This window comes from Cellulomonas sp. P5_C5, assembly GCF_054049655.1.
In genome coordinates, this window is record NZ_JBFULY010000002.1 from 168,993 (window position 1) to 226,663 (window position 57,671).

51 protein-coding genes and 1 tRNA gene (2 of these 52 cut by a window edge) are annotated in these 57,671 nt (G+C 72.1%); 40 read left to right on the forward strand and 12 right to left on the reverse strand.

Annotated elements, in window-relative coordinates; all coding sequences use genetic code 11:
* The 3 genes in view from ACXJKF_RS02610 to ACXJKF_RS02620 are tightly spaced (at most 9 nt apart) and all read right to left on the reverse strand, a layout consistent with a single transcriptional unit that may run on beyond the window.
* Window positions 1-923, reverse strand: the 5' portion of a protein-coding gene (locus tag ACXJKF_RS02610) for a Stp1/IreP family PP2C-type Ser/Thr phosphatase (RefSeq protein WP_456786181.1). The gene continues 409 nt to the left of window position 1, outside the view; only the first 923 of its 1,332 coding nucleotides appear in the window; the start codon lies at window positions 921-923; its stop codon lies off the left edge, out of view.
* A 4-nt stretch (window positions 924-927) separates the two neighbouring features.
* Complete coding sequence (locus tag ACXJKF_RS02615) at window positions 928-1,452, reverse strand: FHA domain-containing protein FhaB/FipA (RefSeq protein WP_456786182.1); 525 nt, start codon at window positions 1,450-1,452, stop codon at window positions 928-930.
* Window positions 1,453-1,461: 9 nt separating this feature from the next.
* Window positions 1,462-2,172, reverse strand: coding sequence for an FhaA domain-containing protein (locus ACXJKF_RS02620; RefSeq protein WP_456786183.1), 711 nt, complete (start codon window positions 2,170-2,172; stop codon window positions 1,462-1,464).
* 192 nt (window positions 2,173-2,364) lie between these two features.
* Between ACXJKF_RS02620 and ACXJKF_RS02625 the strand changes: the two genes are divergently transcribed.
* Both ACXJKF_RS02625 and ACXJKF_RS02630 read left to right on the forward strand, forming a co-directional pair.
* Window positions 2,365-2,447: transfer RNA gene (locus ACXJKF_RS02625), tRNA-Leu, on the forward strand.
* A gap of 259 nt (window positions 2,448-2,706) precedes the next feature.
* Complete coding sequence (locus ACXJKF_RS02630) at window positions 2,707-3,333, forward strand: GNAT family N-acetyltransferase (protein ID WP_456786184.1); 627 nt, start codon at window positions 2,707-2,709, stop codon at window positions 3,331-3,333.
* Window positions 3,334-3,790: 457 nt separating this feature from the next.
* On the opposite strand, the gene ACXJKF_RS02635 is transcribed toward ACXJKF_RS02630, so the two are convergent.
* The 3 genes from ACXJKF_RS02635 to ACXJKF_RS02645 form a co-directional block, all read right to left on the reverse strand.
* A complete protein-coding gene (locus tag ACXJKF_RS02635) occupies window positions 3,791-4,171 on the reverse strand; it encodes a hypothetical protein (protein ID WP_456786185.1) in 381 nt (126 codons plus the stop codon).
* A 22-nt stretch (window positions 4,172-4,193) separates the two neighbouring features.
* Window positions 4,194-4,322, reverse strand: a complete 129-nt coding sequence (locus ACXJKF_RS02640; protein ID WP_456786186.1) for a hypothetical protein — start codon at window positions 4,320-4,322, stop codon at window positions 4,194-4,196.
* 75 nt (window positions 4,323-4,397) lie between these two features.
* Window positions 4,398-5,573, reverse strand: a complete 1,176-nt coding sequence (locus ACXJKF_RS02645; protein ID WP_456786187.1) for a hypothetical protein — start codon at window positions 5,571-5,573, stop codon at window positions 4,398-4,400.
* A gap of 248 nt (window positions 5,574-5,821) precedes the next feature.
* Between ACXJKF_RS02645 and ACXJKF_RS02650 the strand changes: the two genes are divergently transcribed.
* Entirely contained in the window at window positions 5,822-6,022 is a 201-nt protein-coding gene (locus ACXJKF_RS02650) for a hypothetical protein (protein ID WP_456786188.1), read from the forward strand.
* A gap of 242 nt (window positions 6,023-6,264) precedes the next feature.
* On the opposite strand, the gene ACXJKF_RS02655 is transcribed toward ACXJKF_RS02650, so the two are convergent.
* The 3 genes from ACXJKF_RS02655 to ACXJKF_RS02665 all read right to left on the reverse strand — a co-directional run bounded on the left by ACXJKF_RS02655 (window position 6,265) and on the right by ACXJKF_RS02665 (window position 8,513).
* Entirely contained in the window at window positions 6,265-6,705 is a 441-nt protein-coding gene (locus tag ACXJKF_RS02655) for an HD domain-containing protein (RefSeq protein ID WP_456786189.1), read from the reverse strand.
* Window positions 6,706-6,941: 236 nt separating this feature from the next.
* Complete coding sequence (locus ACXJKF_RS02660) at window positions 6,942-7,856, reverse strand: hypothetical protein (protein WP_456786190.1); 915 nt, start codon at window positions 7,854-7,856, stop codon at window positions 6,942-6,944.
* A 330-nt stretch (window positions 7,857-8,186) separates the two neighbouring features.
* Window positions 8,187-8,513 (reverse strand): hypothetical protein, encoded by a 327-nt coding sequence (locus tag ACXJKF_RS02665; protein ID WP_456786191.1) that lies wholly within the window; start codon window positions 8,511-8,513, stop codon window positions 8,187-8,189.
* 700 nt (window positions 8,514-9,213) lie between these two features.
* Here ACXJKF_RS02665 and ACXJKF_RS02670 point away from each other — a divergent pair.
* From ACXJKF_RS02670 to ACXJKF_RS02765, 20 genes are all read left to right on the forward strand, one after another.
* Window positions 9,214-9,666, forward strand: coding sequence for a hypothetical protein (locus ACXJKF_RS02670; RefSeq protein ID WP_456786192.1), 453 nt, complete (start codon window positions 9,214-9,216; stop codon window positions 9,664-9,666).
* A gap of 101 nt (window positions 9,667-9,767) precedes the next feature.
* Window positions 9,768-10,085 carry a hypothetical protein gene (locus ACXJKF_RS02675; RefSeq protein ID WP_456786193.1) on the forward strand — a complete coding sequence of 106 codons (318 nt, stop codon included), beginning with the start codon at window positions 9,768-9,770 and terminating at the stop codon, window positions 10,083-10,085.
* A gap of 7 nt (window positions 10,086-10,092) precedes the next feature.
* Entirely contained in the window at window positions 10,093-10,716 is a 624-nt protein-coding gene (locus ACXJKF_RS02680) for a GyrI-like domain-containing protein (RefSeq protein ID WP_456786194.1), read from the forward strand.
* A 166-nt stretch (window positions 10,717-10,882) separates the two neighbouring features.
* Window positions 10,883-11,623 (forward strand): thioesterase II family protein, encoded by a 741-nt coding sequence (locus ACXJKF_RS02685; protein WP_456786341.1) that lies wholly within the window; start codon window positions 10,883-10,885, stop codon window positions 11,621-11,623.
* Between the two features lie 44 nt (window positions 11,624-11,667).
* The gene (locus ACXJKF_RS02690; protein WP_456786195.1) at window positions 11,668-12,372 is read left to right on the forward strand and encodes a thioesterase II family protein; all 705 of its coding nucleotides are present in this window, start codon (window positions 11,668-11,670) and stop codon (window positions 12,370-12,372) included.
* Entirely contained in the window at window positions 12,369-13,196 is an 828-nt protein-coding gene (locus ACXJKF_RS02695; RefSeq protein WP_456786196.1) for a mycofactocin-coupled SDR family oxidoreductase, read from the forward strand. Before ACXJKF_RS02690 ends, ACXJKF_RS02695 begins: the two co-directional genes overlap by 4 nt.
* 34 nt (window positions 13,197-13,230) lie before the next feature.
* On the forward strand, window positions 13,231-16,056 hold the full coding sequence (locus ACXJKF_RS02700; protein WP_456786197.1) for an amino acid adenylation domain-containing protein: 2,826 nt from the start codon (window positions 13,231-13,233) through the stop codon (window positions 16,054-16,056).
* Window positions 16,053-19,646, forward strand: coding sequence for an amino acid adenylation domain-containing protein (locus tag ACXJKF_RS02705; protein ID WP_456786198.1), 3,594 nt, complete (start codon window positions 16,053-16,055; stop codon window positions 19,644-19,646). Before ACXJKF_RS02700 ends, ACXJKF_RS02705 begins: the two co-directional genes overlap by 4 nt.
* Window positions 19,647-19,660: 14 nt before the next feature.
* Window positions 19,661-24,712 carry an amino acid adenylation domain-containing protein gene (locus ACXJKF_RS02710; RefSeq protein ID WP_456786199.1) on the forward strand — a complete coding sequence of 1,684 codons (5,052 nt, stop codon included), beginning with the start codon at window positions 19,661-19,663 and terminating at the stop codon, window positions 24,710-24,712.
* A complete protein-coding gene (locus ACXJKF_RS02715) occupies window positions 24,712-25,518 on the forward strand; it encodes an AzlC family ABC transporter permease (RefSeq protein WP_456786200.1) in 807 nt (268 codons plus the stop codon). The genes ACXJKF_RS02710 and ACXJKF_RS02715 overlap by 1 nt, the downstream gene beginning before the upstream one ends.
* A complete protein-coding gene (locus ACXJKF_RS02720; RefSeq protein WP_456786201.1) occupies window positions 25,515-25,838 on the forward strand; it encodes an AzlD domain-containing protein in 324 nt (107 codons plus the stop codon). Before ACXJKF_RS02715 ends, ACXJKF_RS02720 begins: the two co-directional genes overlap by 4 nt.
* Window positions 25,835-26,569: a carbon-nitrogen hydrolase family protein gene (locus ACXJKF_RS02725; RefSeq protein WP_456786202.1), complete on the forward strand. Its 735-nt coding sequence runs from the start codon at window positions 25,835-25,837 to the stop codon at window positions 26,567-26,569. Before ACXJKF_RS02720 ends, ACXJKF_RS02725 begins: the two co-directional genes overlap by 4 nt.
* Before the next feature lie 29 nt (window positions 26,570-26,598).
* Window positions 26,599-27,831: an ATP-grasp domain-containing protein gene (locus ACXJKF_RS02730; protein WP_456786203.1), complete on the forward strand. Its 1,233-nt coding sequence runs from the start codon at window positions 26,599-26,601 to the stop codon at window positions 27,829-27,831.
* Window positions 27,832-28,073: 242 nt separating this feature from the next.
* Window positions 28,074-29,660: a pectate lyase family protein gene (locus ACXJKF_RS02735; RefSeq protein WP_456786204.1), complete on the forward strand. Its 1,587-nt coding sequence runs from the start codon at window positions 28,074-28,076 to the stop codon at window positions 29,658-29,660.
* Between the two features lie 46 nt (window positions 29,661-29,706).
* Window positions 29,707-30,948, forward strand: coding sequence for a pectate lyase (locus tag ACXJKF_RS02740; protein ID WP_456786205.1), 1,242 nt, complete (start codon window positions 29,707-29,709; stop codon window positions 30,946-30,948).
* Between the two features lie 97 nt (window positions 30,949-31,045).
* Window positions 31,046-32,881: an HSP90 family protein gene (locus ACXJKF_RS02745; protein WP_456786206.1), complete on the forward strand. Its 1,836-nt coding sequence runs from the start codon at window positions 31,046-31,048 to the stop codon at window positions 32,879-32,881.
* On the forward strand, window positions 32,878-35,739 hold the full coding sequence (locus tag ACXJKF_RS02750) for a hypothetical protein (protein WP_456786207.1): 2,862 nt from the start codon (window positions 32,878-32,880) through the stop codon (window positions 35,737-35,739). The genes ACXJKF_RS02745 and ACXJKF_RS02750 overlap by 4 nt, the downstream gene beginning before the upstream one ends.
* A gap of 55 nt (window positions 35,740-35,794) precedes the next feature.
* Complete coding sequence (locus ACXJKF_RS02755; RefSeq protein WP_456786208.1) at window positions 35,795-36,358, forward strand: hypothetical protein; 564 nt, start codon at window positions 35,795-35,797, stop codon at window positions 36,356-36,358.
* 131 nt (window positions 36,359-36,489) lie between these two features.
* The gene (locus tag ACXJKF_RS02760) at window positions 36,490-37,629 is read left to right on the forward strand and encodes a thermonuclease family protein (RefSeq protein WP_456786209.1); all 1,140 of its coding nucleotides are present in this window, start codon (window positions 36,490-36,492) and stop codon (window positions 37,627-37,629) included.
* Window positions 37,630-37,656: 27 nt separating this feature from the next.
* Window positions 37,657-38,775: an FAD-dependent monooxygenase gene (locus tag ACXJKF_RS02765; protein WP_456786210.1), complete on the forward strand. Its 1,119-nt coding sequence runs from the start codon at window positions 37,657-37,659 to the stop codon at window positions 38,773-38,775.
* Between the two features lie 70 nt (window positions 38,776-38,845).
* Here the strand turns inward: ACXJKF_RS02765 and ACXJKF_RS02770 are convergent, their stop codons facing one another.
* A complete protein-coding gene (locus ACXJKF_RS02770; protein ID WP_456786211.1) occupies window positions 38,846-39,802 on the reverse strand; it encodes a DUF4862 family protein in 957 nt (318 codons plus the stop codon).
* Between the two features lie 209 nt (window positions 39,803-40,011).
* Here ACXJKF_RS02770 and ACXJKF_RS02775 point away from each other — a divergent pair, with 209 nt between their 5' ends.
* From ACXJKF_RS02775 to ACXJKF_RS02805, 7 genes are all read left to right on the forward strand, one after another.
* Window positions 40,012-41,052: a TRAP transporter substrate-binding protein gene (locus ACXJKF_RS02775; RefSeq protein WP_456786212.1), complete on the forward strand. Its 1,041-nt coding sequence runs from the start codon at window positions 40,012-40,014 to the stop codon at window positions 41,050-41,052.
* Window positions 41,053-41,114: 62 nt separating this feature from the next.
* Complete coding sequence (locus ACXJKF_RS02780; protein ID WP_456786213.1) at window positions 41,115-41,600, forward strand: TRAP transporter small permease; 486 nt, start codon at window positions 41,115-41,117, stop codon at window positions 41,598-41,600.
* A complete protein-coding gene (locus tag ACXJKF_RS02785; RefSeq protein WP_456786214.1) occupies window positions 41,597-42,904 on the forward strand; it encodes a TRAP transporter large permease in 1,308 nt (435 codons plus the stop codon). Before ACXJKF_RS02780 ends, ACXJKF_RS02785 begins: the two co-directional genes overlap by 4 nt.
* Before the next feature lie 24 nt (window positions 42,905-42,928).
* On the forward strand, window positions 42,929-43,759 hold the full coding sequence (gene kduI, locus ACXJKF_RS02790; protein WP_456786215.1) for a 5-dehydro-4-deoxy-D-glucuronate isomerase: 831 nt from the start codon (window positions 42,929-42,931) through the stop codon (window positions 43,757-43,759).
* Window positions 43,760-43,777: 18 nt separating this feature from the next.
* On the forward strand, window positions 43,778-44,569 hold the full coding sequence (locus tag ACXJKF_RS02795) for an IclR family transcriptional regulator (RefSeq protein WP_456786216.1): 792 nt from the start codon (window positions 43,778-43,780) through the stop codon (window positions 44,567-44,569).
* An 83-nt stretch (window positions 44,570-44,652) separates the two neighbouring features.
* The gene (locus ACXJKF_RS02800) at window positions 44,653-45,441 is read left to right on the forward strand and encodes an SDR family oxidoreductase (protein WP_456786217.1); all 789 of its coding nucleotides are present in this window, start codon (window positions 44,653-44,655) and stop codon (window positions 45,439-45,441) included.
* 15 nt (window positions 45,442-45,456) lie between these two features.
* Window positions 45,457-45,957, forward strand: a complete 501-nt coding sequence (locus tag ACXJKF_RS02805) for a DUF2716 domain-containing protein (RefSeq protein WP_456786218.1) — start codon at window positions 45,457-45,459, stop codon at window positions 45,955-45,957.
* A gap of 2 nt (window positions 45,958-45,959) precedes the next feature.
* Here the strand turns inward: ACXJKF_RS02805 and ACXJKF_RS02810 are convergent, their stop codons facing one another.
* On the reverse strand, window positions 45,960-46,529 hold the full coding sequence (locus ACXJKF_RS02810; RefSeq protein ID WP_456786219.1) for a TetR/AcrR family transcriptional regulator: 570 nt from the start codon (window positions 46,527-46,529) through the stop codon (window positions 45,960-45,962).
* Window positions 46,530-46,586: 57 nt separating this feature from the next.
* Here ACXJKF_RS02810 and ACXJKF_RS02815 point away from each other — a divergent pair, with 57 nt between their 5' ends.
* The 3 genes from ACXJKF_RS02815 to ACXJKF_RS02825 all read left to right on the forward strand — a co-directional run bounded on the left by ACXJKF_RS02815 (window position 46,587) and on the right by ACXJKF_RS02825 (window position 49,083).
* Complete coding sequence (locus tag ACXJKF_RS02815) at window positions 46,587-47,030, forward strand: LIC_13387 family protein (protein WP_456786220.1); 444 nt, start codon at window positions 46,587-46,589, stop codon at window positions 47,028-47,030.
* Between the two features lie 82 nt (window positions 47,031-47,112).
* Entirely contained in the window at window positions 47,113-48,135 is a 1,023-nt protein-coding gene (locus ACXJKF_RS02820) for an excalibur calcium-binding domain-containing protein (RefSeq protein ID WP_456786221.1), read from the forward strand.
* A gap of 123 nt (window positions 48,136-48,258) precedes the next feature.
* A complete protein-coding gene (locus ACXJKF_RS02825) occupies window positions 48,259-49,083 on the forward strand; it encodes a hypothetical protein (RefSeq protein WP_456786222.1) in 825 nt (274 codons plus the stop codon).
* Window positions 49,084-49,096: 13 nt separating this feature from the next.
* On the opposite strand, the gene ACXJKF_RS02830 is transcribed toward ACXJKF_RS02825, so the two are convergent.
* Entirely contained in the window at window positions 49,097-50,548 is a 1,452-nt protein-coding gene (locus tag ACXJKF_RS02830; protein WP_456786223.1) for a helix-turn-helix domain-containing protein, read from the reverse strand.
* A gap of 150 nt (window positions 50,549-50,698) precedes the next feature.
* On the opposite strand from ACXJKF_RS02830, the gene aceA reads away from it, so the two are divergent.
* The 7 genes from aceA to ACXJKF_RS02865 form a co-directional block, all read left to right on the forward strand.
* A complete protein-coding gene (gene aceA / locus ACXJKF_RS02835; RefSeq protein ID WP_456786224.1) occupies window positions 50,699-51,997 on the forward strand; it encodes an isocitrate lyase in 1,299 nt (432 codons plus the stop codon).
* 116 nt (window positions 51,998-52,113) lie between these two features.
* Window positions 52,114-53,754 (forward strand): malate synthase A, encoded by a 1,641-nt coding sequence (gene aceB / locus ACXJKF_RS02840; RefSeq protein WP_456786225.1) that lies wholly within the window; start codon window positions 52,114-52,116, stop codon window positions 53,752-53,754.
* A gap of 94 nt (window positions 53,755-53,848) precedes the next feature.
* A complete protein-coding gene (locus ACXJKF_RS02845) occupies window positions 53,849-54,628 on the forward strand; it encodes an SDR family oxidoreductase (protein WP_456786226.1) in 780 nt (259 codons plus the stop codon).
* A gap of 300 nt (window positions 54,629-54,928) precedes the next feature.
* Window positions 54,929-55,693, forward strand: a complete 765-nt coding sequence (gene map, locus ACXJKF_RS02850) for a type I methionyl aminopeptidase (protein WP_456786227.1) — start codon at window positions 54,929-54,931, stop codon at window positions 55,691-55,693.
* 62 nt (window positions 55,694-55,755) lie between these two features.
* The gene (locus tag ACXJKF_RS02855; protein WP_456786228.1) at window positions 55,756-56,394 is read left to right on the forward strand and encodes a nucleotidyltransferase domain-containing protein; all 639 of its coding nucleotides are present in this window, start codon (window positions 55,756-55,758) and stop codon (window positions 56,392-56,394) included.
* A complete protein-coding gene (locus ACXJKF_RS02860) occupies window positions 56,391-56,807 on the forward strand; it encodes a hypothetical protein (RefSeq protein WP_456786229.1) in 417 nt (138 codons plus the stop codon). Before ACXJKF_RS02855 ends, ACXJKF_RS02860 begins: the two co-directional genes overlap by 4 nt.
* Before the next feature lie 127 nt (window positions 56,808-56,934).
* Window positions 56,935-57,671, forward strand: the start of a protein-coding gene (locus ACXJKF_RS02865; protein WP_456786230.1) for a CoA-acylating methylmalonate-semialdehyde dehydrogenase. Its footprint extends 781 nt past the window's final position; 737 of the gene's 1,518 nt are visible here — the first part of the coding sequence; its start codon is at window positions 56,935-56,937; the stop codon falls past the right edge of the window.

Here is a 57,671-nt window from a genome sequence, read left to right on the forward strand (position 1 = left end):
TGCTCGTCGTCGTCCGTCGCAACCTCGGCCGCAGCCGTCTCCGGCGCGTCCTCGTCGACCACCTGCGCGGCCCGCGCCAGACCTGCCGCGCGCGCCGCCGGGCCGTCGGCCGCGGCCGTCGGGTCGTTGCGGGTCAGTGCCGCCGCCCCGACCACCGTCGCGTTCGTCGTCGGGCCCTCACCGTCGGCGACGTCGTCGAGCTCGACCACGTCGGCCAGCACGACCGTGATGTTGTCCCCGCCACCGGCCCGCAGCGCGAGCTGGACCAGCCGGTCCGCACACGCATCGACGTCGGCGATCGTCGCCATCGTCTCCTCGATGGTCTCCGCGCTCACGAAGCCCGACAGGCCGTCCGAGCACAGCAGCCACCGGTCGCCCCGGCGCGCCTCCCGGACCGACAGGTCCGGGGTCACCTCCGGGTCGAAGTCGCCCAGCACGCGCATCACGACCGACCGCTGCGGGTGGTGCTCGGCCTCCTCGGGCGTGATCCGGCCGATGTCCACCAGGTGCTGCACGAACGTGTGGTCGGTGGTGACCTGCGTGAGGATGCCGTCGCGCATGAGGTACCCGCGCGAGTCGCCCAGATGCACCATCGCGAGCTTGTTGCCGGCACGCAGGATGGCGAGGACTGTCGTGCCCATGCCGCTCAGCTCCGGGTCGGCGTCGCTGCGCGCGATGATCTCGTCGCGGGCGTCGGCCAGCGCCGTCTCCAGCTGGTCCAGCGCGTCGTCCGGGCCGTGCGACTCCCCGTCGAGCGGCGCGAACGCGGCGACGGCCACCGAGGACGCGACGTCGCCGCCCGCGTGACCGCCCATGCCGTCCGCGACCATGAGCAGGTGCGGACCGGCGTACGCCGAGTCCTGGTTGTTGGAGCGCACGAGTCCGACATCGGACCGCGCCGCATATCTGAGTGCGACGGACACCGGGTTACCTCTGCAGCTCGAGAACGCTCTGGCCCACGCGGACGGGTGTACCCGTCGGGACGGGAGTCGGAGCCTCGACGCGCTGGTCCGCCACGAATGTCCCGTTCGTGGAYCCGAGGTCCTCGACGAACCACTGGCCGCCCTGCGGGAAGATCCGCGCGTGCCGCGACGACGAGTAGTCGTCGTCCAGGACGAGCGTGCAGCCGGGCGCCCGGCCGATGAGCACCGACGACGTGCCCAGCGGGACGATCGTGCCGCGCAGCGGACCCTCCGTCACGACGAGCCGGCCCGGCCCGTTCCCGCTGCGCGCCGACCGCGGGATGCGCGTCGGGGCCGTCTCGGGCCTGGTCGGCTCGGTGGCGACCGCAGCCGCGGCCGCTGCCGCAGGGACCGCGGCCTTGCGACGACGCCGGTCCGTGATGCGCGTCCCGTACAGGTCGCGGCGCAGCACGCCGATCGCGAAGAGCACGAGCACCCACAGCAGGGCCAGGTAACCCAGCCGCAGCAGGGTGATCGTCAGCTCACTCATGTGCGGGCGTCACTCGTCCAGGTCCGGCTCGCCGCCTGTCCAGAACAGGATCCGGGTGCGCCMGATGGTCAGCGTGTTGCCGTCCAGCAGGGTCGCGGCCGGAACCTGGTGGCCCTCGACGAAGAGTCCGTTGGTCGAGCCCATGTCCGTCGCGACCACCCCGTCGCCCGTCACCCGGATCTCCAGGTGCCGCCGCGAGACGCCCGGGTCGTCGACGATGATGTCCGCCTCCGAGCCGCGCCCGATGACCGTGACCGGGCCGGTGAGGATGTAGCGCTGACCGTCGATGTCCACCAAGGGGTGCCGCGCACTGGGCGCCGACGTGGCCGACGCCGGCGCGACCGCCCCGCGCACCGTCGCGCTGTGCACCCGGAACCGCGCCGCCTCGAGCTCGCCGTCCTCGCTGAACGACACCGTCACCGGACCCACGAACGCGTAGCGCTGGCTGGCGGCGTAGTCGGTGACGTTGTTGGCGAACTCGTCCGCCAACGCCTCCGCACCCCACGACTCCACCTGGTCGTAGTCGGCAGTTGCGAGCTCGATCGTGAACTCGTTGGGGACCACCGYGCGATCCCGACCCACGACGGCCGCCCTGTCGTCCAGCTCGCGCCGCAGCGCGCTGGAGAGGTCGAGCGGCTTGAGCTCGCTCTTGAAGGCCTTGGCGATGGCGTTGTTGACCACCCGCTCCACGCCGTTCTCGAACCTGTCGAGGATGCCCACGCCCACCTCCCCAGTCCCTCGTGCACGTCTGCGTGCAGCTGCCCTACCCGCAATCCGCCTTGATCGTATCTGTGACGCGCCGGTACGGGGTCGGATGCCGAGGAAGTGCGCGCGGCGTCTCACCCTGACGGGTCTGCGGCCCGTGCGCGCGTTCAGAACCAGCCCTGACGTCGTGCTAATGTTCTGCGGCGCGCGCGAGTGGCGGAACGGCAGACGCGCTGGCTTCAGGTGCCAGTGTCCGAAAGGGCGTGGGGGTTCAAATCCCCCCTCGCGCACAGAAGGGTGGTTCCCGAAAGAACCGCCTGAGCAGTACCGAAACTCCCGGTCAGGGATCTCTGACCGGGAGTTTCGTGGTTGGTGGGTGCCCCTGGCGCTTCGTCAGCCCGCCGCGAAGGCATGCCTCCGGTCGTGGTGCCTGGCCGGGAGGTCCTGGGTTTCCAGGGCCCCGAGCCCGGCTATGGGTGCCCTGAAGAAGATCGGGCGTGCTGAGTCCGGGTCCCATCGAGCGCGCACGGTGAACTTGTAGATTGCCCTGTGACCGCCGCTACCCGACTTCTCTCCGTCGACGACGTCGAGGAGGTCACGTCGCTGCTCCGGGAGAACCGCGAGTTCATGGCTCCGTGGGACCCGACGCGGGCGGACGAGTACTACCTCGTCGAGAAGCAGCTCGAGATCGCGGAGCAGAACCTCGAAGCTCACTCGCAGGGCACCATGCTCCCGCTCGTGGTCCTCGACGACACCGGCGCGATCGCCGGACGGCTCAATCTCAACGGGATCACCCGCGGTGCGTTTCAGTCGGCCGCCCTGGGCTACTGGGTGAGCAAGAGGGCGAACGGAAGGGGCCTCGCGACGAGAGCGGTAGCGGATGTCGTCGCGCTTGCCTTCGGCGAGCTAGGGCTCCACCGGCTCCAGGCCGAGACGCTCTTCGCGAACGCCGCGTCGCGGCGGGTGCTCTCCAAGAACGGATTCCGGCTGTTCGGTGTTGCGCCGAGCTACTTGCGGATCCACGGGCGCTGGCAGGATCACATGCTCTTCCAGCTGATCGCCGACGAGCCCGCCAGTGATCGCTCACCGGCGGGCTCGGACAGTCACGCCTCAAGGTCATCCAGGTCTCCTTCGGCGGGTGGCTCGACCGGACGGAGGGTGAGGCCCTCGCCCTGACGACGGCCGCGCTCGAGCTCCGGAACTCGACGTGCGACACGGCCGACGTCGGCGGTGTCACCCGCGCCGAGCCGGACGGCCGGTTGCCGCCGGCGCCCCGACGTGCGCCTGAGCCCGACCGGCCGGGTGTGCCTAGAGGGCGCCAACTGGTGTGCCTGGAGCACAGTGGTCGCAAGCGTTCCTCGACGTCAGCGAGTTTCGGGAACCACCCACAGAACAGAACAGAAGGGTGGTTCCCGAAAGAACCGCCTGAGCAGTACCGAAACTCCCGGTCAGGGTTCCCTGGCCGGGAGTTTCGTGGTTGCTGACCGGTGCAGGCGGCCTGACGGTGCTTGCGGCCCTCTCGAGGCCGCCATCGTCACCACGGCCCTTGCCGACTCGCTCCCTTGTCGATGAACCCCGCAACGGTCTGTACAGGCCCCGTGACCGGCCGCCACCCTGGGACGTCGCCGCACCGTCACAACCGCACGGCGCCCGGATCCACCCGGGTGGCCGGCCAGACGACACCGTCGCCGTCCACGACCCATGACGGGTTCGGCAGCAGTTCGGCGAGCCGGCCGACGAAGGAGACGAACAGGTCCTCCCACCTGCACTCGATCGACACGGCGCTGGCTGTGCTCAGGTCGGGGAGCGGCCCTGAACCCGGGGCCGCGGACAGGCCCTCGCGCCAGTCCCACGCGCTGTCCTGGCCCAGTCCACCGAAGACCGTGACGAGCCGGTCCTGGTCGTCGCGGAGCTGTGCGACATCGTCCCGGACGTCGGCGCCCAACGTCCGCGCGGCCTGCAGGACGTGGACCTCGAACGACTCGTCGAGCGACACGAGATAGGCGGACTTCACGACAGCTCCTCGATCATCTGGATCAGCTCGGCTTCGGTTCGAGCGATCGGGGAGCCGTGACTGTCGTGGCCATGAACTCGGCCGCGCGCTCCGGCGCATCACCGGAACGGACGACGTCGACGAAGGTGCGGACGAGCAGCTCAGGGGTCACGGGAGGAGTCTGGCCCACGCGGTCTGCTCACGGCGGTCCGCGGGCGCCCGTCGGACCGGGCGCCCGACGACGCGCTCAGCAGCGGACGACAGTGCCGCTCACGTTCGAGATGACGAGGTTCGTGGCGCACGGCTTCTCGACGATGCGCACCCCGTCGGTGAGCGTGAGGTTGCGCAGCGTGATGTCCCGGTTGCCGGGGAACTCGGAGCGCGCGGCGAGTCGGACGTCGCCGCCCTGCACGGTGCCGCTCGTCGTGGCGAGGCTGACGTTCGTGCAGTTCTCGATGAGGACCGGGTTGTTGCCGGTCCGGACGAGCTCGACCTTGTTGATGCGCAGACCGCCGCTCTCGGACACGCAGAACACGCCGCGCCCGCCGCCGCTGGCCTTCACGGTGCCGACMTCGATGTTGGTGGGGTACGACGAGCCGATGCGCCCGGCGCGGTTGGCGATGCGGAACGCGGCGTAGCCGGTGCCGGTGCCGGCGCCCTGGGCGTCGACGAGGCTGATCTTCGCGTTGATGGTGGCGTTGAGGAGCAGCCCGGACTCACCGACGTTGCGGGCCGTCACCGTGCCGACCGTGAGGCCGTCGACCCCGTACGTCTCGACGGCGTGCGACCCGGCGCCGGACACGTACGCGTTGTTGATGGTGATGTTGCGGGCGTACCGGCTGGTGTCGCCGAGGTTGTCGACGCGGATCCCGATGCCGCCGCCGGAGAGCCGCATGTCGATGTCCCGTAGCCGCACGTTGTCGACGTTGCGCAGGAAGATCCCGTAGACGGGTGTACCCGTGAGCGCGAGGCGCGCGACCTCGATGTCCGTGGCGCCGCGGGCGTAGACGCCGGCGACGTTGCCGGAGCCGCTGCCGCTGACGTGGATGGTGCCGCAGGACTCGAGCGTCGTGTAGCTGGGCATGGTGATGCGCGCGTTGGCGCTCATGGTGCCGGAGCCGTTGATGACGACGCGCTGCTTGCTGGTGCGTCCGGCGTCGAGCGCGCCGATCGCGGTGTTGATCGCCGTGAGCATGTCCGAGCCGCTCCACAGCTCGGTGCTGCCGCGGTACGCGCGCCACGTGCTGCCGTCCTGCACGGCGGAGCCGTGGACGGTCGAGCCCGTACAGCTCGTGCCGGGCGCGGCATGGCTGGGTGGCGCGAGGACGAGGGACGTCACGGCGAGCGCGGTGGCCGCGAGCCCGGCGAGCGCGACACGAGCCCGGACGCGCCGGGCTCGGGGTGCGAGGAGGTCGGTGGTCATGCGGGCACCTTTCAGCGGCGCCACCGGCATCGGTGCGGGCGCCCTCCGTTGGACGCTTCCGGCCGGTCGGCTCTCGCACGCTAGGGGCGCCGATGCCACGAACGCAGCGCTTTGAACCGTTTCGGAGAGCGCATTCCTTTGTGAAGAGCCCTGTCGGGCGTCATGGCCGACACTCGGCGATGTCGAGACCGGGACCGCCGCTATCGTCGGCCGACGGCACCACGGGGTGCCACGGACGGAGGCCTCGCGTGGACGACCAGGAGCGACCGACGACGGACGCCGACGAGGGCAGCGAACCGAAGTCGGACAACAGCACCATGCGGACGCTGGGCATCATCTTCATCGTGGTCGGCATCGGCCTGTTCGTCGGACCGGGGAGCGCCGGCATCCCGTTCATCGCGATCGGCGTCGTCTTCCTGGCCTCCTCGGCGGCACAGAAACGCCGCTGAGCGCACGACGTCCGTGCGACCGCGCACGAGCCTGAGGACCTGCCGGTCAGGTCAGGAGCCGGGTGTGGACAAGCCACATCGGGCCGATGTCGGTTTCGGTACGGGTTGCCGCTCCTGGCGGGTGCCGGGTGCGGATCAGAGGGGCAGTTGATGCGGGCGGTCCCGGGTGTCGTGGTGTCGGTGATGGTTGTGGTCGGGCTGGTGGGGTGCAGCACGTCACCGCCGGTCCGGTCAGGCACCGATCAGGCGAACGCGTCCAGCAGCTCTCGGCTGCGGCGGTACTTGTCGCGCAAGCGGTCGGCGACGGCTGGCGGCAAGGCCTCGAGCCTCTGAGGATCCGAGTTGTCGTCGAGGTCGGCATGCTTCACGACGACGGCGAGGKGATGTTCGGCGACCCTGCGCATGCTCTCTTCGAGCGTCTCACCGGGCCGCTTGCTCAGGGCGTCGACGGCAGCGACGACCTCCGCCGGGCAACCGAGGGCAATCAGGTCCGCCGCTGTGACGGGAGTGTCCTCGAGGACGTCGTGCAGGACGGCGACGATGCGGGCGTCGTCCGTGTCCACGCGCGCCATCACCCGCAAGGGGTGCCCGATGTACGGCTGACCCGCCTTGTCGGTCTGCCCTTCGTGCGCCTCCGTCGCGAGCGCCACGGCTGCGTCGAGATCGAACAACGGCTCGCTCATGCGTCACTCACCTGTCGGGTGCTGCTTCGGGTCCAGATGGGTTCGCCGATGGGGCGCTTGATCGCGGCCACGACGACTTCCAGAGGGTACGAGAGGGAGACAGTCCCGAGGTCCGACGTGAGGAGATCCAAGCTCTTCAGTCTTTCGACGCTGACCTCGTCGCGATCCTCGATGAAGCCGACGTGTACGGAACCGCCGGGCCTCCGAGCGCGTCGGCCCAGGCCCCGTTCGTCGAGTCATCGGTTCTCGTACGTGAATGCCCACGCAACGGCCTCGGCTGCGTTGTCCGACAGACCCGGGTGGAGCTCTCGGGCGCGTGCTGCGATGAGCCGGCCGGCGTCGGCGAGGGTCGTGGTGGACCAATCCACGACGACGCGTCCCGCATCCTCGGCGATGCTCTCGACCAGCGCGAGCAGCACGTCCGGCGGGCGCCGCGTCGCGCACGCGCGGGCTGCCCCCGGGTCGATCTTCGGGTACGGCCGACGACCTCGGCCGTAGTACGCCACCACGGCAGCACAGAGTTCCTCGTCGATGCCATCGGTCACGAGCACAGCCTGACTCCGTGAGTCGATCACGGCTCCGATCTCGGCGATCTGGTCAGGCATGCTGCACGCKACAGCGTCAGGCTGCTCGGGCGTCTCGGTATCGCTGCGTTCGACCGTGGACCAGATCGGATCGCCAGTCGGGTGCTTGATCGAGGCCACGACGGCATCGAGCGGGTACGAGAGGGCGACAGCGAGCTCCTCGGCGTTGCCGACGGAGAGCTTGCGTGCGACCACGGTTCCGTTTGCGTGTCGCACCTCCGCCTTGCCCTGGCCGTCACGGACGACCACGTACTCGGTGGGCGTGGCCAGCCGGCTGTACGTCAGGACCTCCATGTCGTGCGCTCTGCGCCATCCGACCGCCGCCTGCAGGGCAAGGTATATCTGCAGCACCGATACGTCGGACGTGACGATCATCAGACCGTTGGACGCGCCGCGATCGATCGTCTCCACCGTGACCACGCCAGCGCTCTCGTACCCAACTTCCCACGTCTCGCCATCACCGATCCGGAAGGCCTCACCCGGCCTCGGCTTCTCGATGCGTTCGTGCTCAATCTCGATCAACTCCGAGACTCGCTGATCGATCGCGATCCGGATGGGAGAAACCATTATCCGGCGAGCTTCTGGCGTGGAGGTAGCCAAAGGGACTATTGTCGCCATTCCGTCGAGCGCCTCCGGATCATTTATTGCCATCAGTCGGCCCTCTCTACGATTGCGGTGTGATAACCGGGGCGAATGTCGCACTATTTGTGCGAGCGCAGGGACGGCCTCTCAGGGCTCCGCTCCAGTTGCATCAAGAATCTGTCGCCATGACGTCGGCCTCCAGGAACGGCTCGTACATCAGCCGGCCCTCGTTGACCGCGAGGAGCTCGTCGCCCAGCTCCACTCCAGCGAGATTGAGCACTCGTCGGGGTCAGTCGGGTTCTCGTCTCCGACGAGTTACTGATCGCGGGCCAGAAAGATCCAGCGCAGCTTGTCGTGTGGAGAGATCTGCGGATCCGTCAGGATCTCGTAGGTCTTTTCGACGCGGACATGCTCACCGGTGAGAGATTGCAAGTTGCTCACGATGTCATCTATATCGACGGTGTCATCCTCCGTCAGCCGACTCAGCTGGAAGTGCAACCGCACGTCTGTTCCGACGACACCAACCCCGACTGCGAGCGCGTTTCTTGGCAGAACCCCGAGCGTCGCCTGAACTGCTTGCGAAACTATGTAATTGTCCCACACTGGCGCGCGGCCAGGATCGTCTGGAGTTGGAAAAGTCATGGCATCCACTTCACCGGGTCCACCAACGTCACGCTCCTCGGATCGGGTCTCGACCAGTGCGGACGGAAACTAGCGCGCCCCGCGATCGATTTGCCCGAGTTGTCCACAGGCGGACCGCTGGGCTGGGATCCCGTGGGGATTCCGGGGCGCGAGCATCGCGGTCTCCCCGCCGCGATGACGCAGGGAGCGCGACTGGCTCAGCCGTGAGCGGTGCCGCCAGCACCCCACGGCAGCCCGTGGGGAGCGGGCGCTCACCGACGATGCCGTGAGCCGGAAGTCCTCGACCGCGCGGCAAGGACGTTGCGCAAGGCGCTCGGCGGTCGCGGCAAGGACGTTCCTCAGGACGCCGGCGGCACGCTCGACGGTCGCGCGTACTGCCTAGAGCCGACGCCCCCGATCGCAGCCATCGCCGTTCGCCGCGTACGGCGGCGATTCAGCCTGTGCTGAGCGGATTTTGTGGTCAGATGACCATGCGCGTCGACCTGCGGGGTCGAGCAGTCGGCGAGAGGGGCGTGGCGTGAACGCACCACGGAGGGCAGTCCGTCGAACCTCGGGAGTCGTCGGCGTGCTGGTGGCCGTCGTCCTGCTGGGAGCGTGCGGTGATGGCGGAGTCACTCTGCCCAGCCCGACCAGAACGCTGCCGACCCCGACGATCACCCTCCCGTCGCGTCCCACTCCGACGCCGACGGTGACGCTGCCGGTGCGTCCCACCCCGACGGACACCCCCGTCGCTCCCGAGCCGACGGAGCCTGAGCCCGAGCCGACGGAACCGGCGCCCGAGCCGACGGCGGTCGAGCCGGCCCCCGAGCCGACGGTTGTCGAGCCAGAGCCAGAGCCCGAGCCGACAGCGGTCGAGCCGGCACCTGAGCCCACGGTGGTCGAGCCGGTGCCGGAGCCGACGGCGGTCGAGCCCGTTCCGGAGCCGACCGCGACCGAGACGGCGGTCGTCCCGGAGCCGACGCCGACCTCCACCCCGACCCCGACGCAGGAGGCCACGCCGTCGCCGTCCGCGTCGAGCGAGGCGGAGGCTGAGGAGGCGGCCGGCACCCCGGCGTGGGTGTGGTGGCTGCTGGGGCTCCTCGTGGTCGGTCTCGGTGTCGGGATCCCGCTGGTCGTCCGAGCGCGTCGACGGGCCGCCGAGCCACCCGCCTGATCGGCACCCGCCCTGCCGGTGACCAGCAGAGGCCCTTGTGCGACGCGTGCGCGTCGAGCAGGGTCGTGCTGTTGCAGTCGCGTCGACGCGAGAGGAACGCCATGTCCAACGTCGCCCTCCGGTGTACCGACACGGCGTGCGCGGCGCACGGGAGGGTGCAGGCGACCCCGACGTGCGCGGTGTGCGGCAAGCCGACCGTGTGGACGGTCCTGCGCGTCCCGCCACCGGGAACTGCTCCGATCGCGCCGATCTACTCGACGCCGATGCCGCTCAAGGGTCAGCAGCAGCCGCACGTGCACCCGGTCGGCTCTGAGACGCGCACGTGCACGAACCCGGCGTGCGCGAGCTTCCACCTGGTGCAGGACGCGACGGTCTGCGCGCAGTGCGGGAGCGCGACGGTCGTCGCGAAAGCGCTGTAGGTCGGCGGTGTCGGACAAGGTCGACGTCAAGAAGTCGCTCGACAGCTACCAGGCCCGGCGGGGGCAGTTCCGGATCCTCGACGTCCCTGACCTGCGGTACCTGATGGTCGACGGCCACGGCGACCCGAACTCGTCGCCGGACTTCGCGGAGGCGGTCGAGGCGCTGTACCCGGTGGCGTACACGCTCAAGTTCGCCAGCAAGCGCCAGCTCGGCCGCGACTACGTGGTCCCGCCGCTGGAGGGTCTGTGGTGGGCGCAGGACATGGGTGCGTTCACGGCGGCGCGGGACAAGTCGCGGTGGGACTGGACGCTGATGATCCTCGTCCCGGACTGGTTGGACGGGGAGTCGGTCGCTGCGGCGATMGAGAAGGTCGGCGCCCGGGACCGGCCCGTGGTCCGGCTGGAGACCCTGTCCGAAGGGCGGTGCGTGCAGACGCTGCACGTCGGCTCGTTCGACGACGAGGCCGGCGTGCTGGCGCAGCTGCACGACGAGTTCGTCCCCGAGCACGGGCTGCGCCTGGTGGGGACGCACCACGAGATCTACCTCAGCGACCGCCGCAGGATCTCGCCCGAGAAGCAGCGCACGATCCTGCGTCAGCCGGTGGCGTCCGCGGCCCCGGCGGGCGGGTAGCGCGGCCGTCGGGAGTGAGATTCCCCGAGGGGGCGATGATCACGAACTGATCTCGTGCTACCTTTTGCCCGCGTAAGTCCGGTTCGGGAGCATTTGGGCAGTTATGGGCCTGTGACTTGCGCGTCGTGAGCATGCAGAAGGTCTCAGGGGGGACTGGGTGAGACGAGTGTGGTGTGCGCCCGTTCGGGCGACGCCGGGGGAACCGCGCCGACGCATTGTCATCTTTCCGCACTCTGGTGCGGGGCCGCTCGCCTACGGGCCGCTGGCGCGTGCCTTCCCGCCGGACTGCGAGGTGCTGGGCGTCACGCTGCCCGGGCGTGAGGCCCGGTTCCTCGACCCGACGACGTCCTCGCCGCGCGAGGTGCTGGACGCCGTCGTCGACGAGCTGTCGGAGCTCGAGCCGTGCCCGACGGTCTTCGTCGGGCACAGCCTGGGCGCCCATCTCGCGGTGGCCACCCACCTGCGGGAGGCCGGCCTGGCGGACGGGCTCGTGCTCAGCGCCGCCGTCCCGACGGGCTCGGCGGCGCACGAGATCGACGTCCAGGACGAGTCCGCCCTGGTGGGAGTCCTGTCGCGCGCGGGTGGCACCCCGTCGGAGATCCTCGACGACCCGTCGTTGCGGGCCTACGTGCTGGGCGTCCTCGCCGCGGACCTGACCCTCGGGCGGCGGCTCGTCAGCCTCACGGCGGACGCGACGATCACCGTCCCCACCCGGGTGCTCGGCGGTCGGACCGACGCCGTCGTGCGCGCCGAGGACCTCGGTGCGTGGCGTGCTCGCGTCGGCGCCCCCTGTCCCGTGCACCTGTTCGACGGGGGTCACTTCTTCGTGCTGGACCCCGCCCACGCACCGACCGTGATCGACCTCGTGCTCGAGCTCTGTCCGACCGAGACCGTCCGCGTCCACTGATCGCCCGGCGCATTGTCGCCATTCCACCCGACGAGAAGATGACTATGACTACTTTGCTGTGCATTCCGTTCGCCGGTGCGGGCGCCTCGTTCTTCGGACCGTGGGCAGAACCGGCCGGAAATCGTTTTCACGTGGTGCCCGTCCAGCTTCCTGGACGGGAGGACAGGTTTGTCGACCAGCCGTTCACCAAGGTCGCGGACGCGGTCGCCTCCATCGTCGACGAGGTGCGGCCGCAGGTGGGCTCGGGGGAGCAGGTGGTGCTCTTCGGGCACAGCCTCGGAGCGGTCGTGGCGTTCGAGCTGGCGCTCGCGCTGGAGCAGTCGGGGGTCGACGTGGCGCGTCTCGTCGTCAGCGGGTCCCCGGGTCCGTGGAGCGGTCGCACCGAACGTGCCAGCGAGCTGTCCGACGACGCGTTCCTGCAGCAGGTCCAGCGGTTCGCCGGGTACGAGCACCCCGCCCTGGCGCACCCGGAGCTCCGTGAGCTCCTGCTGCCGACCCTGCGCGCCGACGTCCTGATGCACGAGGACTACGTGGCGCGCGACGGGGTCGTCCTGGCGGCACCGATCACGTCCCTGCGGGGCAGCCACGACGAGCTGGTCGACGACGAGGCCGCGATGCAGTGGGCGGCGGCGACGACCGGCAGCTTCGTGCTGCGCCGGGTCACCGGTGGGCACATGTACCTCGCCGACTCCGCAGCCGAGGTCCTCGACATCGTCGCGGCCGACCTCGACGCCGTCGCGGCACCGTGAGCCGCCTGCAGGGGAAGACGGCGCTCATCACGGGCGCGGCCCGCGGCCTCGGCCGGGCGACCGCGGTCCGCTTCGCGCACGAGGGCGCGGACCTGGTGCTGACGGACGTCGCCGGACCGGTCGCCGGTGTCCCGTACCCGATGGGCACGGTCAGCCAGCTGGACCACACCGCGCGCCTGTGCCGTGACGCCGGCGCCCGGGTGCTGGTCCGGACGCTCGACGTGCGGGACGCCGCCGCGGTGGACCGGGTCGTCGACGAGGCGCTGGACCGCTTCGGGGTGGTGGACGTCCTGGTCAACAACGCGGGGATCGCGTCCCCGTCGGGGAAGGCCGTCCACGACATCGACGAGGACGAGTGGCAGCTGATGCTCGACGTCGACCTCTCGGGGGCGTGGCGGACGATGCGCGCCGTGGGGCGGCACATGGTGGCTCGTCGGCACGGGAGCATCATCAACGTGGCCTCGACGGCCGGGCTGGTCGGGTACCGCAACTTCGCCGGGTACGTGGCCGCGAAGCACGGGCTCGTCGGGCTGAGCAAGGCCGCGGCGCTGGACTACGCGCCGCACAAGGTCCGGGTCAACGCCCTGTGCCCGGGATCGGTCCGCGACGAACCCTCCGTCGAGGGCCGGATGCTCGAGGAGATTGCCCGCTCGCTCGCTGTGCCGGTCGACGAGCACGAGGAGCTTTTCGTGCAGTCGCAGCCCATGAACGCGCTCATGGAACCCGAGGACATCGCCGCCGCCGCGCTGTGGCTCGCCTCGGACGACGCCCGGCAGGTGACCGGCAGCGTGATGGCCGTCGACGGCGGTTTCACGGCTCACTGATCCGCCCTCGCTCCCTCCACCCGAAAGGCTCCCCGTGTCACGCCCGTTCCTCGTCGCGCGCTCGTCGTCCGCGTCCGTCGTCCACGACGGCGCGTTCCACTCCCTGACGGTCCCGCTGGCGCGGTTCCCGTCGACCACCGACGTCGCGGACCGGCTGCGCCGCCTGTCGGTCGCGACGTGGCCCGACGCGCGTCCCGCGCAGCTGTGGACGGAGGACGCCTCGGCCGCGCGGGCGGAGGCCCACCGACCGCTCGCACCCGGCCGGCTCGTGCGCGCGACGTTGCTCCGGGGGGCCGACGGCGGCGGTGAGCTCGTGCTCGTCGCCGACCGCGCACACCTCGACGCCGAGTCGCTCCGGCACGTCGCCGACGTGCTCCTGGGCGACCGCCCGGTGGAGACGGCGGTCGCCGGATCCGGTGCAGCGGAGGCGCCCGCGCGCGACGACCTCGACGCGGACCTGGTGGACCCGTTCGGGCGCGTCCCGGGTGCGGCCGGTGACCACGTGCTGCACGCGACGCTCGCGCCCGTCGTCGGTGACGTGACGGCCGTCGTCGTCGCAGCGCTCGCGGTCGTGCTCGGTCGGTACGGTCGGTMGGCGCTCCCGGTGGTGGCGGGGCTGGTGCGGTCGCACGACGGGAGCAGGGCCGACCGGCCGGTCCTCGTCGAGGTGCCCGTCGACGACGACCTCGCCACGCGGGAGGTCGTCCGGTCCGTCGCACGTGCCCTCGCCAACCCGGCGAGCGGCTGTGACCAGGCGACCTACGACCGCCTGGTGGCCCGCCGGCACGGTCGGGTCGTCGCCGGCGTGGTCGACGGCGGCGTCGCGCGACCCGGGGACCGGGTCGTCCCCGTGCTCTCGGCACCCTTCCCGCTCACGCTCTGCCCGGTCACGGTCGACGGGACGACGACGCTGACCCTCGTGGCCCGGCGCGAGGACCTCGACGAGGACTCCGCGGCGACGTTCCTCGAGACGTTCGTCCACGTGCACGCCCAGGTCGCGGGCGGTGACCTGAGCGTCGGCCAGGTCTCGACCGCCGGGACGACCGACACCGCCGACGCGGTTGTGCCGCAGGAACCGGGGACGAGCCTGCCGGACGCGTTCGCGCGGGTCGTCGCGTCGTCACCCCACGCGGTCGCGCTGACCGACGGCGACACCTCGCTGACGTACGCCGAGCTCGAGCGTCGTGCCGAGCGTGCGGCGGACGTCCTCGTCGGGGCGGGCGTCCGACCGGGGGACCGCGTCGGCATCTGCCTCGAGCGGTCGGCCGACGTCGTGACGACCATGCTGGCCGTCCTCAAGGCGTCGGCCGTGTACGTCCCGATGGACCCCGCGTACCCCGACGACCGGCTCGCGTACGTGATCGAGGACGCCGGGCTCCGGGTCGTCGTCTCCACCAGGACGGACCTCCCGGCACCCGACGGTGTGCTCGTCGTCGACCCCGCGCTCCTGGCCGACCGGCCCGCCCCGACGCGGCCGTCGCGCGCCGTCGCGGGCGAGGACCCGGCGTACGTCATCTACACGTCGGGGTCGACCGGGCGCCCGAAGGGGGTCGTCGTCGCGCACCGCTCCGTGACCGCGCTCGTCGCGGCGACGCGGGAGGACCTCGCCCTGGGCGCCGACGACACCTGGACCCTCTTCCACTCCACCGCGTTCGACTTCTCCGTCTGGGAGATCTGGGGCCCGCTCCTGACGGGTGCGCGCCTGGTGGTCGTGCCGTACTGGGCGTCGCGCGACCCCGAGGAGCTGTGGCGCCTCCTGCAGCGGGAGCGGGTCACGGTGCTCAACCAGACGCCGTCGGCGTTCGACCAGCTGATCGAGGCGGACGGCCGCACGGGGTCGTCGCGGCTGGACCTGCGCCTCGTCGTCTTCGGCGGAGAGGCGCTCGACGCGCGTCGCCTCCTGCCCTGGTTCGACCGGTACCCCGAGTCGACGTGCCGGCTGGTGAACATGTACGGGATCACCGAGACGACGGTCCACGTCACGGCGCAGGACGTCACGCGCGACGCGGCGCTGACCGGGTCGCGGTCGGTGGGCCGGGCCATCCGCGGGTGGTCGGTGTGCGTGCGCGACGAGCACCTGCGCCCCGTGCCGACCGGGATGCCGGGCGAGATCCTCGTCGGTGGCGACGGGCTCGCGATCGAGTACCTCGGCCGCCCGGAGCTCACCGCGGAACGGTTCGTCGCCGACCCCGTGACGGGCCGGCGGCTGTACCGCAGCGGGGACCTCGGGCGCCTGCGTCCGGACGGGACGCTCGATCACCTCGGGCGCATCGACACCCAGGTCAAGATCCGTGGCTTCCGGATCGAGCTCGACGAGGTGCGAGCCGTGATCGAGGACGTGCCCGGCGTGGTCTCCTGCGCGGTGGTCGTGGGCGGCGACGTCGAGCGGGACGCCGCGAGCGCCCGGCTCGACGCGTACCTCGTCCTGGACGGGACCGACACCGAGACGGTCCGTCAGCGCATCGGGCGGCTCCTGCCGTCGTTCATGGTTCCGGCGACCCTGACGCCGGTCCCGGAGCTCCTCCTCACGCGCAACGGGAAGCTCGACGTCCGGGCGCTGCCGGACCCGCTCGAGACGCCACGGGCCCGGCCGGTGACGACGGCACCGCGTGCCCAGCCCGTGACGACGGCGCCGGTCGACGCCCTCGAACCGCTGCGGGCCGCCTGGGAGAGCACCCTCGGCGTCCCGGTCGCGGTCGACGACAACTTCTTCGAGCTCGGCGGCAACTCCCTGCTCGCCGTCCGGCTCGCGGCCACGATGCGCGACGGTGGGCTGCCGACGCTGCCGCTGCGGTCGCTCTACCTGCACCCCACGGTCAGCCGGCTGGCGCAGGCCCTCGCGTCGGAGGGTGCGCGGTGAGCGACGTCCTCAGCTGGATCGCGGCGCCCGACCGGTCCGCGGGCTCGGCACCGTCGGCGGTGGGCAGGGTCGACGTCCCCGTCGCGGGAGCGCCGACGGTCGACCACCTGGTCGCGGCGTGGGCCGTCCTGCTCAACCACCACACGGGCGTGGACGTCGTCCCGATCGTGCGGGCGGACGGGGAGCAGCCGGAGGTCGTCGAGCTCGCGCTGCACCCGGACGCGCTCTGCCGGGACGTGGTCGACGCCGCCGCCGCCGGCCGGCCGGTGCGGGAGTCCGACTGGGAGAGCCTGCCCGCGGTCGTCGTGGGCCCGCGGGTCCGGCCGCCGGGGTGCGCGCCGTGGCTCGTGCTGACCGCCGGGGACGTGCCCACGGTGGCGCTCGAGTTCGACCCGGTCCGGCACGACCCCGCCGCGATGAGCCGGCACGCGCAGCACCTCGCGGCGACCGTCGCGCTGGTGGTCGAGGGGTCCACGGCGGTCGGCGCCGTCGACCCGCTCAGCGCACAGGAGCGCGCGCAGATCCTCGGCTCCTGGAACAGCACCCGTCGCGACTACCCCCGGGACGCGCGGATCGAGCACCTCGTCCTGGGCCACGCGGACCGGGCACCGGACGCCGTCGCGGTGGTCGACGGCGCGACGCGTCTCACCTACGGGCAGCTGGCCGACGCGTCCGGCCGTCTCGCCGTCGACCTGCGGGCGGCGGGCGCCCGGCCGGGGGACGTCGTCGCGCTGTTCCTGCCGCGGGGTGCGTCGCTGGTCGTCGCCGCGCTCGCGGTGCTCCGGGCCGGTGCGACGTACCTGCCGGTGGACCCGGAGTACCCCGACGCGCGCGTGGCGTACATGCTCCGGGACAGCGCCGCCGCCGTGGTGGTCGCCGCCGCGGGCGAGCGGTCCCGGATCCCCGCGGACCTGGGCGGGGTGCCGGTCGTCGACCCGGACGCGCCCCCCGCCTGGTCCGGGGAGCCGGACGTGCTGGCCGACGCCGGTGCGGCCGCGTACCTGATGTACACCTCGGGCACCACGGGCGAGCCCAAGGGGGTGCTGATCCCGCACCGGGGCGTCGTGCGGCTCGTCGTGGGCTCGTCGTACGTGGAGCTCGGGGCGGGGACCGTGATGGCGCACATCGGCGCCACCGGCTTCGACGCCTCGGTGTTCGAGATGTGGGGCGCGCTGGTCAACGGCGGGACGCTCGTGGTCCTCGACCGGGCCACCGTCATCGACGCCGTCGAGCTGCGGGCGGCGCTGGCCGAGCACGGCATCACCAGCGGGCTCGTCACGTCGGCACTGTTCGCGCACCTGGCCGACGAGGATCCGACGCTGTTCGCGCCGATGACGGATCTGGTGGTCGGCGGGGACGTCCTGTCCGCCGCCCACGCCCGCGCCGTCCTCGCCGCGAACCCGGGGCTGCGCCTGGTGAACGCGTACGGCCCGACCGAGAACTCGGTCATCTCGACGACGCACCGCGTCTCGCCGTCGTCGGGGTCCCGCGTGCCGATCGGCCGGCCCATCGCGAACTCGACGGCGCTCGTCCTCGGCCCCGACCGCCGGCTGGTGCCGGTGGGGGTGCCCGGAGAGCTCCACGTCGGCGGGGACGGCCTCGCGCTGGGCTACCACCGGCGACCGGACGCGACGCAGGCCGCGTTCGTCGAGCACCCCTTCGTGGCCGGCGAGCGGCTCTACCGGACCGGGGACCGGGTCGTCCTGCGGCACGACGGGAGCATCGACTTCCGCGGGCGGCTGGACGAGCAGGTCAAGATCCGCGGGTTCCGCGTCGAGCCCGCGGAGGTCGAGCAGGTGATGTGCGGGATCGAGGGCGTCGAGGAGGCGGTGGTCGTCGTGCGCCGGCGGCGCGGCTCGTCCGACAGCGAGCTGTGCGCGTACGTCACCGGCTCGCGCGACCTGCAGGAGGGCCCGCTCCGGGCGCTCGTGCGGACCGTCCTGCCGGAGCACATGGTGCCGACGTCGGTCGTCGTGCTGGACCGGCTGCCGCTCACCGCGCACGGCAAGGTGGACCGGGCGGCGCTGCCCGAACCGGGACGCGTGCTCGTCGTCGCCGTCGACCTCAGCACCGACGAGGAGCGCATGGCGTCCCTCTGGCGCGAGGTCCTCGGCGTCCCCGTCGTGGGTCCGCACGACACCCTTCGCGACCTCGGCGGCAGCTCCCTGTCGGCGACGCGCATCGCGGGTCTGGTGCGGTCGCGGCTGGGCTGGTCGTGCCCGGTGGCCGCCGTGCTCGGCGGGGGGAGCCTGCGCGAGCTCGTGGCATCGCTCCCGCGCGAGGGCGGACAGCAGGGTCCGACGGCCGGGTCGGGCGCGCTCGTCGGCCCGCTGTCACCGCAGCAGCGCGCCGTGCACGCCGAGCTGACCGCGGCACCGGGCTCGCTCGACTACAACCTGCCGGTGGTGGTCGACGTCGGGGCGCGCGACCTCGACCTCGACCTCCTCACGTCCACGTGGGAGACGCTCGTCGGCCGGCACGAGGTGCTGCGGACGTCGTTCCGCACGGACTCCTCGGGCGCCCCGGTCCAGGAGGTCGGGGCGTCGTGCCGGGTGCACCTCGAGACGGTCGCGCTCGACGCGTGGGCCGACCTCGACGGCTGGGCCCGGACGTGGGTCCGGCCCTTCGACCTCGGACGTGCCCCGCTCTGGCGGCTCGCGGTGGTGCGCGCACCCGGGCGGTCGGCGATCGTGCTCGACGTCCACCACCTCGTCACGGACGGGTTCTCGCTCCGGCTGCTGATGGAGGAGTGGTCGGCGCTCCTCGACGGGGTCGACGTCCTCGCACCGCCGCTGCGGTACCGCGACTTCGCGGCGTGGTCCGCCGTTCCAGGGCGGGCGGTCTCTGACGCCGGTGGAACCACGCAGCCGCCTCCCGACCTGCCCGTGGACCGGCCCCGGCCGCCGCTGCGCTCCACCGCCGGTCGGTACCTGTCGTTCTCGCTCGGGGACCCGAGGTCGCGACGGGTGCGTGCCTGCGCGCGCGACCTGGGCGTGAGCCCGTTCGTCGTGCTGCTCTCCGCGTACGCGACGTTCCTCGGCCGGGTCACCGGGGCGGACGACGTCACCGTCGCGGTGCCGTTCTCCGGCCGGAACGTCCCGCACACGGAGCGGGTCCAGGGCATGTTCGTCACCACCGCGGCCGTCCCGCTGCACCCCGCGCCGACGACGACGTTCCGTCAGCTCGTGGTGTCGACGGCCCAGGCCAGCGTCGCCGCGATGGACGGGGGTCTCGCCGCTGCGGGTCGCGCGGTCGGCCGGGACCGGCACCCCCTCGCGGACACGCTGTTCGCCCTGCAGGACACCGGGCTCGCCCAAGTGCAGCTCCTCGGGGGTCGCCCACGGTGGCGCCCGGAGCTGACGGGCAGCACGATCTTCGACCTCAACCTGCAGGTCGACGACGACGGCGAGACGTTCGAGGCCGTGTGGGGGTACTCCACCGCCCTGTTCGACCGCGCGTCGGTCGAGTCGTTCCGGGACGACCTGCTCGCGGTGGTCGACGCCGCGACGGTCGACCCCGACGTCCCGCTGCAGTCGCTCGCCGCGCGCGCCGCGCCACGCCAGTCCGTCTCGCTCTCCTTCGACCTCTGACGCTAAGGACACCCATGCAGTCACTCGAGACCTTCGGCACGCTCCGCGTCGAGGCAGCCCGCCGACCGGTCGAGCGCGCGTTCTGGACCGACCTGCTCGCTCGCCTGCCCGAGCCGGCCGGCTTCCAGCACGACGACGTCGGGGCCGACGGTGCGGACGTCCGCTCGACCGTCACGCTCGACCTCGGCACCGACCTCGCCGAGCGGCTGCGCCGCATCAGCCGGGACGATGACGAGGCCCTCCGCACGCTCGTCCTGGTCGGGGTGCTGACGGTCCTGCGCCGGCACGTGCGCCAGGACGACGTGGCCGTGGCGATCACCCCGGCCGTGCCGACGTTGACGCAGGCGCTGGTCGTGCCGGCGACGTGCGGTCCCACGACGACTCTCCGCTCGGCGCTCGCGGACGTCGGCGACGCCGTCCGCGCGGCGCTCGTGCACTCGGACTTCCCCGTCGAGCTCGCCGGTCCCGCGGTGTCAAGCCTGGAGCCGTCCGAACGGCACCCGTTCGCGGCGGTCCTGCTCACGGGCGTGGGGTCGCAGGACGCGGTGGGGCACGACGACACACGGTTCCCGCTCGTCGTGCACACCGTCCGGACCGCGCACGGTCTCTCGCTCGGGGCGACGTTCGGTTCCCGGTCGCTGCACGAGGTGAGCGCGGCCCGCATCCTGCGGCACGTCCGGGAGGCGCTGGTCAGCAGCACCGCGAGCCCGGACGCGCCGCTGCGCACGATCGACCTGACCGACCAGGCCGACGCCGCGGTGGTGGCGACGGCCAACGACACCGTCGTGCCGTTCGACGCCGAGGCCCGCCTCGAGGACCACCTGCGGCAGCAGGCGGCGACCCGGCCGCACGCGGTCGCGGTCGTGACCGACGAGGGCTCGCTGACCTACGCCGAGCTCGATGCCCGGTCGGACGCGCTGGCGGCCCGGCTGCTCGCCGCAGGGCTGGTCCGCGAGGAGCTCGTGGCGGTGTCCGCCGAGCGCTCGCCCGAGATGCTCGTCGGGATCTACGCCGTCCTGAAGGCGGGCGGCGCGTACGTCCCCGTCGACCCGGGCTACCCGCAGGAGCGCATCCGGTTCCTGCTCGAGGACAGCGGTGCGCGGATCGTGCTGGCGCGCGGCAGCCGGGTCGCCGAGCTGCAGGGGCGAGGAGCCGTCGTGCTCGACCTCGACCCACAGCCCGGTGAGGACCGGGAACGGCGGCCGTTCGTGCGACCGCAGGGGCTCACGTCCCGTGACCTCGCCTACGTGATCTACACGTCCGGGTCGACCGGCACGCCGAAGGGGGTGGAGGTCGAGCACCGGTCGGTGGTGAACCGGATCGCCTGGATGCAGGGGGCGTACCCGATCGGGCCGCAGGACGTCATCGTGCAGAAGACGCCCGTCTCGTTCGACGTCTCCGTGTGGGAGCTGTTCTGGTGGTCGTTCGTCGGCGCGTCGGTGTGCCTGCCGGCCCCGGGCGTYGAGAAGGACCCCGAGCGGCTCGTCGCGGCGATCGAGCGGCACCGCGCGACCACCCTGCACTTCGTCCCGTCGATGCTCGGGGCGTTCCTCGGCGACGTGCGGCGCAGCGGGCAGGTGGCACGGCTGTCGACGCTGCGCCGGGTGTTCGCCAGCGGTGAGGCGCTCGGGCGGCACCACGTCGAGGCCTTCTCCACGGTGTTCGACGGGCACGCCGGGACGGCGGAGCTGGTGAACCTGTACGGGCCGACGGAGGCGACGGTCGACGTCACGCACCACCGGTGCGACCCGGCCGAGCACGGACCGGTGCCGATCGGCCGGCCGATCGACAACACCCGCATCCACATCGCTGACGAGGACCTACGGCCTCAGCCGGTGGGCGTCCCCGGCGAGCTGCTCATCGCCGGTGTCGGCCTGGCGCGCGGCTACCTGGGCCGGGCGGAGCTCACCGCCGAGCGCTTCGTGGCGACGCAGGACGAGGCCGTCGCGTACCGGACGGGCGACCTCGCCCGGTGGCGGGACGACGGCTCGATCGAGTACCTCGGCCGCATCGACCAGCAGGTCAAGGTCCGCGGGTACCGGATCGAGCTCGGGGAGATCGAGGAGACGCTGCGCCGGGAGACCTCGGCCGCCGAGGCCGTCGTCGTCCCGCGCACGGCACCGGACGGGCAGGTGGTGCTGTGGGCGTACCTGACGCAGCCCGCGACGCAGGACGTCCAGGAGGTCCGCGCGGCGCTCGCCCGCGTGCTGCCGGAGCACATGGTGCCGCCGCACGTCGTCGTGCTCGACGCCCTGCCGCTGACCCCCAGCGGGAAGCTCGACCGGCGGGCCCTGCCCACCGAGATCGCCGGTGCCCCGTACGTGGCCCCGCGGGACGAGGTCGAGGAGCGGCTGGCGGCCATCTGGGCCGACGTGCTCGGCGTGGCGCAGGTCGGCGTCGACGACAACTTCTTCGCGCTCGGCKGGAACTCCATCCACTTCGTCACCGTGCTGGCCCGGTCGCGTKCCGCAGGGGTCACGTTCACCTTCCAGGACCTGTTCCGGCACCCGTCCGTCGGCGCCCTGTGCGCGTTCGTCGCCGAGCGTCCGGACGTGGACGTCGCCGCGGAGGACGTCGTCCGTGAGCAGTTCTCGGCGCTGTCCGCCGCGGACGCCGCCCGCCTGCCCGACGGGGTCGTCGACGCCTACCCCATGACGCAGCTGCAGGCCGGGCTCGTCTTCGAGTCGGAGCTCGGCAAGAGCGCCGCCGAGTACCACGACATCCTCAGCTACGTCTTCGCCAGCCCGCTCTCGGTGCCCGTCTTCGAGGAGGCCGTCCGCGTCCTGGTGGCCCGGACCCCGATCTTCCGCACCAGCTACCGGCTCGACGGCTTCAGCCAGAGCCTGCAGCTCGTGCACGCGGAGGCGTCGTCGCCCCTGCGCGTCGACGACGTCCGGCACCTGACCCCGGACGAGCAGGAGGTCTGGTACCGCGACTGGGTGGAGCGGGAGAAGGCCGACCCCTTCCTCTGGACCGAGCCCGGCCTGGTGCGGATCCACCTGCACCTGCTGGGCGACGGGCTGTTCCGGTACGGCATCAGCCAGCACAACTCCGCGCTCGACGGCTGGAGCATCACGCTCGTCCACACGACGCTGTTCGGGATCTACCAGCGCCTGCTCGCCGGTGAGCCGGTCCCCGAGGTGCACGTCGCCAACCACCTGCGCACCTACGCGGAGCTCGAGCGGGAGTCGCTGGCCCGCAGCGCCGACCGGGAGTTCTGGGCGGGTCTGCTGGAGGGCGCCGAGCTCACGCGGCTGCCGAGGTCGAGGACCGGTGTCGACGGCGAGCAGTTCGACGTCCGGTTCCACGAGGTCGAGCTGGGTGCCGGCGCCTCGGGCCGGATCGTGGCGCTGGCCCGTCGGCTCGACGTGCCCGTGAAGAACGTCCTCATGGCCGGCCACCTGGCCGCGCTCGGTGTGCTGTCCGGCCGGTCGGACGTCATGACCGGCTACGAGCACAGCGGCCGGCCCGAGACCGACGACGCCACCCGGGCGATCGGGCTGTTCCTCAACACCGTGCCGTTCCGCGTGACGGTCGGCGACGGCACCTGGGCGGGGCTCGTGCGGGCGGTGCACGACGCGGAGGCGGCGCTGCTGCCTGCGCGCCGGTACCCGATGGCGCAGATGAAGCGCGACCTGGGGACCCTGGAGCCGCTGTTCGAGACGGCCTTCAACTTCACGCACTTCTACCTGCTCCGGCAGCTGGACGAGCTGCCCGGGTTCTCGGTGCTGGACGTCCGGGCGGACTCGGAGACCGAGTTCTTGCTGCGCGCCGAGTTCTCCCAGCACTTCCGCACGGACGAGGTGCGGCTGAGCCTGCACCACCACGCGAACGTCATCGACGACGACCTCGTCGAGGCGTTCGGCCGCGCCTACCGCGCGGTGTTCGACGCGATGACCGCCGACGCCGACGCCCCGCAGGACCTCGACGGGCTGCTCGGCACCGACCGGGAGGCCGTCGTGACGCGACGGTCGTCCACCGTCGACGTCGTGGGTCGGCGGACCGTCGTCGCCCCGGCGGACGTGGCGCCGGCCAGGCCTGCGGAGACCGCGGTCCAGCGGCGGATCGCCGCGGCCTGGGCGCGCGTGCTGACCGTCGACGTCGACACCATCGGGCTGGACGACAACTTCTTCCGGCTCGGCGGCAGCTCGTTGACCGCGATGCGGGCCGTGGTGGAGCTCGCGGGCCTCGTGACCATCGCGGACCTGATGCGCAACAGCGGCCTGGAGGCGCTGAGCGTGGTGGCGGAGCGCAACGCGCAGCCCCTGGCGGAGCCCCGCCCCACGGGGGTGCTCCAGCACCTGGCCGGGGACCCGTCCGTCGCGGAGCTCAGCCTCGTGTGCTTCCCGTTCGCCGGCGGCAACGCGGTCACGTTCGACGCGCTGGCACGCCACCTGTGCGACCTGCTGCCGACGCTCGCCGTGTTCGCCGTCGAGCCCCCCGGTCACCACGCGGGCGCCGGCCCGGACGACCTCCTGTCGCTCGGTGAGGTCAGCCGCGCGGTCGTGCAGGAGATCGAGGACTCGATCACCACACCGGTCGCCCTCTGGGGCCACTGCGTCGGGTCGGCGCTCGCCCTGGAGACGGCCCGGCTTCTCGAGGAGGAGGGCGACGGCGTGAGCCACGTGTTCGTGGGCGGCAAGGTCCTGCACTCCGCCGACGAGATCCGGGAGGGCGTCGCGGCCGTCGAGAGCATGTCCGACGGCGACGTCGTCCGGTGGCTGGTCGAGGAGTCCGGGCTGACCGGGGTCGACGTCGACGACGACAGGTTCAGCGCGTTCGTCGCGCGGGTCTTCCGGCACGACTCGACCACCGCGAACCGGTACCTCACCACGGTCGTCGACGGGGCCGACGGGTGGCGCCTCGCCGCTCCGCTGACGCTGGTGTACGCCCAGGACGACCCGTTGACCCTCGAGCACGGCACCCGCCTCCCCGCCTGGTCGGCGGTCAGCGACGACGTGTCGGTGCACCGGATCCCCCGCGGTGGGCACTACTTCTGCCAGTCGGAACCCGAGGCCGTCGCCCGGGTCGTCGTGGCCGAGCTGCAGTCCGTGGTGCGCGCCTGATGGCCGCCGACGTGCCCTCGACCGAGGCGCCGGTCGACCTGGCCCCCGAGGTCGCGACCGCGCGGACGCGCTACGTCGAGGGCGTGCGCAGCGTGCTGCCGTTCCTGCTCTCGGTCATCCCGATGGCCGTCGTCGGCGGGGCCCTGGGCGTCACGAGCGGGCTGTCCCCGCTGGAGACGGTCGGCCTCGCGATGGCGGCGAACTCGGGCACGGCGCAGTTCGTCGCGTTCTCGCTGCTCGCCCAGGGAGCCGGCGCCGTGACGGTGTTCCTGACCACGCTCGTGCTCGGGCTGCGGATGCTCATCTACTCCACGGTGCTGCGCAAGTACCTGATCGACGTGCCGCGGGGCTGGAAGGTCGTCGTGGCGTTCGGCCTGATCGATGCGGTCTTCTTCGTCGCGATCGACCGGCTCAAGAACGGCAGCCTGAACTCGCACACCCACTGGTTCTTCATCGGCGCGTCGAGCGTGATGTACGCGACCTGGATGGTCTGCACCTCGGCGGGGGCGCTCATGGGCGCCCTCATCCCGGACCCGCAGGCCATGGGCCTCGACTTCCCGATGACGGCCATGTTCCTGGCGATGCTGGCCCTGATGGTCGACAGCCGGAAGATCGCCACCGTCGTCGCGGCCGCAGGCATGACGACGATGGCGTTCCAGTGGCTCCCGTACAACCTCGGGATCATCGTCGCCCTGGCCGCCGGGATCGCCGCCGGCGCCGCGTGGGACGCCGTCGTGCGTGCCCGTGAACCACGCGACGCGTCCGACCTCGCACCTGCCCCCGTCGTCGAGCCGGAGTCCCGATGAACATCGCCCTCGTGATCGTGCTGGTCGGTCTGGCCAGCTTCCTGCCGCGGTACCTTCCGATGGTGGTGCTGCGTGGCAAGGAGCTGCCCGACCGCTGGCAGGTGGCCCTCGGCTACGCCCCGCCCGCGGTGCTGGCCGCGCTCGTCTTCCCGGCCGTCCTCACCCCGACCGGCGGCGGCGAGGACCTGGCCCAGCTCGCGCCGTACCTCGCCGGCAGCGCCGCGACGGTGGTCGCGGGGATGGTGACCAAGAAGTTCCTGACCTCGGCCGCGATCGGCATCGTCGTGTTCTTCGTCGTCCGGGCGGTGGTGCCGGGATGAGCCGCGCGGATCTCGGAGTCGCAGCGGTCCAGCTCTCTGCGGTGCCCGGCGACGTCGGTGCGAACGCCCGTCGCGCGCTCGCGGTCGCGACGGAGGCGATCGGCGACGGAGCGGAGCTCGTCGTCCTGCCCGAGCTCTCGCTCACCGGCTACGACCTGAGCCTCCTGCACGAGGACACGATGTGGTTCCAGCCGGACGACCCGCGCCTGGACGCGCTGCGGGCGCTGACCGCGCAGTCCGGCGCCACCGTCGTGGTGGGTGCACCCGTGGTGCACGACGCGCGCAGGTCCCTGGCGTCGCTCGTCCTCGGGCCGGACGGGTCCGTGGTGGTCGCGCCGAAGTCGCACCTGCACGGTGCGGAGGTCGACCACTTCGCGCCCGGGGCAGGACCCGTCACGGTGGACGTCGCCGGGTGGCGCGTCGCGCTCGCGGTGTGCGTCGACACGTCGTTCCCGGACCACGCGCAGCGCGCGGCCGCCGCCGGGGCGGACGTGTACGCGGCGTCGGTCCTGTACACGCGCGGCGAGGAACGCCGCCTCGACGTCCGCCTCGGGGCCCGCGCCCTGGACAACGGGCTGTACACGGTGGCCGCCAACGTCGCGGGGCACCCGCTCGGCGAGCGGTCCGCGGGCGGGTCCGGGGCCTGGGCACCCGACGGCTCCCGGATCGCCKCCGCCGCGGGCCGGGACGACGAGATCGTCCACGCCCGCATCGCCCCACCAGCCCTGTGACCGCTCCATCCCTGACCGGAGGACCCTCTGTGACGTCCCACCTGCTCGTTCTCGGCGCACGCCCGGAGACCCTCGAGGCGGCCCGTCGGCTCGGGATCGCGGTCATCGACGTGCAGCGGCCCGACGTCGTGGGCGGTCGGCAGGACGCCACGACCGTCGTGGTCGACTTCACGCAGGACGCGCTGCTCGACGCGGCCGTCGACGACCTGCGTGCGCGCCGCACGATCGGCGCGGTGATCTCGATGACCGAGGCCGGCCTCGTCCCGGCCGCCCGCCAGCGCGCCCGGCTCGGCCTGTCCGGGCACGGTGCGGCCGTCTCCGCCACGCTGCGGGACAAGGCGGCGATGCGCGCGGCCATCGCGGACGTGCCGAGCCTCGTCCACGTCGCGTCGAGGGTGGTCGCGGACGAGCCGGCCGCGCTGGGCTTCGCCCGGGAGGTGGGCTACCCGCTGGTGCTCAAGCCGGTCGACGGCGCGGCGAGCATCGGGGTCTTCGGTGTGCACGACGACGACGAGCTCGTCGCGGCGCTCGGGCTCCTGCGCGCGGTCGAGGCGGACCTCGAGAGGCCGGGTCGCCGGCAGTTCGGCATCACGGGACACCTGCTCGAGGTGCTCGTCGCGGGGCCCGAGTACAGCGTCGAGTGCTTCTCGTTCGCGGGGCGGCACGTGGTGATCGGCGTGACGGAGAAGGCCGTCGGACCCGGCTTCGTCGAGCGCGGCCACCTCTTCCCGGCGCGGTGCACGCCCGACCAGCGTGCGGTCCTGTCCGGTGCGGCGGTCGACCTCCTGACGGCGGTGGGTGTCACGGACGGGCCGTCGCACACCGAGGTGAAGCTGACGCCCCGGGGTCCCGCGATCATCGAGTCGCACGACCGCCCCGGTGGCGACCGGATCGTCGACCTGGTCGCGCTCGCCACCGGGTTCGACCTCGAGGAGTCGGCGCTGGCGTGGGCCGCCGGGCTGCTGGAGCCGCTCGCGGGCACCCCGGAGGTCCGCCAGGCCGCTGCGACGGCGTTCGTGTCCGCGGAGGCCGGGACGGTCCGGTCGTTGGGCGGTCTCGCGGCGGCCGAGCAGGTCGCCGGGGTGGTGGACGCACGCTTCCTGGTCGAGGAGGGCGCCACCGTGGGGTCCGGCAACGGCAACCTGGACCGGGTCGCGCAGGTCGTCGCGGTCGGCGCGACGGCAGCCCGGGCCCGGCGCAGCGCGGACGCCGCCGCGGCCGCGCTGTCGGTCACGACGGGCACCGTCGCCGGGGTCGTCTAGGCGGTCACGGGCGTCACCGTGCGGCTGACTGCGCCCCGGTCCGCACCGGGGCGCCCGCGCGGTGCCGCTGCGGGCCTGGCGGTCCGATGAGAAACACGGTGCCGAAACGTTTCGCCCCTCGGTCCTTGGAAAGCGGTCTCCTACCATCGAGAAACCGGTTGCTCACGCTCCCGACCCCGGGACGCCACAGCCCCCGGGTCGACAGCAGCGGCCTGACCTCCAATGACGAAGATGAGGCAACGATGAGACGAGCACTAGCACGACGACCCCTCGCGGCGGTGGCCACGCTGGCCATGGCCGCCACGATCGGGGTGACGGCGATCTCGATGTCTGCCGCGCAGGCGGCGACCGGCGGAGTCACCGGGTACGCGACGCAGAACGGCGGCACGACCGGTGGCGCCGGTGGCGCGACCGTCAGCGCCTCCACCGGCACCGCCATCCACCAGGCCCTGTGCAGCCGCGCCAGCGCCAGCACCCCCATCACGATCCAGGTCTCCGGGACGATCACGGTGGGGAACACCGCCAAGGTCTCGGGCAGCAGCTGCACCACCGCGGCGGGCGTGATCGAGCTCAAGAACATCAGCAACGTCACCATCGTCGGCGCGGGCAGCGGTGCCATGTTCGACCAGATCGGGATCCACATCCGGGACTCGAAGAACATCATCATCCAGAACGTCACCGTCAAGAACGTCAAGAAGTCCGGCTCGCCCACGTCCAACGGCGGCGACGCCATCGGCATGGAGAGCACGGTCCGCAACGTGTGGGTCGACCACGTGACCCTCGAGGCGTCGGGCGGCGAGTCCGAGGGCTACGACGGCCTCTTCGACATGAAGAACGACGTCCAGTACGTGACGTTGTCCTACAGCGTCCTGAAGAACTCGGGCCGTGGCGGTCTCATCGGGTCCAGCGAGGACGACCGGGGGAACGGGTTCATCACGTTCCACCACAACCTCTACACCAACCTCGACTCGCGCACCCCACTGCTGCGCGGCGGCATCGCGCACATCTACAACAACTCCTACGTGAACCTCCACGAGTCGGGGATCAACTCCCGGGCCGGCGCCAAGGCGAAGGTGGAGAACAACTACTTCAAGGACTCGAAGGACGTCCTGGGCACGTTCTACACGGACCAGGCCGGCACCTGGCAGGTCGCGGGGAACATCTTCGACAACATCACCTGGTCGGCCAAGAGCAGCGAGAACAACCCGGCCGGACCGAACGTGACGTCGACGACGTCGGTCAGCATCCCGTACTCGTACACGCTGGACGGCGCGAGCTGCGTGCCGTCGATCGTCAGCCAGACGGCCGGCGCCGGCAAGGGGCTGAGCGTCTCGAACGGCTCGTGCACCCCGACGACGCCGACGGCGACCCCGACGACGACGCCCACCAGCACCCCGACGTCGACCCCGACCTCCACCCCGACGTCGACGCCCACCCCGACCCCGACGTCGACCGCCCCGAGCGGGACCAACCTCAGCCTCAGCGCTGGTGCGGACGGCTCGAGCAAGGGCAGCGGGACCAGCTACGGCAACGTCAAGGACGGCTCGCTGAGCACGTACTGGTCGCCGAGCGGCTCCACCGGGAGCATCTCGATCAAGTGGGGCTCCGCCACCACGGTCTCGAAGGTCAACATCCGTGAGACCTCCGGTGCCAGCGGCCGGATCGGCGCCTGGAAGCTGATCAACGCCGACACCGGCGCGGTCCTGAAGACGGGCAACGGCGCCGGCGTCATCAGCTTCAGCTCCACGTCGCTGAAGAAGATCACGTTCGAGATCACCAGCGCGTCGTCGTCGCCGCAGGTCGCGGAGTTCGAGACCTACGCCAGCTGACGCGATCGCGTCGGCACTCACATTCACCGATGAAGATGAGGCAATCATGAGACGGACTTCAGCACGACGGCCCCTCGCGGCCCTGGCCACCCTGGCCATGGCGGCCACGATCGGGGTGACCGCGATCTCGATGTCGGCCGCGCAGGCCGCGTCGACCAACCTGAGCCTCGGCGCGGGTGCCGACGGCTCGAGCAAGGGCAGCGGAACCAGCTACGGGAACGTCAAGGACGGCTCGCTGAGCACGTACTGGTCCCCGAGCGGCTCCACCGGCCAGATCTCGATCAAGTGGGGCTCCGCCACGACCGTGTCGTCGGTGGTCATCCGGGAGACCTCGGGTGCCAGCGGCCGGATCGGCGCCTGGCGTCTGCTGAACGCGGACACCGGCTCGGTCCTGAAGAGCGGCAACGGTGCCGGCACGATCAGCTTCAGCTCGACCTCGCTGAAGAAGATCACGTTCGACATCACCGGCTCGTCCTCCACCCCGCAGGTCGCCGAGTTCGAGACGTACGCCGACGGCACGTCGCCGACGTCGTCCCCGACCTCCTCCCCGACCTCGTCGCCGACGTCGAGCCCGACGTCGTCGCCGACCTCGTCCCCGACGGCTCCGCCGTCSGGTTCGTGGCCGTCGGCGTCGGGTGAGAAGAAGGTGTCCTCGACGATCAATGTCTCGGGCACCCTCGATGGTGGGTACGTGCGGTACTACGGGATCTCCTCGGGTGACCAGGACGAGTCCCAGCCGCCGATCTTCCAGCTCTCGGACGGSGCGACGCTGAAGAACGTGATCATCGGCACCGGTGCCGGTGACGGGGTGCACTGCACGGGCACCTGCACGYTGGAGAACGTGTGGTGGGAGGACGTGGGCGAGGACGCGGCCACGCTGAAGGGCTCGTCGAGCTCGCAGGTGATGACCGTCAACGGCGGCGGTGCCAAGGGTGCCTCCGACAAGGTCTTCCAGCACAACGGCCCGGGCAAGTTCGTGATCAAGAACTTCACCGTGTCCGACTTCGGCAAGCTCTACCGCTCGTGCGGGAACTGCTCCAAGCAGTACGCCCGCACCGTGGTCATCGACAACATCAAGGTGACCGCGCCGGGCAAGTCGYTGGCCGGGATCAACTCCAACCTCGGTGACAAGGCCACGATCACGAACGTGACGATCTACAACGACTCGTCCAAGAAGATCGTGATCTGCGAGGAGTACAAGGGCGTGACCTCCGGCGAACCGTCGAAGATCGGCTCCGGACCCTCCTCCGCGTGCGGGTACTCGACCTCGTCCATCACCTACAAGTGAGGAACCGGCCCACCGCACCCCCGACCGGGTGCGGTGGGCCGCTCCATGTCCGCGCGAACGCCGCCCCCGTGCTGGACGCCTGCCCTACAGTTCACGCGTGCCCGAGGACGAGAGCACCTTCCAKGTCGACCTGCGCGGCATCGTCGACCTCCTGAGCCACCACCTGTACTCCGGTCCGCGGGTGTACGTCCGCGAGCTGATGCAGAACGCGGCCGACGCCGTCACGGTGCGGGGGTCCGGCGACGACCGGCCCGCGCTGCTGCTGGTCCCCACGGACGTCGCGACCGACGGCCGGCTGCACGCGACGGACTCCGGCGTGGGGCTCGACGAGGACGACGTGCGCACGTTCCTGGCCACCATCGGCCGGTCCAGCAAGCGCGACGAGCTGGGCCTGGCGCGCGCGGACCTGCTCGGGCAGTTCGGCATCGGGCTGCTCAGCTGCTTCATGGTCAGCGAGGACATCGAGGTGGTGTCGCGACGGGCCGGCGGGCCGTGGGTCCGGTGGCTCGGGCACGCGGACGGCACGTACGAGCTGTCGACGCTGCCGGACGGCCTCGCGGCGGACGACGAGCGCAGGACGTGGCTGGCCGACGGGCCGGGGACCTGCGTGACGCTGGCGCCGCGGCGCGGGAGCGAGCACCTGCTCGACAGCACCGCCGTCGTGGAGCTGGCCCGGCACTTCGGCTCGTACCTGCCGCACCGGGTCGTCGTGCGGACCGGGACGGGGGACGTGGAGGCGAGCCTGCAGACGCCGCCGTGGCGGATCGAGGACCCCGAGCGCCGACGGGCCGCCTGCGTGGAGCTCGCCACCGCCGACCTGGGGGGAGCGCCGTTCCACGTGCTGCCGATCCGGGTGCCGCAGGCGGGGCTCGACGGTGTCGCCGTGATCGGCGGGCACCGCGCGGCGAGCGCCAGCCAGGGACGTCACCGGGTGCACCTCAAGGGCATGCTGCTGTCCGACCAGGTCCCGGACCTGGTCCCGGAGTGGGCGTTCTTCGTCCGGTGCGCGGTGGACTCCCAGCTGCTGCGGCCCACCGCCAACCGCGAGGCGCTCTTCGACGACGACCTGCTCGAGCAGACGCGCGCGGAGATCGGCGCCCAGGTGCGCGCGTGGCTGGTGCGCATGGCGTCGACGCAGCCCGAGCGGATGGGCCGGTTCCTCGCCGTCCACCAGGTCGCCGTCAAGGCGATGGCGCTGCAGGACGACGAGCTGCTCCGCATCCTCCTGCCTCTCCTGCCGTTCGAGACCAACCAGGGCCGGTGCACGCTGCCCGAGCTCCTGCGGACCACCGACGTGGTGCGGGTGGCGGGGACCGTCGACGACTTCCGCCAGGTCGGTTCCGTGCTGGCCGCGCAGGGCGTCGCCGTGGTGAACGGCGGCTACACGTTCGACCTCGACCTGGTGCGCCGGCTGGTCGACGTCGAGCCGACCGCCGTCGTGGAGGTCGTCGTGCCCGCCGACATCGACGGGCACGTCCGGCTCGTCCCCGACGAGCGGCTGGGCGAGGTGGCGGCCGCGCTGGCCGACGTGCGGGCCGCGCTCGACGGTGTCCAGGTGGACGTCGAGCTGCGGGCGTTCGCACCGGCCTCGCTGCCCGCACTCCTCCTCGACGAGGGGGACCGTCGCGACCGGCGGGAGGTGCGCGCCGCCGCCGCGGAGGCCGACGACGTGTGGAGCGCGCTGCTCGGCGCGTTCGACGACGGCGGCAGCGACCGCCCGCGGCTGCTGCTCAACGACACCAACCCGACGGTGCGGCGGATCCTCGTCCTGCAGGACGCCGCGCTGCGGCAGGTCGCGGCCGAGTCGCTGTACGGGAGGGCCGTGCTCGCGGGCGGTCGACGGCTCCGCCCGGTCGACGCCGCGCTGGTCGACCGCTCCTTCAACACCCTGCTCGACCGTGCGGTAGGCGAACCCGGAGGGACCCTCACGTGACCACGACCCGAGCCGAGCTCGAGCAGCTGCTGCACGAGGTCGCCCTCGCCCCGCCGCTCGAGCGCACCGCCGCGGCCGAAGACCTCGTCCGGGCCGCCGACGCCTCCGCCGACGACGAGATGCGGTTCCGGGCCCGGCTGGAGCTCGTCGAGTCGTGCTTCTACGCGACCGCGAAGCACCGGATGTTCGCGCCGTTCKCCTTCCTGGTCCAGCGCTACGACGCCGACCCGGACTGGCTCACGGCCGACGACCGGCACCGGGTGCTGTGGCTGCACAAGTGGATGGTGGTCGACCTCCTCGACCACCCCGAGGTCGCGCTGGACCAGCTGGAGACGGTGCTCGACGGCATGCGCCGCCGCTACGTCGCGGCGGGCGAGGGGCTCGGTCCCGTGCTCAGCTGCACCTACGTGCTGCGCGCGCACGTCCACGGCGCGGCGGCGGCCGAGGCGGAGTTCGACGCGTGGCGACGCGCGCCCCGGACGCGGCTGTCGGACTGCGAGGGCTGCGAGCCGGAGGTCCGGATCTCCCACCTGGCCGACCTGGGCAGGCACCAGGAGGCCGTCGACGAGCTCGGTCCCGTGGTGCGCGGCGAGGTCGGGTGCTCCGAGCAGCCGCAACGGTGCGTCAGCATGGCGCTGGCGTCGATCGTCGAGCTCGGTGACGTCGAGACGGCCGCCGCGATGCACCGCAGCGCCTACCGCGCGAGCCGACGCAACCCCGGGGAGACCGCCGCGGTCGCCCGGCACCTGGAGGTCCTCGCGCGCACCGGCAACATCAGCCGCGGCCTGGACGTCCTCGCGGAGCAGCTCGACGCACTGGAGCGACCGTCGTCGCCGATGACCGGGATGCAGCTCGCCGCGGCCGCCACGCGCCTGCTGCGGACGGTGGTCGAGGTGGGGGACGGCGACCGGCTGGTCCGGGGACGCGGCCGGCAGCCCGAGCGCGCCGCCGACCTGCTCGCCCGCGTCGAGTCGCAGGCGCTCGACACCGCGCGCCGGTTCGACGACCGCAACGGCACCCCGGTCGTCGGCGACCAGGTCCGCCGCTGGATCACCGCGCCGGACCTGCCGGCCCTCCCGCTCGGCTCGACCCACCCGGACCGCGCGACCGACCCGCCGCTCGACCTGCCGCGGGTCCCGGCACACCCCGCCCTCCAGGAGGACGTCGACCTCGGCGCCCTCGACGTCCCCGCGCTGGCGGACCTCGCCGCCCTGGCGCAACGCGTCGCGCACCGCCCGACCTGGGACCGGCTGGCCGCGCACTGGGCGACGCGGCGCGAGGCGGAGACCGCCGACGTCCGGGCCCGCGCGGACCTCGACGCGTTCGTCGCCTGGAGCTCGATCGACCCCGAGCCGGGCCTCACGCAGAGTGCGGCGCGGCTCTACCGCCAGCTCGGCGACGAGGCCGAGGCGGTCCTCGTCGAGCTCCTGGGCGACCTGCGTGCCGCGCGCCCGATCGACGTCACGACCGTGCTGGAGGCCGTGGACGCGGCGGGGACCACGAGCCAGCGCGCGCTGGCCCGCTCCCGGCTGGCCGTCGACGCGTCCGACGAGCCTGCCGCCCGCCTGCGCACCGCGGCGCTTGACCTGCTGGCCTCGATCGACCAGCCGACCCCGCACGACCGTGGCCTCGTCGCGCGTCTGCGCCTCGCCACCGATCCCGACGGCCCGGTCCTCGAGCCGCTCCAGGACGGCGAGGAGCCGGAGGTGCGCGTCCAGGTGCTCGGCGGACGAGCCGGCGCCAGCGCGAACGCCGGGGACCTGCCCGGCGCGTTCGCGCTGCTCGACGACGCCGCTGCCGTCGCGCGGACCGCGGGGGCACCCGCGCTCGCCCTGCACGTCGAGGCGGCGCGCGTCCGGGCGTTCGTCGCGTCGGGCGACCACGAGCGCGCGGAGACCCACGCGATGTCCGTCTCCGCGGCCGCCCTCGACGAGGGCCTCACCGACGTCGCCATCGACTGCCGCACCCTCGTCGCGCACGTCATGGCCCGGCGGGGTCGCGAGATCGAGGCGATCGAGCTGGCCGAGTCGACCCTCGGGATCGTCGCGCGCGAGCGGGTCGTGCCCCGCAGGCAGCGCCAGTACCGGGCCGAGCAGCGCCTGGCCCTGCTGGACCTGGCCTCCCGCCTGTCGTCCGCGCTGGAGGAGCCCGACCGGGCGGAGGCCCTCGCGCGTGAGGCCGTCGGCCTCGCGACCGGGCCCGACGGAGCGCCCGCGCACGCGTGCCACGCGCTGCACCGTCTCGCCGGTCTGCGGGAGACGACGGACGCGGTCGAGGCCACCCGCCTGTACGCCGAGGCGCTCGACGCAGCCGTCGCCGGCGGGCAGGACGCCGCGGCCCTGGTGGTCCGCCGCGACCGCATCTGGGCGCGCTTCGACGCCGACGGGCTCGATGCGGCGCTCGCGGACCTCCTGGACGCCCGCAGCGCCAACGAGGCCGCACAGGTACGCGTCCTCACGGAGCCGTCGACGGCCGACGGGCTGGCCACCTGGGACTTCCCGTGGGAGGACGCCACGCTCCGGAGCCTGACCGCGCAGCTGCTCGCGCAGGCCGGTGAGCACCAGCGCGCGCTCGACACCCTCGACGGTCTGCCCGCCGTGTGGGAGGCCCTCGGCGACGGCGCCCGCGCCCTCGACTGCGAGAGCCTGCACGGCATCACGCTGCTCCGGATCGGCCGCGACGCCGAGGGGCTCGCGCAGCTGGACGACGTCGCCGTCCGCGCCCGAGCCGCCGGTGCGACCCAGGTGAGCAGCCACGCCGCCGGCGCCGCCGCGAGGTGGCTGGACCAGGCGGGCCGACCCGACGAGGCGCAGGCGTTCTGGGAACGGCACTTCGGCGACGACGAGGCCGGCGTCTGACGCGTCGCGGCGTATGCGGCGGGTGCGTGTCAGTGGTCGGTTGCACCCTGGTCCCATGATCACTCTCTCGTGCTCGTGCGGTTCCGCCGGGACCACCCGTCGTCACCCCATGCGCGGCCTGTCCGCCGACGAGCGTGCGGCGCTGATCCGGGGCGCGTTCTCGGTGAGCGGGGGCTTCCTCGCGCTCGAGGTCGACGCCTCCTGGCACCCGGGCTCCGTGGAGCCCACCGAGTCGTGCGTCGTGCTCGCGGACCTGGACTCCCTGGACGCCTCGGCAGGGCTCGACGCCGACGGGGCCAAGGCGATCCGGGACCTGCTGGAGATCGGGCACGTGAGCGGCCAGCCGTTGCCCGCACCCGTCGAGGTCGGCTCCGTGCGGTTCCGGGTCGCGCCCGCCGACGAGTTCGGACCCGCGATGTCCTACCTGGTGACCGACGGCACCGAGACCCTCCTGGAGGCGACCGTGCCCGTCCCGCACGACGACATGCTCCCCGCGCTGGTCGCGGTGCACAGCAGCCGCGGGGCGACCGGACTCACGAGCCTCGACGCGCTCGCCGCGCGCTTCGGCCTGGCGACGGCCCTCGCGCACCTCGACCGGGACCGCGCCGCCGTGGCGTGACCGCGATGCGGGTGTCTAGGCCCATGGTCCTGGGTGACGGGCGACTCTGACGGGTTGGATGGCACGTGCGGGCAGGACTCTGCTGGCTCGCCGATCGCACCCTTCCCATACGCAGAGCGAATGGACCTCCCATGCATGCAGCCATCCTCGCGCTGGGCGCACTCGTCACTGGCGGGGTCGTCGTCGCGGCAGTCGCGATCAGCAACGCGGTTCCCGAGGTGACCACCGCGGTGGTCGTCCGAGTCGTCGACGGCGACACCGTCGACGTTCGTGGCGAGGAGGGCATCAGCCGGGTGCGTCTGCTGAACGTCGACGCTCCCGAGACCGTCGACCCGAGCAAGTCGGTCGAGTGCCTGGGGCCGGAGGCATCGGCGCGGTTGCACGAGCTGCTCCCCGAAGGCACGCAGGTGACTCTCCGGCACGATGTGGAGCCGACGGACCGGTACGGGCGGGAGCTGGCGGGCGTGTTCGTCGGGGACCAGTTCGTGAACGCTTCACTGGCACGCTCGGGCCTTGCCGCGGCGGTCGTCGTCGGCGAGAACGACCGCTTCTACGACGCAGTCCTGGCCGCACAGGAGGAGGCGCGAGCCGAGGGCATCGGCCTCTTCGCCGACTCGGTCGCATGCACCGTCCCCGCCCAGGTCGCTGCATCGGAAGCTGCGACCGCAGCCGTGATCGCCGCGCCGATCCCCGCCGACATCGGGTCGATCGACGCGTACGCCGGAAACCTCGCGGCCGCCGGAGCGACGGCGGGAGTCGTCGCGACCCTGCTCGATCGACCCGACGGCGACCGTGCGTTCCTCGGGCTCAGCGCCGCCTTGCTCACCGATCTGCGGGACCGGGCGGCGACGAACACGCACTCGATCGAGCAGCGCACCACGGAGGTGAGCGTCGCCCGCGCCAACGAGGTGGCCCGCCTCGAGGCGGAGCGAGTCGAGGCCGAGCGGGTCGAGGCGGAGCGAGTCGCCGCGGTGCAGGCTGCTGAGGCGCAGGCGGCTGCAGCCGCGGAGGCTCAGCGGGTGGCTGACGCGCAGCGCGCGGCGGACGCGAACCGAGCGGCCGCCAAGAGACCCGCCGCGAGACCGGCCGCACCGGCTGATCCGGTTGCACCGGCGGCTCCGGCCGAGCCGGCTGCACCTCCCGCGTCCTCCGGCGGTGGAGGAGACACCTACACGGGTTGCCGTGCGTACGGGCCGTCAGGCACCTCGATCGACAACAAGGGTCGGCCGTACACGAAGATCGACTGCGTCACCAAGGTGCCGCTCGGCTGAGGCCTGCCCGCCTGACAGCATGTGTCCATGCAGGTCACGGTTGTCGGCGCAGGAATCGGCGGGCTCGCGGTCGCGGTAGGCCTCCACCGCCGAGGGCACGAGGTCGCGGTGCTCGAACGCAGCCCGGACCTGTCGGCGCTGGGTGCGGGCATCTCCTTGTTCCGCAACGGGCTCAGGGCGCTGCGGGTTCTCGGGCTGGAGGACGAGGTCCGGGCGATCGCAGCGCCGGTCGGCGCCGGGACCAGCACCGGACAGCGTCAGCCGTCGGGGCGGTGGCTGGTGCGTGTGCCGGCGGGGACGGTCGACGACCTGGCGGTGGTGCACCGTCACGACCTGCAGCGCGTCCTGCTCGCCGCGCTGCCGGAGGGGGTCGTGCGCACGGGCGTCGAGGTGACCGCGGTCGAGCACGCGCGCGGTGTGGTCGTCGTCGCGTCCGGGACGCGGACGTCGGCGGACCTGGTGGTCGGCGCGGACGGGCTGCGCAGCGCGGTGCGTGGCACGTTCACCCGCGGTGTAGAGCCCCGGTACGCCGGGTACTCCGCATGGCGGGGCGTCACCGACGGGCCGGTCGACGTCCTGGGCGGTGCCGGTGAGACGTGGGGGCGTGGCGAACGGTTCGGGTTCGTGCCGCTGCGGGACGGCCGGGTGTACTGGTTCGCCGTCGCCAGCCTCCCGGCCGGCGCGCTGTTCGCCGATGAGCATGCCGAGGTCGTGCGCCGGTTCGGCCATTGGCACGCACCGATACCCGCCCTGGTGGCGGAGACCGGGACGGTCCTGCGGCACGACATCCACGACCTCGACCGGCGGCTGCCGTCGTTCGTGCAGGGCCGGGTGGCGCTGCTCGGCGACGCGGCGCACGCGATGACGCCGGACGTCGGGCAGGGCGGCGGGCAGGCGCTGGAGGACGCGGCGACGCTGACCGTCCTCGCCGGCCGCGGCGACCTGCGGGCCGCGCTGCAGGAGTACGACCGGCTGCGACGCCCGCGCACGCAGTCGATCGCGAGCCGGGCACGCGGMGTCGGTCGCGTGGCGCAGCTGCGCTGGRCCCCGGCGGCCGCCACCCGTGACCTGCTGCTCCGTCTGCTTCCGGACGCGGCGTCCGCGCGCGCCGCGACCGCGACGCTGCGCTGGGAACCACCGCAGTAGACAGCCACCGAGCACGCTGGGCACGCGCGGCGACAGGGTGCCGCCGAGCGCGTGCTGGCGTCGGTGCTGGTCAGAGGCTTGCGCGCGCCTCCGCGACGAGCTCCAGCGACGCGCGCGCGACGGCGAGCCGGGTGGCGACGTCGGCGTCCGTCGGMCGCACGCCGACCTTCACGCCGACCCGGGGGACGTCACCGGCGACCTTGAGGGTCTCCGTGATCTCGGCGAGTCCCATGAGCGAGTTCGCGGAGGCGGCGAGCGCGGGGTGGTCGTCGGAACGCGGCGGGATGTGCATGTCCGACCACGGCGGGTTCCAGGGGGTCTCGGCCCCGGTCGCACCGGAGAGCACGAGCATCCGCAGCAGACCGGCCTCGGCGACCGCCTGGGTGTGCTCGACGGCGGTGGCGGTGCTGCGCCCCTCGATCACGGACCGGCCCCAGTTGACGCACATGCCGAGCACGTCGGCGGGCAGGCCCTTGGCGCGCACGACGACGAGCTCGTCCTCGAGCGTCCAGAACCCCTTGGCCGGGGTGAGTCCGGGCACGTAGGCGTCGCAGTGCTCGACCAGGAGCTCGGCGCCGGCCAGGTCCCAGCCGAGGATCTCGTCGAGCGAGCGGGAGAACGCCTCGACTGAGCCGCCGCGCGGCCCGGGTGCACTGTGGACCTCGATCGCGCTCACGCGTCGGCGGCCGTCGGCCTGCGCCAGGGTGACGGCGAGGTCGCGGGCGCGGGCGACGTCGGCGAGGGCGTGGGCCCGCTGGTCTTCGTCGAGCGAGCCGAGGCCATAGGTCGGCGCGACGCCGAGGCGGGGCATCATCGTCGGCACCAGCGAGACGACGACGTCCCACTCGGGCCGCAGGTTCCGCGCCACCCAGGCGGGTTCCAGGCTGCGGGTGCCCTCCACCGGCAGGGCGTGCTCGATGCCGCCGATGCCGAGGTCGACCAGGCCGGCGAAGAACTCGTCCTCCTCCGCGGGGTCCTCGGGTGCGGCGATGTAGCCCGAGAGCAGCAGGTGGCGCAGCGACGGCATGGATCCTCCGGATAGTCGGCGATGACTTGACGAGCGGAGCCAGACTATCTACGTTTTCCGCTGTACGGAACCGAGTTCCATTTTCAGACAGTCACCGACGCCTGTCCCCGACGACGACGACGTCTCGGCAGAACCTCCTGCTCCCCCCGCCCTCCCCTCCGCTGCTCGACCAGCGCGCTCACCCCGTGAGCCGACGAAGGAGTCATCCCATGATGCGAAGCAAGGTCGTGTCGTTCACCGCACTGCTCGGGGCCACCGCCCTCACGCTCGCCGCCTGCAGCAGCGGGGCGACGCCCGGAGCCTCCGAGTCCGGCGGGTCCACCGAGGAGGCCGTCTCGACGACCACCTTCAAGGTGGCGTTCAACCAGCAGCCGACCCACCCGCAGTACGTCGCGATCGACGCCATGGGCGACCGGATCAAGGAGCGCACCAACGGCGCCTACGACCTCGAGGTGTTCCCCAACGAGACCCTCGGCGCCCAGAAGGAGACCATCGAGCTGGTGCAGTCCGGCGCGGTCGAGTTCGCCATGGTGGCCGCCCCGCTGCTCGAGAACTACAACCCCGACTTCGTGGTCTTCAACCTGCCGTTCACGTTCGACTCCCAGGACCACCAGCGCGAGACGACGAACGACCCCGAGATCGTCTCCGAGCTCTACGCGTCGCTGGACGACCAGAACCTGCGCGTCCTGGGCTCGTTCCACGGCGGCATCCGCTCGATGTACAACTCGATCAAGCCGATCGTCACGCCCGCGGACATGGAGGGCATGAAGATCCGCGTCATCGAGTCCGAGACCAACATCGAGATGATGAAGCTCATGGGGGCGACGGGCACCCCGATGGGCATGGGCGACGTCTACACGGCCATCCAGTCCGGCGTCATCGACGGCGCCGAGAACAACGAGCTGACCTACTCGGGCGTGAAGCACTCCGAGGTCGCCCCGTACTTCAGCTACACCAAGCACCTCATGCTGCCGGACTACCTCATCACCAACCCGGCCGTCATGGACGGGCTCCCCGAGGACGTCCAGGAGATCTTCGCCGAGGAGCTCGCCACGGCCATCGAGGAGGAGGGCGATCTCTGGAAGACCCAGATCGACGTCGCCAAGCAGGAGGCCATCGACGCCGGCGCGAAGTTCAACGAGGTCGACGAGGAGGCGTTCGCGGAGGCCATCGCCCCGCTGACCACGTCGAAGCTCACCAACGACTTCATCAAGGACATCCACGCCAAGGTCCGGGCAGCGGCTAAGTGAGCGAGCACCCGCTGAGCCCTGAGAGGCYGTCGGTGCCGGCGAGGTTCAAGTCGMTGCTCGACATGGTCCTGCGCGCGATCTGCGTGACCCTCTTCGCGCTCCTCGTCGTCCTGGTGACCTGGCAGGTCTTCACCCGCCTGGTCCTGTCGAACCCGAGCATCTGGTCGGAGGAGGCAGCCAGGTACGTGTTCATCTGGCTGAGCCTCATCGGGATCTCGATCGCGACGGGCGAGAAGGCCGACGTGGCGATCGACTACTTCGTGCAGAAGGCCCCCCTCGCGGCTCAGCGGGTGCTCGAGATCGTCGMGTACCTCGCCACCCTGGCGTTCGCGCTGCTCGTCATGGTCTGGGGCGGCTACCTCAACGCCGCCCAGACCATGCACCAGCTCAACCCGGTCCTGCCGATCTCGGCCGGCGTGCTGTACCTCGCGGTGCCTGTCTCCGGGGTCCTGCTCACCTTCTACCTGCTCTACCACCTGATCAGGACGCTCTCCCCCAGCTACGCGGGGGTCGAGCACATCGCTGCAGAGGACGGGGTCGAGCTGTGACCGACATCGCGCTGGTGAGCACGGTCATGATCGGCGGGATGGTCCTGCTGATGGTGATCGGAGCACCCATCAGCATCAGCATCGGCCTCCCGTCGGCCATCTCGATGATCCTCGTCCTGGGCCTGGAGAACGGCGCCACCACCTCGGCGCAGCGCATGTTCAACGGCGTCAACTCGTTCGCCCTGCTGGCCATCCCGTTCTTCGTCCTCGCCGGCGGCATCATGAACAACGGCGGGATCGCGACCAGGCTCATCAACCTGGCCAAGGTGCTCGTCGGCAGGACCCCGGCGCCGCTCGCCCAGACCAACGTCCTGGCCAACATGCTGTTCGGCTCGGTCAGCGGGTCCGCGATCGCTGCGGCGGCGGCCGTCGGCACGACGATGGCGCCGATGCAGGCGAAGGACGGCTACGACAAGGCGTTCACGGCCGCGACGAACGTGGCGTCCGCGCCGAGCGGCATGGTCATCCCGCCCAGCAACCTGCTCATCGTCTACGCCCTGGCCAGCGGCGGGACCTCCGTCGGGGCGCTCTTCATGGCCGGGTACGTCCCGGGCATCCTCTGGGGCGTCGCCTGCATGGCCGTCGTCTGGTTCTACGCCCGCAAGCACCCCGAGCTCCGCGCGCCGGTGCGGGCGAGCCTCGGCGAGCTGGGGCGCACGTTCGTCCAGGCGCTGCCCTCGCTGACCCTGGTCGTCGTCGTGATCGGCGGCATCATCGCCGGCTTCTTCACGGCGACCGAGGCCTCCGCGATCGCGGTCGTCTACGCGCTCCTGCTGTCGTTCCTCTACCGGGCGATCTCGATCAAGGACCTGCCGCACATCCTGTACGCCGCGGCCCGGACCAGCTCCGTGGTGATCTTCCTGATCGGCGTCTCGTCGATCATGTCGTTCGTCATGAGCTTCACCAAGATCCCGCAGCTCATCGCGGAGACGCTGCTCGGCTTCACCGACAGCAAGGTCGTCGTCCTGCTGATCATGATGATCGTCCTGCTGATCATCGGGATCCCGCTGGACGCCACCCCGGCCATCCTGATCTTCACGCCGATCTTCCTGCCGATCGCCGTGCAGTACGGGATCGACCCCGTGCACTTCGGGATCATGATGACGTTCAACCTCTGCATCGCGGTGATCTCCCCACCTTCGGCACCCGTGCTGTTCGTCGGCGCGCAGGTCGCCGGCGTCAAGGTCGAGTCCGTCATCTCGCGGCTCATGCCGTTCTTCCTCGCGCTCGTCGCCGTGCTCCTGCTGGTGACCTTCGTGCCGGCCCTGTCCCTCTGGCTTCCGGGCCTCTTCGGCCTGCTGTAAGTCGAACCCACCGAAAGGCACTCCATGGAACAGCGCTACGCGACGAGCCCCGAGCACGTCCCCGGCATGGACACCGACGAGCTGCGTCGCCGGTACCTCGTCGAGAACCTCTTCGTCGACGACGAGGTGGCCTCCGTCTACACGCACCACGACCGGGTCGTCCTGCTGGGCGCCACCCCCGTCAGCGGACCGATCTCGTTGCCGACCTTCCCGGAGATCCGCTCCGAGTTCTTCTTCGAGCACCGCGAGGGCGGGATCGTCAACGTCGGCGGACCCGGGACGGTCTCCGTCGACGGCACCGCGTACGAGCTCGGTCACGGCGCCTGCCTGTACGTCGGGCGGGGTGCGGTCGACGTGGTGCTGTCCTCGTCGGACCCGGCGGAGCCGTCGCGCTTCTACCTGGTCTCGGCACCCGCGCACACCGCCTACCCGACGACGCTGGTCGAGGCCGGCGGCGGGGTTGTTCGTGAGCTCGGCGACGCGCTGACCTCCAACCGGCGCACGCTGAACCAGTACATCCACGAGAACGGGGTGCGCAGCTGCCAGATCGTCATGGGCGTCACCACGCTGCACCCGGGCAGCATGTGGAACACMATGCCCGCGCACACCCACGACCGGCGCACCGAGGCGTACCTGTATTTCGACATGGCGCCCGAGGCGAGGATCATCCACCTCATGGGACACCCGTCGGAGACCCGCCACCTCATCGTGGCGGACCAGCAGGCGATCATCTCGCCCAGCTGGTCGGTGCACTCCGGCGTGGGGTCGGCCAGCTACAGCTTCGTGTGGGCGATGGCGGGCGAGAACCAGTCCTTCGACGACATGGATGGCTTCGCCATCGCGGACATGCGCTGAGGCGACAGGATGACGACCATGGCCTTCGACAAGACGGAATCCCAGACGTCCGCGACTTCCGCCGCATCGTCGGCGAGCGCGAGCGAGAAGACCCTCCTCGTCCTCGAGGCGGCCCTCGACCACCCGCGCTTCAGCGACGTGGTCGAGGCGACCGGTCTGGCGAAGGCCACGGCGCACCGCATCCTTGCCACCCTCGCGGAGTCCGGGTTCATCACTGTCTCGCAGGAGGGCACGTACCTGCCGGGGCCGAAGATCCTGTCGCTCGCCGGCCGGGCGCTCCAACGCATCGACATCTCGTCGATCGCGCAGCCGTTCGTCGACGACCTCGTCGACGTCGTGCACTGCACGGTCCACGTCGGGGCCGTCAACGGCGACGAGATCGTCTACCTGATCCGCAGCGACTCCGACAAGCCGTACCAGATGCCCTCGCGCGTTGGCCACGCCCTCCCGCTGCACACGTCAGGGATCGGCAAGGTCGTCCTGGGCGGCTTCACGGACGAGGCGCTGGAACGCCTGGTCGCACGGGCCGGGCTGACCCAGCGGACGGAGCACACGATCACGACGCTCGACCGGTTGCGCGCGGAGGTCGAGGACATCCGACGCCTCGGCTACGCACTCGACCGGGAGGAGAACGTGCCCGGCGTCGTGTGCGTGGCAGCGCCGATCCGGGACCACACCGGGACGATCCGGTACGGGCTCAGCATCTCGACGCTCACCCTGGAGCACACCCTGGACCAGGTCGAGGCGATGGCCCCGCTGGCGATCGGGACGGCCGACAAGATCTCCGCCGCGCTCGGCTACAGAGCCTGACCTCCGAACCACCCGCACGACCCGCACGGCCGGCGCCGTGCGGCGGACGAGCACGCCCGCACCCGAGCAGAGAGCACCGACCCATGACCCTCGCCCCGCCGCCCGCCGCCTACCTCGAGAGGCTGTTCAGCCTCGAAGGACAGCTCGCCGTCGTCACCGGCGCGAGCCGGGGCATCGGGCTGGCCATCGCGCAGTCGCTCGCGTCGGCCGGTGCGGACATCATCGCCGTGAGCCACGCGATGCCCTCGGGGGACAGTCCCGCCCGCGCTGCCGTCGAGTCGCTCGGGCGGACCTTCACCCCGCTCGCCGCCGACCTGTCCGACGCCTCCGACGTCGCCGCGCTGGCCGCCGGGCTCGCCACCCGCCCCGTCGACATCCTCGTGAACAACGCCGGCACCATCCGCCGGACCCCCGCAGCCGAGCACTCCGACGAGGACTTCGACCACGTCCTGGGCGTCAACCTGCGTGCCACCTTCACGCTGTCCCGGGAGATCGGCCGCGGCATGATCGAGCGCGGCGGCGGGAAGATCGTGAACACGGCGTCGATGCTCAGCTTCCAGGGCGGGATCAACGTGCCCGGGTACGCGGCCTCCAAGTCGGCCGTCGCCGGGCTGACCAAGGCGCTCGCCAACGAGTGGGCCGACCGCGGGGTCAACGTCAACGCCGTCGCTCCCGGCTACGTCTCCACCGCGAACACCCACGACCTGCGGCAGGACGCTGAGCGCAGCGACGCCATCCTCGCGCGCATCCCCGCCGCCCGCTGGGCCGAGCCGGCCGACATCGCGGGTGCGGTCCTGTTCCTGTGCTCCCGCGCCGCCGACTACATCCACGGCGCGGTCCTGCCGGTCGACGGCGGCTGGCTGGCCCGCTGACCGTACCCTCGGCACGTGAGCGAATCGGAGCGCATCTGGCGGCCGATGGACTACGCGACGGCCTGGGCCCCGTTCGATGCCCGTTTTGCCGCCCGCCCGGACTTCTCCGAGCGGTACGCCCCTGCCCTCCAGCTCGACGCCGGGTGCCTTGTCATCGACCTCGCCGACGTGTTCGAGGAACGGGGCGCCCGGTTTGCCGCCGGGGAGGCGGCGATCTCCGCGGCCGCGCTCCGCGCCTTCGTCTGGCTCGCCGGGGACGAGGACCTGGTTGCGCTCGACTGGCAGCACCAGTCCTATCGTTGGTCGCCGGCAGCGCAGGCCTTGTCCGACTCGGAGTGCCTCGTGCCGGTGTTCCCCAACGGGGACTACTACGCGCACATGCCGGGTGACCTGAGGTGGGGAACGTTCGGCCACCCGTGGCAGCAGACGATCACGATCTGGGGCGACGAGCTCGTGCGCACGCTCGGTGCCGAGCTGCTCACGTGGTTGCCGCGGCACCCGCAGAGCATGGCCTGAGGTCAGCCCAGCGCGGCCCGGACGAGGGTCATCGCCAGTGCACGCAGGTCGGTCGGTGACATCCGTCGCTCGGCCGGGCCGGTGAGCTGGTCCAGGACGACGCCGTCGATGCAGCTCACGAACCAGAGCGCGGTCCGCGCGGGCTCGGCGCACCCCTGCGTCTCGAGCACGGTGGTCATCTCCGCCCTCAGCCGGTCTCCCGCGGCGTGGAGCTCCGTCGCGAGCTCGGGCCGTCGGCGGGAGTGCAGGAGCAGCTCGTAGCGGGCGAGGTGGCGGTGGGCGTCGACGGTGATCCAGTGCCACATCAGGTCGGCGCCGAGGTCGGCCAGGGTGTCGGCGGTCATCGGGCGGTCGGCGATCCCCGCGGCCGACAGCTCCTGCAGGTCGAGCTCGACGAGTCGGCGGACGCACGCGGTCACCAACTGGTCGCGCGTGCGGAAGTAGTAGCTGGTGGACCCGAGCGGGACCCCGGCCTCTGCGTCGACCGCCCGGTGGGTCAGGCCGCGGAGCCCGTCCCGGGCGACCAGTCGCAGCCCGGCGTCGCTGAGAGCTGCCTGACGGTCGGTTGACATGGCTTCACTMTACAAAAGTAGAGTCCTCGACATCTGTAGAGGACGAGGAGGAGTGCGATGAGAGCCCAGACCGCGACGCGCATCGGAGGGTGGGCCTTCGTCCTGACGGGGGCGGGTCACCTGACGCTGGCGAGCCTGCTGCCGTCCACGGGTGACCTGCTCGTCGTGGAGCGGCAGATGACGCACGCACGGTTCCCGATGGCCCCGAGCCACACCGTGGCCGACCTCATGCAGGGGTTCAGCGTCACGATGTCGTTGCTGCTGGTCGCGTGGGGCGTGTCCGTCCTGCTCATGACGCGCCACGGCCGGACCCCCGAGCGGGCGCAGCTCGCCCTCATGCTCGCGCTGTCCCTCGCCGTGCTGGTCACCGCGGTGCTGCTGCTCCCCGCGCCGCCGATCGTCCTCATGGCCGTCGCGTCGTTCGCGTTCGCGATAGCGCTGATCGCGCGCCGTTCGGCGGCAGCCTCACCGGCGGCCGGCACGGCGGCGATCAACCGCTAGCGCGTCGGCCCACGACCGCGCGGACGAGGGAACCGCCCGTCGGTGGGTCGCGCGCGTGTACCCGGGAGCCGATGCCTCAGGCATGCGTATCCGTCGCCCGCTCACCGTCGCTCTGCTCGGACTCCTCGTCGCCACCTGGACCACCGGCTGCGGCGCCGACGCGGACGCCGGGTCCGAGAACGATGCCGCCACGGTCGTCGCCGTGCTCGACGGCCGCACGGTCGAGGTGGAGCAGGGCGGGAAGGCGACCATCGTGACGCTGCTCGGGATCGACGCGCCCGCCCCGGACGAGTGCCTGGGCGAGGACGCGGCCGCGGCGCTCGCCGACCTGCTCCCGATCGGCGCGGAGGTGCGGCTCGAGCCGGCCGGGGAGGACCGGGCGGCGGTCGTCGCGGACGAGGTCCTGGTCAACGCGGAGCTCGCACGACTCGGACTGGCCCACGCTCTGGCAGGCACGACGATCAGCGAGCAGGTGCTGACGGGTGAGCAGGAGGCCGTCGAGGCAGCCGTCGGACTCTTCGGCACCCAGGACGAGTGCACGCTCCCGGCGCAGGTGGCCGCACTCGAGGAGGGTGCGGGCAGCGCCGCCGACGAGGCCGCGGTCCTGGTCGCTGGCGTCGGCGTCGACGAGGTCGACCGGCACGCCAGGGCCGTCGCGGCGGCCGCGGCGGCCGGCGCGGCGGTGGCGGCGCTGCTCGACGGGAACCAGTCGGCCCGGTACCCGGCCGCGCTGGTGGCGGACCTGCGCAGCCGGACGGCCGCCGTGAACGAGCGCCTCCTCGGCACGACGAGCGCGGTCGAGCTCGTGCGGGCGTCCGAGGTGCAGCGCGTCGAGACGGAGCGGGTGGCAGCGGAGGCGGCCGCGGTCGCGGCAGCCCAGGCGGCTGCCGACGAGGCGGCGCGGCAGGCCCAGGCTGCCGCCGACGCCGAGGCCGCGCGGATCGCCGCGGAGGCGGCTGCGACGACGAAGGCGCCCGCCACCTCCGTCTACTACCAGAACTGCGACGCCGTCCGGGCGGCGGGCGCGGCCCCGATCCTCGCGGGTCAGCCCGGGTACAGCAGCAAGCTCGACCGGGACGGCGACGGGGTCGGCTGCGAGAACTGACAGCGTCTGTCCCTGACAACCCGGTGGGTTCGCCCTACTGACGGGGGGACTGCGAGACGGCAGCATGACGGGGACGGCCTCCGGTGCGCTGTCTATCCCCGATCACGCCTCTCTGGAGCCCCCGTGCGCAGTCCCGTAGCCCTGACCCGACCCGCCGACCTGCCGATGCTCGTCGTCGCTGCCGCCGCGCTGGGCGTGGCGTTCGTCGTCGCCCCGCGCACGCTCGCGGCGAGCCCGTCGAGCGGCGGCTTCGCCGGCAGGAGCGACCTCACCGACGCCGCCCGCCGCGCGTTCACCGAGTTCTGGGCGGGCGGTGGCTCGGTGCTGTCCCCGGCGCTGGACGGTGTCGTCGACTACTGGTTCCGCTACCACCTGGCCAAGGCGGTGCTCGCCGCGGCCCTGCTGGCGGTGCTCGTCGTGCTGGGCGCGCACCTCTGGAGGGCGTTCCTGGGAGCGAGCGGTCTCCGGGGGGTGGTCCTGGCCACGGCCGGCGTCGTCGTCTCCGCCCTCGCGCTGTTCTCGACCGCGGTCGTGATGGCCAACGTGCAGGGCGCGGTGGCGCCGTTCGCGTCGCTGCTGCCGACCGTCGTCGTCGGCGCACCGCAGGGCGACGTGACCGCGGCGCTCGACGAGGTCCGGCACCAGCTCTCCGGTCCCGGGTCCTCGCCCGCGCTCGACGTGATGGTCCGGGACTTCGGGACGTTCCACACCGCGCTGGCCCTGGTCGCGGCGGTGGTCGCGGTGGTGCTCGTCGGTGGGAGCGTGGCGCTGCTCCGGAGGTGCGCGGCCGTGCCGCGGACCGAGCGGCGGACGCGGCGCACGTTCGGGGCGGCCGGCGTGGTCGGAGGGCTGCTGGCCCTGGCGTTCGTCGTCGTCGCCCTGGCGAACGCCGGCACCGCTGCGGATCCCGCGCCTGCGCTGCTGGCCTTCGTCGAGGGTGGCTGGTAGCCACGTCGGGGGGCTAGCTCGTCGGCGCGTGCCGGTCGAGGAAGCGGTACACCTCCGTCGTGTCCACACCGGGGAACACGCCGACGGGCAGCGCGGCGAGCAGGGACGCGTGCGGGCGGGCGCTGGGCCAGGACTTGTCGGACCAGCGCTCGGCCAGCTCGGTCGGGGGCTGCCGGCAGCACATCGGGTCGGGGCACTTCGACGCCGCGCGCTCGGTGGTCTCGCGCCCGCGGAACCAGCGCACGTGCGCGAACGGCACGCCGACGGACACGGAGAACGCGCCCTGCGACGACGGCTGCACGCGGGAGGTGCACCAGTACGTGCCGGACGACGTGTCGGTGTACTGGTAGTAGGGCGTGAACCGGTCGGGCAGGGTGAACACCACGCGCGCGGTCCACTGCCGGCAGACGGGCTGCCCCTCGATGGCGCCCAGGGGATCCGCGGGGAACTTCACGCCGTCGTTCTCGTAGGCCTTGTGCAGGGTGCCGCCCTCGTGGACCTTCATGAAGTGCACGGGGATGCCCAGGTGACGCGTCGCCAGGTTGGTGAACCGGTGCGCGGCCGTCTCGTAGGGCACGGCGAAGGCGTCGCGCAGGTCCTCCACCGACAGCCGGCGCTCGGCCTTCGCCTCCTGGAGGAACGGCACCGCGCCGTCCTCGGGCAGCATCATCGCGGCGGCCAGGTAGTTGGCCTCGACGCGCTGGCGCAGGAAGTCGCCGTAGTCCTTGGGCTCCGCGTGGCCGAGCACGTGGCTCGCGATGGCCTGCAGCAGGGGTGAGCGGGCGTCGCTGGTGCCGGGGTTGCCCTGGGGCAGGTAGATGCGGCCGTGCGCGAGGTCGGTGACCGACCGGGTGGAGTGCGGCAGGTCGGGCACGTAGTGCAGGCCGAAGCCCAGGTGGGCGGCGATGTCCGCGGTCGCGCGCTGCGACAGCGGGCCACCGGGGTGGTCGATCGCGGTGAGCAGCGTGCGGGCGTGCTCCTCGAGCTCCGGGAAGTAGTTGTCCTGCGCGCGCATCCGGATCCGCAGCTCGGCGTTGGCGCGACGGGCCTCCTCCGGGGTGGCCGCGTTCTCCATGAGCAGGCGCTGGATCTCGGCCTGCAGGCGGACCAGGGCCTCGAGCGCGTCGGCCGGAAGGGACCGGCCGACCTTCACGGGTGAGACGCCGAGCGACGCGAAGAGGGGTCCCCGCTGCGCCCGCTCCAGCTCCACCTCCAGGGCCGCTCGCCTCGTCGGCGGCTCGGTGCGCAGCAGCTCCGACAGCGGGACGTCGAGCGCCTCCGCCACCTGCGCCAGCAGCGAGAGCTTGGGCTCGCGGTGACCGTTCTCCAGCATCGAGACCTGCGAGGGCGCGCGACCGATGGCCGCACCGAGGTCGTCGAGCGTCATGTTCCGGCCCGTGCGCATGTGCCGGATCCGTCGTCCCAGCACCAGCGTGTCCAGGCCGCCGTTGGCCGTCGTCGTCATGCCGTCCACCATCGCCCGAGCCTGCGCTTCTGTCCAGGAGAAGGATTGCCGATCTTCTGCGGACTTTGCGTGGGAAGAACTGCCGAACACCGAGGAATGTGGAGGTCAGGCCGAAGGGCCGAGAAGAACGCCCCAATGACGGAGGACACGATGAGCACGTACAGGCACGGCGACCAGACCGAGACCGCGGCCGAGCTCGCGGCGAGCTGGGACCTCGACGCGCGCTGGGCCGGCATCCGCCGCTCCCACACCGCCGAGGACGTCGTCGCCCTCCGGGGGTCGGTCCGTGAGGAGAGCACCCTCGCGCAGCGCGGCGCCGAGCGGCTCTGGCAGCTCCTGCACTCGCGCACCCTGGTGCCGGCGCTGGGGGCGCTGACCGGCAACCAGGCCGTGCAGCAGGTCCGGGCGGGGCTCGAGGCGATCTACCTGTCCGGGTGGCAGGTGGCCGCCGACGCCAACCTGTCCGGCCAGACCTACCCGGACCAGTCGCTCTACCCGGTGAACTCGGTGCCCGCGGTGGTCCGCCGGATCAACAACGCGCTCCTGCGCGCCGACCAGATCGAGTTCGCCGAGACCGGTCGCCGGTCCCGCGAGTGGCTCGCGCCGATCGTCGCCGACGCCGAGGCCGGGTTCGGTGGACCCCTGAACGCCTACGAGCTCATGCACTCGATGATCTCCRCGGGCGCGGMGGGCGTGCACTGGGAGGACCAGCTGGCGGCCGAGAAGAAGTGCGGCCACCTGGGCGGCAAGGTGCTCGTCCCGACGTCGCAGCACGTCCGGACGCTGTCCGCGGCGCGGCTCGCGGCCGACGTCGCGGGGGTGCCTTCCGTGATCGTCGCGCGGACCGACGCCCTCGGAGCGGACCTGCTCACGAGTGACATCGACGCCCGCGACGAGCCGTTCCTCACGGGCGAGCGGACCGCCGAGGGCTACTACCGGGTGCGTCCCGGCCTCGACCCCGTCGTCGCCCGCGCCGAGGCGTACGCGCCGCACTCCGACCTCATCTGGGTGGAGACGTCGACGCCCGACGTCGCGCTGGCCATCGAGTTCGCGGAGCGGATCCACGACAAGTTCCCCGGCAAGCTGCTCGCCTACAACTGCTCGCCGTCGTTCCACTGGCGCTCGCAGCTGGACGACCTGCAGATCGCGCGGTTCCAGCGGGAGCTCGCCGGCCACGGGTACGTCTTCCAGTTCATCACCCTGGCCGGGTTCCACGCCCTCAACCACTCGATGTTCGACCTCGCCCGCGGCTACGCCGAGCGCGGCATGAGCGCGTACGTCGAGCTGCAGGAGGCCGAGATCGCCTCCGAGTCCGACGGCTACACCGCCACGCGACACCAGCGCGAGGTCGGCACCGGCTACTTCGACCGCGTCGCGACGGCGATCAGCCCGGAGAGCGCCACCCTCGCGCTCGCGGGCAGCACCGAGACGGCCCAGTTCACCCACTGACCCCGCGGCCCGCCCGCGAGAACGGCACTTTGCGACGAGAACGGCAGTTCGAACTGCCGATCTCGAACCGAACTGCCGTTCTCGCGGGGCCGCCCCCAGCACCAGGAGCACTCGCCATGACCATCACCATCACCCCGCCAGCCACCCGACCTCAGCTGCAGATCACCGGACCCGACGTCGCCGGGACCGACCAGATCCTGACCTCCGAGGCGATCGACTTCCTCACCGACCTGCACGTCCGGTTCTCCGGGCGGCGCCACGACCTGCTGCTGGGCCGCCAGCACAAGCGGACCCGGTTCTCCAACGGCGCCGACCCCGACTTCCTGCCGCTGACCGCGGGCATCCGGGCCGACCCGGGCTGGCGCGTGGCCGGCCCCGGACCCGGCCTGGAGGACCGTCGCGTCGAGATCACCGGCCCCACCGACCGCAAGATGACGATCAACGCGCTGAACAGCGGCGCGAAGGTCTGGCTGGCCGACATGGAGGACGCCACCAGCCCCACGTGGACCAACGTCATCGGCGGGCAGCACTCGCTGTTCGACGCCATTCGCGGGCAGATCGACTTCACGTCGCCGGAAGGCAAGGAGTACACGGTCGGTTCGGTGACGCCGACCATCGTGTTCCGTCCGCGCGGCTGGCACCTCACGGAGAAGCACCTGGAGTTCACGGACCGCGCCGGGCAGATCTGCGCGGCGTCCGCGAGCCTCGTCGACGCCGGCCTGTACCTGTTCCACAACGCGCAGGCCCTCATCGACTCCGGCCGGGGACCGTACCTCTACCTGCCCAAGCTGGAGGGTCACCTGGAGGCCCGTCTCTGGGACGAGATCTTCCGATTCACCGAGACCTACCTGGGCCTGCGGTACGGCACCATCCGCGCGACCGTGCTCATCGAGACCATCACGGCCGCCTTCGAGATGGAGGAGATCCTCTACGAGCTGCGGGACCACTGCGCCGGCCTGAACGCCGGCCGCTGGGACTACATCTTCAGCGTCATCAAGAACTTCCGCGCTCGCGGACCCCGGTTCGTCCTGCCGGACCGCGGGAGCGTCACGATGACCGTGCCGTTCATGAAGGCGTACACCGAGCTGCTCGTCGCCACCTGCCACAAGCGGGGCGCGCAGGCCATCGGCGGCATGAGCGCGTTCATCCCCGACCGACGGGACCCGGAGGTCACCGCCGCGGCGCTCGAACGGGTGCGTGCGGACAAGCAGCGGGAGGCCGGCCAGGGGTACGACGGCACCTGGGTGGCGCACCCCGACCTCGTCCCTGTGGCTCGCGCGGTGTTCGACGAGGCGCTCGGCGACCGCATCGACCAGCGGCACCGGCTGCGGGAGGACGTGCACGTGACCGCCGCGGAGCTGCTCGACATCCCGTCGGCCGGCGGCGGCGAGCCCGGGGCCGTCACCGACGGCGGGCTGCGCGGCAACGTGTCGGTGGGCGTCCGCTACCTCGAGGCGTGGCTGCGGGGCATCGGCGCCGTCGCCATCGACCACCTCATGGAGGACGCCGCGACGGCCGAGATCTCGCGGTCGCAGGTGTGGCAGTGGGTGCACCAGGGCGTCGTGACCGCCGAGGGCACGCGCATCGACGCCGCGCTGGTCGAGCAGGTGCTGAAGGAGGTGCTGGCCGACCTCCCGCGGACGGCCGACGACCGGTTCGACGACGCGGCGGACCTGTTCCGGCAGGTCGCGCTGGCGGAGGACTTCCCGACGTTCCTCACCGTGCCGGCGTACACGCAGTTCCTCGTCGCGCACTGACGGGCACCGACCGACGCAGCCCGGACCGCCCATCCGGTCCGGGCTGCGTCACAGGTACTCGTCGGCACCCCGGAGCGTGCGCCAGGATGTCCGGATGGTTGACGACGCACGCCCCGTCCTGGTCACCGGCGGGACCGGCACCCTCGGCCGCGCCCTGGTGCACACGCTTCTCGACGGCGGCCGGCCGGTGCGCGTCCTCAGCCGTCGTGACCGCTCACCCGCGGCACCCGCCGAGGCCGAGTGGGTCGTCGGGAACCTGCTCACCGGGGACGGGCTGTCCGAGGCGGTGACCGGGGTGAGCGCCGTGGTGCACTGCGCGAGCGACCCGCGCAAGCCCGACGACGACCTGGACGCCGCGGTGCAGCTGCTGCTCGCCGCCCGCGCGGCCGTGGTCCCGCACCTGCTCTACGTCTCCATCGTCGGCGTCGACCGCGTCCCGTACGCGTACTACAAGGCGAAGCACCGGGTCGAGGAGATCGTCGAGGACGGCGGCGTGCCGTGGACGATCCTGCGCGCGACCCAGTTCCACGACTTCGTCGCCACCCTGCTCGACTACCTGTCGCGAGGGCCGGTCGCGGTGGCCCCGGCGGGGATGTCCGACCAGCCGGTCGACGTGCGCGAGGTGGCGTCCCGGCTGGTCCAGCTCGTCGACGCGGGGCCGTCGGGCCGGGTCGAGGACCTGGGTGGCCCCCAGGTGCTGACCACGACCGAGCTCATGCGCACGTACCTCGCGGCGCGCGGGCGGCGCCGGCCGGTGTGGACGGTGCCGTTCCCCGGCCCGCTGAGCGGGTTCCGGCACGGGTACCACCTGACCCCCGAGCACGCGACGGGCCGTCAGACGTTCGCGGAGTGGGCGCAGTCGCGGTCGTACTGATGCGCACGGAAAACCCCTTGGCGACCCGCGGGGACCGGACGTACGGTCGTCGGACACGGGAAGGAGGTGGTCCAGGACATGTTCTATTCCAGGACGCGTGAGGTGACTGTCCGCTAGTCGCCCGAAAGTACTCGGACGGATTGCACACACGATCCGCCCGCAGGCCCTCCCGGACCGGCGAGCGAATCCATGGCAGTCACCGCAGCCCGTGGGAGCCGCGACCTCGTCCTTCGCGGCAGGGCCTCCTCGGAGGTCCGGCCCACGGGCTGTTGCCTGCCCATCTCGTGGCAGGCTTCGTGGGTGGCCCTCAAGAACCCTGCTCAGATCAACCAGATGCGCCCCGCCGGGAAGTTCGTGGCGGGCGTGCTGTCCTCCTTGCGTGACGTCGCCCGCGAGGGGATGACGCTCAAGCAGCTGGACACCCACGCGCACCAGATGATCGACGCGGCCGGCGCGCACTCGGTCTACCTGGGGTACCACCCGTCGTTCGGCGCGATGCCCTACCCGGGCGTCCTGTGCACCTCCGTGAACGACGCCGCCCTGCACGGCCTGCCGTCCGACCACGTGCTCGTCGACGGGGACGTGCTGAGCATCGACTTCGCCGCGCAGGTGCAGGGGTGGGTGGCCGACTCGGCGCTGACGTTCCAGATCGGGACGCAGTCCCCGGAGGTCACCGCGCTCATCGAGACCACCGAGCGCGCCCTCGCCGCCGGCATCGCGGCCGCGCGGGCCGGGGCGCGGATGGGCGACATCTCGTCGGCCATCGGCACCATCGGTCGCGCCGGCGGGTACGGGATCAACGCCGACTTCGGGGGGCACGGCGTCGGTCGCACGATGCACGAGGACCCGCACGTGCCCAACCTCGGCCGCCCCGGCACCGGGCTCAAGCTGAAGGCCGGCCTCGTCATCGCCATCGAGCCCTGGTTCATGGCGGGCGGCGACGGCTACACGATCGACGACGACGGCTGGACCATCCGGACCGCCGACGGCTCGCTCGCCGCGCACGCCGAGCACACGGTCGCGATCACCCCGGACGGCCCCCTGGTGCTGACGGCCCGCGACTGACATTGCAACATCTTGCCGATGGTGGAAAGATTCTTCCACCATCGGCACGATGTTGCGAGGTCATGGTGGACTGGAACTATCCCGAGCGGGCGCTCGGCGGCGGTCTGGAAGCGCCGGTCCTGCGCGCGCTCTGGCGCGCAGGCACCCACCTCACGGGCGCGCAGGTGCATCGTGCCACCGGTACCGGGACCGATCGGGGGATCCGCTACGCGCTCGGCAGGCTCGTGCAGCACGGCATCGTGACCGCGACACCGGTCGGTGGCTCCGTCGTCTACGACCTCAACGACGAGCACCTGACGTACCCGGCGGTCGACGCGGCGTTCCGGGCGCTCGATCCGTGGAGCCAGCTGGCGTCCCACCTGCAGGCGCTGATCAGCTCGAGCTTCGGACCCGGTTCGAGCGAGGACGTGACCGTCGCCGTCTTCGGATCGGTCGCACGCGGCGAAGCGCAGCTCGACTCGGACGTGGACCTGCTGGTCGTCGTGCCCAGGGTCGACGAGCAAGCCCGCGCGTTCACTGATGAGCTCGACCGGCTCGGCCGCACCTGGACCGGTCAGCAGGTCCAGGTGTACCTGACGACCCCCGACCTGCTCGACGCGGCGCGGGACGCAGACGATCCGATCGTGGCGTCGTTCCGTGACGATGCGCGGCGACTGGTTGGCCCGGACATCACACCGCACCTGACCGGACCGCGCCGGTGAGCCCGCGCGGCGTCGCCCGCCTGCGCACCATGTCGCCGACGGATGTCCGCACTCGCGCGGCGACCGCCCGCAAGTACCTCGAGATCGGCGAGCTCGTCCATGACGGAGAACCGGACGACGCGGCTTCCCGGCAGGTGACCGGTGGCCTCGCGGTGCTCGCCGCGATCGCCGCTTCGGACGCGATCTGCGGGTCGCGCACCGGTTCCGCTTCCCAGGGACAGGACCACAAGCAGGCCGTGCCCGTCCTTGCGGCCACCCAGCCGGACGGCAAGGCTCTGGCGACGCATCTCAGCCGGGTCCTCGACCACAAGGCGAATGCCCACTACGGCACGACGTATCTCACCGACGAGACCGTCACCAGCATGCTGCGTCACGCGAGGTCCCTCGTCGACGCCATCGACCCGACGATCTGAGCCAGTCACGTCCGCGGGTTCGTGCGTCCTGGCGACCGGATGTGTGGACGTTGGTTGTTCTTGACGGCGGACTTAGATTGGCTCGATCCGGCAATGCGGTCGGATCACGCACGAAAAGAGGGCCCTGATGTCCGCGCTCGTCGACACCGCTCCGCTCATCGGCCACGTCGTCGGGGGGCAGGTGACGACGCCCGAGGGGTCCCGGACGCAGGACGTGTTCGATCCGGCGACCGGGCAGGTGACGGGCCGCGTGCTCCTCGCGGAGCAGGCAGACGTGGATGGAGCCGTCGCGGCCGCCGTCGAAGCGGCGAAGAGCTGGTCGCAGGAGCCCGTCGCCAGGCGGACCGCTGTGCTGTTCGCGCTGCGGGAGCAGATCGTGCAGCACACCGACGAGTTGGCCGCGATCATCACGGCCGAGCACGGGAAGGTGCTGGCGGACTCGCACGGGGAGATCGCGCGCGGTCTGGAGGTCATCGAGTACGCGTGCGGTATGCCGCAGCTGCTCAAGGGCGAGTACACCGACCAGGCGGCGACGGGTGTCGACGTGTTCTCGTTCCGGGAGCCGCTCGGGGTGGTCGCCGGCATCACGCCGTTCAACTTCCCCGCGATGGTGCCGCTGTGGATGGCGCCGATGGCGATCGCGACCGGCAACGCGTTCGTCCTCAAGCCGTCGGAGCGGGACCCGTCGGCGTCGCTCTTCCTCGCGCGGATGTGGAAGGCGGCCGGGCTTCCCGACGGGGTGTTCTCGGTGGTGCAGGGCGACCGGGTGGCCGTCGACGCGCTCCTGACGCACCCGGACATCGCCGCGGTGTCGTTCGTCGGGTCGACGCCGATCGCGCAGCACGTGCACGCCACGGCGACCGC

Bases quoted from the DNA above. Each gene is read 5' to 3' on its own strand.
- aceB (WP_456786225.1), top strand. From the start codon at position 52,114: ATGACCATCACCATCACCCCGCCAGCCACCCGACCTCAGCTGCAGATC.
- ACXJKF_RS02760 (WP_456786209.1), top strand. From the start codon at position 36,490: ATGCATGCAGCCATCCTCGCGCTGGGCGCACTCGTCACTGGCGGGGTC.
- ACXJKF_RS02795 (WP_456786216.1), top strand. From the start codon at position 43,778: ATGGCCTTCGACAAGACGGAATCCCAGACGTCCGCGACTTCCGCCGCA.
- ACXJKF_RS02665 (WP_456786191.1), bottom strand. From the start codon at position 8,513: ATGACTTTTCCAACTCCAGACGATCCTGGCCGCGCGCCAGTGTGGGAC.
- ACXJKF_RS02755 (WP_456786208.1), top strand. From the start codon at position 35,795: ATGATCACTCTCTCGTGCTCGTGCGGTTCCGCCGGGACCACCCGTCGT.
- ACXJKF_RS02815 (WP_456786220.1), top strand. From the start codon at position 46,587: ATGAGAGCCCAGACCGCGACGCGCATCGGAGGGTGGGCCTTCGTCCTG.
- ACXJKF_RS02810 (WP_456786219.1), bottom strand. From the start codon at position 46,529: ATGTCAACCGACCGTCAGGCAGCTCTCAGCGACGCCGGGCTGCGACTG.
- ACXJKF_RS02675 (WP_456786193.1), top strand. From the start codon at position 9,768: ATGTCCAACGTCGCCCTCCGGTGTACCGACACGGCGTGCGCGGCGCAC.
- ACXJKF_RS02720 (WP_456786201.1), top strand. From the start codon at position 25,515: ATGAACATCGCCCTCGTGATCGTGCTGGTCGGTCTGGCCAGCTTCCTG.
- ACXJKF_RS02715 (WP_456786200.1), top strand. From the start codon at position 24,712: ATGGCCGCCGACGTGCCCTCGACCGAGGCGCCGGTCGACCTGGCCCCC.
- ACXJKF_RS02820 (WP_456786221.1), top strand. From the start codon at position 47,113: ATGCGTATCCGTCGCCCGCTCACCGTCGCTCTGCTCGGACTCCTCGTC.
- ACXJKF_RS02800 (WP_456786217.1), top strand. From the start codon at position 44,653: ATGACCCTCGCCCCGCCGCCCGCCGCCTACCTCGAGAGGCTGTTCAGC.
- ACXJKF_RS02855 (WP_456786228.1), top strand. From the start codon at position 55,756: ATGGTGGACTGGAACTATCCCGAGCGGGCGCTCGGCGGCGGTCTGGAA.
- ACXJKF_RS02775 (WP_456786212.1), top strand. From the start codon at position 40,012: ATGATGCGAAGCAAGGTCGTGTCGTTCACCGCACTGCTCGGGGCCACC.
- ACXJKF_RS02830 (WP_456786223.1), bottom strand. From the start codon at position 50,548: ATGACGACGACGGCCAACGGCGGCCTGGACACGCTGGTGCTGGGACGA.
- ACXJKF_RS02735 (WP_456786204.1), top strand. From the start codon at position 28,074: ATGAGACGAGCACTAGCACGACGACCCCTCGCGGCGGTGGCCACGCTG.
- ACXJKF_RS02690 (WP_456786195.1), top strand. From the start codon at position 11,668: ATGACTACTTTGCTGTGCATTCCGTTCGCCGGTGCGGGCGCCTCGTTC.
- ACXJKF_RS02845 (WP_456786226.1), top strand. From the start codon at position 53,849: ATGGTTGACGACGCACGCCCCGTCCTGGTCACCGGCGGGACCGGCACC.